We start from the raw sequence: 57,176 nt of genomic DNA, 5'->3' as shown, positions 1-57,176 counted from the left end.
ATGAAGGAGGCGCCGAGCATGGTCACCGTACTGGGCAGGGCGTAGACGCCGACGTCGAGGACCGACCCGCCGAAGCCGTACCCGGCCGCGGGCGGCGTCTGGACGAAGCTGGAGACCAGCGTGAAGAAACCGAACATCGCGAAGCCCAGCAGCAGCGAGGCGAGGTTGGCCTGCAGGGAGTGGCGCCCGGCGAGCAGGTGGAGCCGTACCATCGGCGCCCGTACCCGGAGCTGGCTGAAGACCCACACCGCGCACAGCGCCGCGGCGCCCGCGAACAGGCCGAGGACCGGCCCCGAGGCCCACCCCCAGTCGTTGCCCTTGGAGATGCCCAGGAGCAGGCAGACGAGCCAGCAGGACAGCAGGACCGCGCCGATGACGTCGGGGCGGCCTCCGGCCCTGGCCCCGCCGTCGCGGGCGGTCAGCGCGATGAGCGCGATCGCGGCCGCCGCCAGGGCCGCGGTGATCCAGAAGACCGGGTGATGGCTGGTGGTGCGGTCGGCGATGAGCCCGGTGACGATCATCCCCATGTTGCCGCCGACACCCATGGTGGCGCTGACCACGCCGATGGCCGTCATCACCCGGGTCCGCGGGAAGCTGTCCCTGATCATGCCGATGGCCAGCGGGATCACCGCCGCCGACGCGCCCTGCAGGGCGCGGCCGGCGATCAGCGCCGTGAGGGTTCCGGACAGGGCGCAGACGACCGACCCCAGGACGAGCAGGCCGACGGCGAAGAGGATCATCCGCTTCTTGCCGTACATGTCCCCCATACGGGACAGCAGGGGCGTGGCGACCGCGCCGGCCAGCAGCGAGGCGGTGAAGACCCAGGTGACCTCGGCGACCGGCACCCCGAAGGAGACCATCAGGCGGGGCAGCAGCGGGATCACCACGGTCTGCTGGACGGAGACCACCATTCCGGCGATCGACAGGGCGAGCAGGGTCGGCCACAGCCGTCCGCTCCACCGTTCGGCGCCCGGCTCGACGACGACTGTTCCCGCCACGGTCCCCCCGTTTCCCGGCCCTTCGCAAAGGAATGGTAGATCGTAGCCGGGAGGCGCCCAACGGGTTTTCGTGCGATACCGGAAAACCGTGACAGAAGCCGTGTCAGCCCGTGACGGTGTGCATGGTCAGCTCGGCGCCGTCCTCCGACAGCTCCAGGGTGACGCCGACCGAGCCGAGCTCGGAGGTGCGCGACAGGTGCGTGCCCCCGCAGGGGATGGAGACCTCCGCGCCGGGCAGGCCGCAGTGCCAGGTCCGGCGGGCGGTCAGCTCGGGGCCGGGGCTGTCGATCCGGACCGGGGCGTCCGCCGCGACCCACTCCTTGAGCAGGGCGTCCACCCGCTGGGCGATCTCCGGCAGCTCCGCGGCCAGCCCCTCGGCCGAGAACCCCCTGCGGCGCAGCGACTTGCCCAGGCGGTAGACGTCCACGCTGCCGCCCGGCACGATCCGCGAGGACGTGATGGCCGCCTGGTCGAAGTCGGGGTGGCCCAGCCCGTCGGCGGGGACCTCCTTGCGCCACCGTCCGGCCAGCGCCGCGTTGAGCGCGAGCGCGGCGAGATGGCAGGCGGTGTGCCCGGCCGACAGGGACCGGCGGGCCTCGGCGTCCACCGCCAGCTCGACCTCGGCGTCCGTCACCGGGTCGTCGGTCACGTGGACGACCAGCCAGCTCCAGCCGGGCGTGCCGCGGCGCACCGGGATGTCCGGGCCGAGGTGGACGGTCTCCTCGCCGTCCATCACGGCCCCGGTCACGCAGTCGGCGACGGGCAGACCGCCGATCGTGCCGGTGTCCGCGGGCTGGTCGGGCCAGGTGTGGTCGAGGGGGTGGAACGGGGTCTCGGCCACGACCGTGCCGTGGCGCCCGTCCACCGGGAAGGTCGCCACGACCGTCGAGCGCCCCCTGACCTCGCCCCGCGGGAAGCTGACCGATGTCGATCCGCCGATGTCCATCCCCACATCATGCAGCATGCCGGTACGGCCCGCGCCGCCCCCGTCGGGGCGCGGGCCGTACCGGCGCGCACGGAGGAAGGTCAGCGGGACAGGACCCGCTCGTCCTCCAGGTAGCGGTCGCGGCCCGCGTACCAGCCGGCCGCCAGCTGCACCAGGACCACCGCGACCAGCAGCAGGTAGCTGGTCGTCCAGCCGCCGGTGGCCTCGTGCATCACACCGACCAGCAGCGGCCCGGCGCCCGCGATGAGATATCCGGCGCTCTGCCCGAAGCCGGACAGCGCGGCGGTGGCCTCGGGGGTGCGGGTGCGCAGCGCGAGCATGGTCAGCGCCAGCGGGAAGGACCCCATGCCGATGGCGATGAGCACGGTGGACAGCCAGGCCAGGGCGGGCGGGGCGAGCCAGAGGGTGAGGAAGCCGGCCAGGTAGAAGACCACGAAGGCCGCCACCACGGGCCGCTGGTCGGCGAACCTGGTGGCCACCGCGGGCACGGCCATCGAGACCGGGATGCTGATCGCGGTGAAGACGCCCAGCAGCAGCCCGGCCTGCCCGGTGGTGTAGCCGCCGTCGATGAGGATCTTCGCCAGGAACCCGAACATGATGTAGGCCACCATGCTCTGGGTGCCGAAGTACGCGGCGACGGCCCAGGCGAGCCTGCTGCGCACCAGGGCCCGGGCGCCGAACGTCGTGCTGCCCGCGTGCCGCTCCGGCTCACTGCGCAACAGCGCAAGCCACGGAATGACGGCGACGGCGGCCAGCGCCGCCCACACTCCCAGCGCCACGTGCCAGTTGCCGTCGGCGGCCCGCTCGATCGGCACCGTCGCGGCGGCGGCGAGCATCGTGCCGACCGCGAGCGCTGTGGTGTAGACGGTTGTCATGGTCCCGGCCCTGCCGGGGAAGTGACGCTTGATCAGGGTGGGGATGAGCACGTTGCCCACCGCGCCGCCCGACAGCGCCAGGGCGCTGCTGACCAGGAAGATCCCCGCCGAGCCCACCACCGCGCGGACCAGCAGGCCCGTGCCGAGCACGACCAGGGCGGCCAGCAGCAGCCGGTGCTCGCCGACCCTCCTCGCCAGCGCCGGCGTCACCGCGCCGACCGTGGCGAAGATCAGTACGGGGAGGGTGGTGAGGAGGCCGATCCCGGCCCCGGACATGCCGAGTCCGGAGGAGATCTGGTCGAGAACCGGCCCCACGCTGGTGACGGCGGTGCGCAGGTTCAGGGCGGCGAGGACGATCCCCGCCACGAGCAACCAGGCCAAAGATCCTGACGATCCACCGGTGCGGCTGCGCGTCTCCTGGGTGAGCACGCTCATACGGTTCCAGACCTCCGTCAGTTGAGTCGTCGAATCGTAGGATGATTGGCAGACTCAACTGTAACAGGGGCCAAACGGCGATTTGTTCCTGACCCGGGAAACCCGTGACAATGTGAGAACCGGGCCACCGCGTCCCTTACAGGGCGTGGCCCGGTTCTCCCCTCCTCCGGCGTCTCCGGCGTGGGACGGCGGAGGCCCGCCGTCCCGCGCTCCGGGAGATCGGCCTTTCCGCTCCGGCCGCGTCAGATGACCGGACCGGGGGCGGGCGGCGGCTCCTCACCGAGCCGGCGGCCGGCCGGCGGCACCGGGCCGCCACCGGGCGGGGGAAGCGAAGGGCTCGGCGGGAAGTTCTGGCCGCCGACGGTGCCCGGCGGAACCGGCTCACCGAAGCCGCCGCCGACGTCGGTCACCCCGCCGGTGCCGGTCGCGCCGCCGGGAACGCCGCCGACGCCCGCCTCCCTGTCCTGCGGGCCCGGCACGTCACCGCGCCAGGAACCGGTCTCGCCGCCGCGCGCCTCGATGAACGTCTTGAAGCGCTCCAGGTCGCCGCGGACGCGCGTGCGGACGATCTGCAGCCAGTCGCCCACCTTCTCGACGAGGCCCTCCGGGTCGTACTCCATCTGGAGCGTGACCTTGGTGGTCTCGGGACCCAGGTGGTGGAAGGTCACCACACCGGCCTGGTGGGGGCGGTCCAGCGACTTCCAGGCCACCCGCTCGTCGGGGTGCTGCTCGGTGATGTCCGCTTCGAACTCGCGGCGGACCCCGGCGATCTCGACGACCCACGCCGTACGGGTGTCCGTCAGCTGCTTGACCGACTCGACGCCTTCCATGAACTCGGGAAAGCTCTCGAACTGGGTCCACTGGTTGTAGGCCGTACGGATCGGCACGTTCACGTCGATCGACTGTTCGATCGTGCTCACAGTCCTGCCTCCCTTTTTCGTGTACGGGGTGCAGACCTGCCCGATGCGGTACCGGTCTAACTAGCGGCGTCTCAAAAGCCAGTAAAGCCCCACGAACGGCAGGACCAGCGGGATGAACACGTAGCCGCTGCCGTAGCCGGACCAGACCGTGGCGCTCGGGAACGCCGCCGGGTCCGCCATGCTGAGCGTCCCCACCACGAGCACCCCGGCCAGCTCCACGCAGCACGCGGCCAGCGCCAGCCTGCGGTCCCCCCTGGCCAGCGCGATCGTGAGCACCAGGTAGACGGCGGCGGCGAAGGCCGACAGCGTGTAGGCCACCGGCGCCTCGGAGAACCGCGTCGCGATCTGCACGGCGGCGCGCGCGCCCGCGGCCAGTGTGAACAGCCCGTACACCGCGACCAGGGCGCGCCCCGGCCCGCTGCCGATCGCCGGCTCGCCCCCGCCGGTTCCGGCGCGGCGGCCGCCGCGCCGTTCCTCGCCTCGGTCGTGCCCGTCTCCCCCGGCCACCGGCTCCTCCCCCTCCGCCGCGCCGCCGGCCGCCGTGCCGCTCACGCCGCGCCCTGCCAGAGCTGCAACAGCCGGCCGACCATGACGCAGACGGCGAAGCCGCCCACCGCGACCACGACCGCCCCCCAGCGCGAGCGTTCGGCGAGCCCGAGGAACGCCGCCGCGGGCGGGATGACCAGGACCCCGATGAGATAGCCGACGAAGGTGGCCGTCTCCCCGATCTCCTGACCGCCCGCCAGCGCGGCGATCGCGAGCCCCGCCTGGACGAGCAGGGCGGTCTCCAGCACCGCCAGCGCGCCGAGCAGCACGGTCCCCATCGCGCGGCCCCGGGCGGCGGTGACGGCGCCCGCCACGACGATCAGCAGCGACAGCGCGATCAGCGCCGCCGCGAACGGGCCGATCACCGGATCATCACAGGGCCTGCGGACATGGTCATCAGCGTACTGCCCGCCCACCCCGCCCCCCGCGTCGGCGGCCTAGGCTTGGGCGGGTGGAGAGAATCCTGGTCAGCGCCTGCCTGATGGGGCGCCGGGTCCGCTACGACGGCGCCGCCAAGACGAGCGGTGACGCGCTGCTGGCCGCCTGGCGGAAGGAGGGGCGGCTCATCGCCTTCTGTCCCGAGGTGTCGGGCGGCCTGCCCGTTCCGCGGCCCGCCGCCGAGATCGAGGGCGGCGCCGGGGGCGAGGCCGTGCTGGACGGCCGCGCCCGGGTGCTGACCGCCGCCGGAGCCGACGTCACCGGGGCGTTCCTGGCGGGCGCGCACGCGGCGCTGGAGGCCGCCCGCACGTCCGGCGTCAGGCTGGCGATCCTGAAGGAGGCGAGCCCCTCCTGCGGCAGCCTCGTCGTCCACGACGGCGCCTTCGGCGGCGGGCGCGTGCCCGGCGACGGCGTCACCACCGCGCTGCTGCTGCGGCACGGCATCGCGGTCTACGGCGAGGACCGCATCGCCGAGGCGGGACTGCGGCTGCGCGAGCTGGAGCGGCCGCGCCCCTGACCTCACCCCGGAGGGCACGCCTCGCCGGACGGCATACGGTGGGGGCCGTTCCCGAAACCATCCGCAGGAAGCCGCCGTGACCGCCTCCCGTGCCACCTCCGACGCCGCCGACGCCACTGACGCCACTGCGGCCCGGCCGCCGGCCGCCGCCTCGCAGGCGTCCTCCGGCCCGGAGGCCCCTCCCGCCCCCGCCCGGGGTGCCGCCCGCCTCGTGCTGTCGCCGTGGGCGCGTCTGGCGCTGCTCGTCCTGCTCCTCGGAGCGGCCGCCGGGGCGGTGCTGCTCTGGGAGCCCCAGTGGTCGCTCGCCTCCGGCGCGGGCGGCCTCGCGTCCGGGATCTGGGCGGGGCCGGCCTTCGTGGCGGTCTACGCGCTGGGCACGTTCGCCTTCGTTCCCAAACCGGCGCTGAGCGCCGCCGCCGGCGCCCTGTTCGGCATCGCCTACGGCCTGCCCCTCGCCGTGGCGGGCACCACCGCGGGCGCGGTGACCGCCTTCGCCGCCGCCCGGCTGCTCGGCCGGGACGCCCTGCGGCCGCTGCTGCGGGGCCGGGTCCTGACCGCGCTCGACCGGCGGCTCACCCGTCACGGATTCGGCGGCGTGCTGGCGCTGCGCCTGCTGCCGGGGGTGCCGTTCGCCGCGGTCAACCTCGGCGCCGCCCTCTCCGGGGTGCGGCCGTGGCCGTTCGCCGCCGCGACGCTGCTGGGCACGGTGCCGGGCAACGCCGTCTACGTGATCGCCGGGGCGTCGGCCACCGCGCCCGCCTCCCCCGTGATGTGGATCGCCGGCGCCGGGTGCGCCGTCCTGCTGGGCGGCGTCCCCCTGTGGCGGGCCGTACGGCGCCGCGCCGCGCGTTCCGCTCCGCCCGAGCCCTCGTGATCCGGGCCGGACGGCTTCAGCCTCATCTAGCGAGGAACCCCGGGCGTTTACCCCCGGGAGGAATCGCTTCCCTGACCCGGGCTTGCGTCCGGACGTCAGTCCGGACGCTTCTGGTTCTCTATGTACTCTTTGATGATCGACAGGGGAGCTCCCCCGCAGGAGGCGGCGAAGTAGGACGGCGACCAGAAATGGCCGCCCCACAGATACTCGCGGATGTGGGCCGGGTACTCCTTGCGCAGCAACCGGGCCGAGACGCCCTTGAGACTGTTGACCAGGGTGGACAGCGCGACCTTGGGCGGGTAGTGGACCAGGAGATGGACATGGTCATGCTCACCGTTGAACTCCACCAGCGACGCGCCGAAGCCGTCGCACACCTCGATCATGATGTCCCGGCAGCGGAGCAGGATCTCGTCGGTGAACACCTTCCCCCGGTACCTGGGCGTGAAGACCAAATGGGCATGCAGGCTATAGACCACACTACGGCCTCGCCGGATATCCGGGTTCGGTTCCCATCGCGGTGACATAGACCAAATGATAGTGTGTTCGACCATGAGACTGGTGGTGCAGGTGAAGCTCCTGCCGACGCCCGAGCAGGCGGCGGCACTGGAGGCCACGCTGCGCGCCGCCAACCAGGCCGCCGATCTCGTTTCGCGCATCGCCTTCCAGCAACGCTGTTTCCGTAATTTCGACCTGCGCAAGCACACCTACGAGCAGGTAAAGGCCACCTTCGGGCTGGCCGCGCAGGCCGCCCAGCATGTGATCAAGAAGGTCTGCGACGCCTACCGCACCCTGCATGCCAACCTGGCCGCCGGAAACCTGGGCAAACGAGGATCGGCGCGGCGAATCAAAGCTGAAAGCACACCGATCTCCTTCCGGCCCGGCGCGGCACATCCCTACGACGACCGGTGCCTGTCCTGGCAGCACGGGGACCGGACAGTGTCGATCTGGACGACCGCCGGACGGCTGCGCAACATCACCTTCACCGGCTCAGCCCAGCAGCTGGCGCTGCTGGCCGAACACCGCAAAGGCGAATCCGACCTGGTGCGGCGGGACGGCATGTGGTTCCTGCACGCCACCGTCGAGGTATCGGACGCCCCGATCAACGCGCCGGACGGGTTCTGCGGGGTGGACCTGGGCATCGCCAACATCGCCACCACCAGCGACGGCATCCGGCACAGCGGCAAGCACCTGAACGCGGTCCGCCACCGCAACCGTGAGCTGCGCCGCCGTCTGCAGGCCAAGGCCACCAAGTCGGCCAAGCGGCTGCTGAAACGACGCCGCCGCAAGGAGGCCCGCTTCGCCGCAGACGTCAACCACCGCATCGCCAAGCAGATCGTGACCGAGGCAGAACGCACCGGGCAAGGGATCGCCCTGGAAGACCTCCAAGGCATCCGCGACCGGGTACGGCTTCGCAAGCCCCAGCGGGTCACGCTGCACTCATGGAGCTTCCACCAGCTGGGAGCCTTCATCGCCTACAAGGCGGCCCGGGCCGGGATGGCCGTCATCCATGTGGACCCGTGCTACACCTCCCAGCAATGCTCGCACTGCGGACACGTGGACTCCCGCAACCGGCCCGACCAGGAAACCTTCATCTGTACGTCGTGCGGCTTCGCTGAGCACGCCGACGTCAACGCGGCCCGCAACATCGCCTCACGCGGTGAGGCGGGCTGGGCAGTCCGTCACGCTGCCTGACGCGGACCGGACCGTCGACGCCATCGACGGCGAGGAGCTGCAAGCTCGGTCGTTTACAGCCGAGAAGCTGACAATGACGGGTGGAGTTTCACTGGAAGGAGTAGGTGAATGACCGGCACCAGAGCCGATTTCCTGTCCACCGCCCGCTCGGCCGCCGATCTGCTGCGCGGCCCGGAGGTCGCCGCCGCCTGGAGCCGGCCGAGTGCGTTGCCGGAGTTCGGTGTGGCCGGTCTCGCGGGACACCTGGCCTACCAGATCCTGGCCATCCCGCCGCTTCTGACCGGGCCGGTGCCGCAGGAGGAGACCATCGCCCTGCTGGAGCACTACACCCGGGTGGACTGGATCGGCGCGAGCCTCGACGACGACATCAACGTCCGCATCCGGCGAGGCGGCCGGGAGGTCTCGGCCGAAGGACACGCGGCGCTGGTGGCGCGCGTGGACGCGGCCCTCGCAGAACTGGACGGCGCCCTCGCCTCGGCGGAGAACCGGCCGGTGCGCATCTCGTTGTGGGGACCGTGGTCACTGACGCTCGACGACATGCTCATCACCCGGATGATGGAGCTCGCCGTCCACTCCGACGACCTGGCGGTCAGCGTGGGCGTCGCGACACCCGCGCTTCCGCCCGGCGCCGCCGACACGGTGATCGGCCTGCTGGCCCGCCTGGCCGTGCGCCGTCACGGCCCGACCGGCGTCCTGCGGGCGCTCAGCCGTGCCGAACGCGCCCCGGCCACCATCACCGCCTTCTGAGAGACCGGGACCTCCGTACCGGCGGCCCACGTCACATGGAGACGGCTCCTCGTCGCCGCCCTCCACGCCGATCAGCGCGAGCCTCGCCATCCGGCGGGCGAGGTGACGAGCCGGGCCGCACCCGAGCAGGTCACCACGGCCGCCAGTGACAGGCTCGCCACCGCGGCGATCGGCGCGTGCGAGGCCAGCAGGGTCGCACACGGCACCCAGCCGAGCGCGCACGATCCCAGCGCGAGCACGAACCTGGCGGCCATCGGTTCGGCGAGCGCCCCGGCCAGCTCGCCCGCGCCCACGATGAGCACGGCCGTGACCGGAGCCAGCAGCACACCGGCCCACCACAGGTCCACCGCGAGCACGGGCGAGAGGATCTGCGGCAGCCACAGCACCTCCAGCGTCGCCGCCGTGCGCGCTGTGGGAAGGACGTTGGCCCAGATCAGGACTCGCTTCATCCGCATCCCCGTCACGGGCACGAAGTCGTGGTCGCGCTCCACGGCCAGGCCTCCGACGAGGTGCTCGCCCAGCAGGTGCGGTACGGCGAGGAGCAACGGCACCCAGGCGTACGCGGGGACCGTCACCAGCAGCCCCACCGTCGCCACGAGCAGCACCGCGGGCATCACGAGATGATCGGCCAGCACCCGCCGCTCCTGCGCCAGCGCCCGGTAGAGAACCGCCCGCTCTGCGGCGAACACCGGCCGGTGCCCCAGCGAGGCCACCCCGGGACGGAACCGCTCGGCTCCCAGTTCCTGGCCGCTGCCGGAACGGCTCAGGACCTCCCGCGCTCCCGCGGCCTCCCAAGCCGCCGCGGCGGCGGGCTCCTGGTACCCGTCGGCGGCGGCCACCAGCAGAGCCGCGACGCACACCAGCGCCACCAGGGCGGCCGTCAGCGGCGGGGCCGACCCCGGCGCCGGTTCGAACATCGAACCCATCAGCCCCTGCACGAGCGGCGCGAGCCGCACCCACGCCGCCGCGGGCAGATCGGAGGCGTAGGACGAGAGCATCGCCACCCCCCAGACCGCTCCGGTGACACGCGTGGCCCTGAGGGCCGCGGCAGGCCCCAGCGCGAGCAGATGGCGCCCACACGTGACCAGCCTGAGCAGCAGGAGCAGCACGGCGCAGGCCGCGGCCGGCCGCCAGGCCGGTGCCGGGTCGAGCCCCGCGGCCCAGCGCGACAGCGCCCCGGTCGTCAGGACCATCAGCGAGAAGCGCGCCGGCCCGGCCAGCAGGTGCCGGGCCAGCACGGCACGACCGCCTCCGGGAGCGGTCAGCAGCCACGAGACGTCGCCGACCGACAGCCGTAGCGGAGAGCGGCGCGTGGCGGTCAGCAACAGCAGAGGCAGGATCAGCGGCGCGGCGGAGACCATCCGGACGGCCATGCCGTCCTGGCCTCGCGGCGCGAACGCGGGCAGCCTGAGCTGGAGCAGGGCGACCGCGGCCGCTGCCGCCGTCAGCAGCAGCATCCGCCACGGGCGTAGTCCGCGTACCCGCCGGGACCAACCGGCGAAGGAGACGTAACCGGTGGCGCGGCCCGCGGCCGCGAACGCCTTCATCGGGTCTCCGACGTCAGCGCCAGATAGACCTCTTCGAGCCCGGTCCGGCTGGGCAGCCCGGCCTGGCGCGCGAGGCTGGAGAGGTCCCCGCCGGCTTTGACCCGTCCGCGCTCGAGCACGATCACCTGATCGGCGATGCGCTGCGCGTCATGCAGGATGTGGGTGGTCACAACGACGGCCGCCCCTTCCGCCGCGAGATCACCGAGGATGGTGCGCAACCGCGCGGCGCTGTGAGGGTCCAGGCCGTTGAACGGCTCGTCGAGCAGCAGCACCTCGGCCCCGTGCAGCAGCGCCATGACGAGGGCGAGCCGGCGCCGCAGGCCTTGCGAGAGCTCGTGCGGCAGTGCGTCGAGGCGGTCGGTGAGCTCGAAGCGCTCCAGCAGCCGGCGGGCGCGCGGCTCCCACGCGGGCAGCCGGTAGGCCAACGCGATGAAGGTGACGTGTTCCCAGACGGAAACACCCGGGTACAGATCGGGTTGTTCCGGCATGTAGGAGAGAGCCTGCTGGGCTCGGGCGCCGCCGGGTGGATGGCCGGCGACCAGCATGGCACCCTCGTCGAGCCGTACGAGGCCGGCAGCCGCCCGGAACAGCGTGGACTTTCCCGCGCCGTTGTGCCCCAGCAGCGCGGTGATCTGCCCGTGTCCGCACCGGAAGGTCGCGCCGTCCACGGCGGTCCGCTCCGCGAACCGTTTGACGGCTCCTTCGCATTCCCACGCCGCTCTCATCGCGCGCCCACCGTGTTCGACTGCCAGCCACGCACGAGTTTCTGCCAGCCTTCCGAGCCGAGCGGCCCGCTGCTGCGGACCACGCCTGACTCCACATGGCAGTACAGAGGAGTGGCCTGACGCGGGTTGTACCGTTCACGCAGCGGGTGATCCGCAGCGGCCAGTACGGTTCTGGCGGGTATGGCATGTTCGGCGACCAGCCGCTCCGCCTCGGCGCGGCTGCCGGACTCCTCGTCGAGAACGACCATCACCAGCTCGCTGCCCGCGGATTCGGCCAGCCGCCACAGCACCCTCATGTGCGGCAGATGCTCACGGCAGCTCGGGCAATGAGTGGAGACGAAGACGAGGGTGAGGGCGCGCTCGGCGTAGTCCTGGGTGTCCACCACCGCGCCGTCGAGCGTGAGTGCGGAGAAGGGTGGCGCGGACGCCCCTTCCGGCAGCGTGAGGTCGGCCGGCTGATGGCGGAAGGGATCGAGCGCGTACCGGAGCTTGGCCGCCATGCGCAGGGTCAGCGTCACCGAGCCCAGCAGGGCGGCCCAGGTGAGGGCGAACATCGCCGTCGTGGTCATGACATGCTCTCCTTCGCGGTGGCCGGCCGCCGCCCCGGACGCAGGATCAGGCTCACATCCGGCAGGCGCAGCCAGACGGTGACGGACAGCGCGGCCATGACTGTGACGAGCGCGAGCGCGTCGGCCTGGAGTACGCCCTGGCGCGGCGCCGACGCCTGCAGGAGCAGCGCGGCGCACGCGCAGGTGATCAGTCCGGCGTTGCGGATGAGGTCGAGCGCCGAGATGGGCTGCGTACCACGGCCGAAACAGTTGCAGGAGATCCGCCGCCCCCTCAGCAGCGCCCGTGTGAGCTGGGCGGAGAACACCAGGAGGAGCACTGCGGCGAGCAGCAGGCCCCAGCGCAGCGCGGCGCCGCCGGCCCCCGTCATGAAGGCGGCGGCGCCCTCGGCCGCCACCACCGCGACCGCCGCCGGACGGGCCGCGCGAGCGGGCAAGCCGGACAGGTCGCCGGTCGCCTTCACGAAGGCGGGCAGGTCACGCAGTTTAGCCACGACCGCCAGCACGAAGACCGACGTCAGACTCAGGCGCAAGAACATCAGCGCGTGCTCGGACAGGGGCGTCAGCATGTGCGTTCACCTCCGGTGGGGTCGAACTCCCAGTACGGGCGGGGCGGCTGGTCGGGTGTGGGCGTGGTGAGGAGCCGGCTGGCGCGAAAACCCCTGGCGTCGGCCACCAGGCTGAGCAGGCCGCCGTTCTCGTCGCTGCGCCCGTACCACTCGCGCAGCGGCTCGGTGCAGCGCCACATCAGCTCCTCCTCGTTCCGGCTCGGCGCCGTCACCTTCAACCCCAGCCGTATGGCCTCGGCGCGGGTGATGGCGTGGCCGTGACTGTCGTAGCCCGAGACCAGCTCCTCCACGATGCGGGCGCGTTCCTCCGCGTCCAGGCCGGGCCTCTGGCAGGCGATGAGCTCGCGTGCGGCCCTGCGGATGTTGCGGTCCGCGCGGTAGAAGGTGGACAGCGTCGTGGGGAACAGGCGCTGGCTGACGGCCGAGAACACCTGGAGCCGGTCGGCCCGCTCGTCCAGGCCGAACCACTCTCCGGCCATCCGGGGCAGGAGCCTGATGTCCTCCGCGGAGATGCGGCCGGGTCCCGAGACCTGCTCTCCCAGGGCGGAGATGTGCGGGTCGATCGGTCCCAGCTGCGCCATCGGGCCCAGCACGAGCTCGTCGGCGGCCAGGCACAGCAGGGTGCCGGCGGATTCGGCGTGGTCGGGAACGAGCACGGCCAGCCGGTCGGCGTGCTCGCGCAGCAGCAGGGCGATGCGCCGGGTGGCGTCCACGTCGCCGCCGCTGGTGAGCAGGACGAGATCCAGGCGCTCGGCGCGGTCGCGGCTTCGCAGGCACTCGTACAGGATGTAGGCGTGCGTGGCGTCCAGCCGGTCGGCCAGCAGGGCGACGGCCCGGCCTCCGCGCAGGCTCTCCAGCTCGGCCAGCGCGGCGGTCACCGCCTCCCCTCTCACGACGGGCCGCCCGCGTTGATCAGGCAGCCGGCCAGCGCGTCTGTCATGCGCAGCTCGGGCACGCGTTCCTCGACGTAGAAGAACTGGCCCACAGGGTTGTTCTCCAGGAAGACGTAGCGTCCGTCCGGAGTCAGGATGAGGTCCAGCGCACCGAATGTCAGGCCGTAGCTGTGCACGAACTCCAGGCAGAGCGCGGCCGTCTCGTCGGGCAGCCGGGCCGCGCGGTAGGGGACGTCCACGTCGAAACGCCGCACGTCCACCGCCGTCTCCGGCCGCTCCTGCGAATGGATCTCGGCGGCGAAGACCTCGTCTCCGATGACGGTCACCCGCAGCTCCCTGTCCTTGTCGACGTACTCCTGAAACAGGCAGGGGGCCAGGCGGACGGCCTCCAACGCCGCCAGCTCGGCCTCTCCGAGCAGGGTCGTCGGCATCTCCAGGGACGGTGGCGGACCGGTCACCGCTTCCGCGTCCGTCTCGACGGAGACGAGCGCGGAGGGCCCGGCCATGCTCTTGAAGATCGTTCTCCCGCCGCACTCGGCGTGGAAGGCGCGCACCGCCTCCGGATCGGTGGTGATGAGCGTGCGCGGCACCTCGAAGCCCATGGCGGCGGCCCGTCTCAGCTGCTCGGGTTTCCAGCTCGCCGCCCTGACATCGCCTGGGCGGCTCATCCAGTAGCAGTCGAGCGAGGCCAGCAGTCCGCCCATGGTCTGTTCCAGCTCCGCGACGGCGAAGGCGCGCTCCAGCGGGCTCAGCTCGGCCGACACGCCGTAGGGGTGCGGTCGGCGCAGCCATACCGACCGCACGCGCTCCAGGTCGACGGCCCGGCCGGCGCTCAACCGGAAACCGCCCGTCCAGTTCCGGTCGCCCAGTTCGGTGCTGATCGCTGCCGCGTCGGGCAGGTGGTCGGAATTCAGCCGCACGGGCTCATGCCCCCGGCCGATCAACTTCTTGATGACGACGTCGGCGTGCGAATCCATGGTGTTGGTGAAGATCAGTATTTGCGTGCTCTGCATCTGTGGCCCCGCTCGGTGGGGATGGACGGGAACGGAGATCTCCGGAGCGCCGGGAGGGCTGCTCCGGAGATCTCCGAGGGGGTCGGCGGGGGTCAGCAGCCGATGGGGCCGGTGTCCCAGAGCTGCCGGTTGTAGGTGACGCAGGCGCCCAGCGCGCAGACCTTGAACTTGGTGCAGTAGCCCGCGGAGGCGGCGTCGCCGCCGACCCACACCTGCTGGTCGGTGTCGTACGCGCCGACCAGCTCGGTGGTCGTCTCTGCGGGGGCCGTGCGGGCGATTCCCAGACCGAACGGAGCCTTCATGGCTTTTTCCTTTCGTTGGTGATGTCTCTAGGGTCTCGGCGGGGCCACTTTCCCGACAGTCACGAAAAGACAGGACAACTCGGATGGTCAGGCCTCTTCGCTCGGCACTATCGTGAAGATCCTTGATCTCGCGCTGGTGGAGGTCGGACGTGGAGAGTCGTGCCAGGCGTCTCGTAGGCAGGCAAGGCGAACTCTCGGTGCTCGATGACGTACTGGCGGCAGCGCTCGCCGGGCGATTCCAGGTCCTGACGCTGACCGGCGAGCCGGGGATCGGCAAGTCACGGCTGCTGGACACGGTGGCGTCCGGCGCCGAGCAGCGGGGCATGTGCGTGGCAAGGGGATTGGCCTCGGAGTTCGAGTGCGACCTGCCACTGGCCCTGATCGTCGATGCCCTCGACGAACGGCTGGAGAGCCTGCGCGAAGAGCTGGGCGACCGCGTCGGCCAGGCGGCGATCCCCGTTCTGGCCTCCGTCTTCCCCGTTCTGGCCGGGGAGCCGGCCGTCGACGTACCAGGCGGCTTGAATGCGTTCACCCGCAACCGCCTCTACCGAGCGGTCCGGGGCGTGCTGGAGGAACTGGCGTCCCCCGGTGGCCTGGCCCTGGTGCTGGACGATGTGCACTGGGCCGACGACGCCTCGGCGGAACTGCTCGGTTACCTGGTGCGCCACCCGCCCGGCGGCGGCGTGCTGATGGCGATGGCCTACCGCCCCACGCAAACCTCTCCTTCCCTTGCCAAACTGGTACAGACCAGTGCCGAGCATCACCATCGGCTTGCCGTGGGCCCACTGAGCAGCGCCGAGGTGGCGGAGTTCCTCGGCGAGACGATCAGCCGCGCCCGGCTGCGGGCTCTGCACGAGGCCAGCAGTGGAAACCCGTTCTACTTGGAGGTCCTGGCCCGTCTGGGGCGGCAGGCCATGGCCGAGACCATCCCGGCCGAGCTGCCCGCCGACCTGCGCGCCGCGCTCAGGCTCGAACTCGACGCGCTGCCGTCCGACGCGCTGCTGGTGGCCTACGGCGCGGCGGTGGCGGGCGAGGAGTTCGAGCCCGCGCTGCTGGAAGCGGCCACGGCGCTGCCAGAGGAAACGGTCACCGAGGGCATAGACCTGCTGGCCGCCCGTGACGTCATCCGCCCGGCCAAGTCGGCCGGCCGCTTCCGCTTCCGCCATCCGCTGATCAGGAACGCCGTCTACGGCTCCGCCGGAGCGGGCTGGCGGGTCCGCGCGCACGCTCGCATCGCCGCCTACCTGGTCACGGTGGGCGCGCCCGCGTCGCTGCGCGCCCACCATCTGGTGCAGTCGGCCCGGCCGGGCGACCGCGGTGCGATCGAAACGCTGAAACAGGCCGCTCGGTCGGTCGAGGAGCACGCCCCGACCACGGCGGCGCGCTGGCTTCAGGCGGTGCTGCGCCTCGTTCCGGAGGACGAACCGGATCGGATCGAGATCCTCACGGAGCTGGCCAGGCTGCAGGCGGTCAGCGGTCAGCTCCACGAGGGCTGGAGCACGGCCCAGGAGGCGCTGCACCTGCTGCCCCGCACCGACCACGCGCGGCGGGCGGCGGTGGTCCGGCACTCGGCCATGCTCGACCGGATGCTGGGCCGGCCGACGAAGGGACGGGACCTGCTGACGGCGGAGCTCAACCGTATGCCCCACCCCCTGCTGCGTGCCGCGGTGCCGTTGCGGCTACGGCTGGTCGGGGACAACCTCATGCGAGGCGACGTGCGAACGGCCCAGCACTACCTCGACCTCATACCGGAGATCTCCACTCAGGAAGCGCCGGGCATGGCCATGGCCGTGGCCGCGCTGCGGCCCATGACGGCCTACGCGGCCGGGCGGCTGAACGAAGCGCTCCTGCATGCCGAGGCGGCCGAGCGCCTGGCGGACAAGACCTCGGACGAGCACCTGGCCGAATGGATCGACGCCTTCGCCTGGTTCTGCTGGTCGCAGACGCTGCTGGGCCGCCAGAAGGAGGCGCGGGCCCGGTTCTCGCACGCCGTCGCCGTGGCCAGGACGATGGGCCAGCACTACATCCTGCCGAACCTTCTGGCAGGACAGGCTCGGGCGCTCTGGCAGCTCGGTGAGCTGTCGGCGGCGGAGATGGCGGCCGACGAGGCGACCGAGATCGGAAGATCGCTGTCTTCGGTGCAGTTGCTGGCCTTCGGGCTGACCGAACTCTGTCTGGTGGCCTCATGGTCGGGGCGGCACGAGGAGGCTCTGCGACACGGCGAGGAGGTCATGCGGCTGTGCGAGAGCGAGACGGAGTCGTGGGCGGCCACCGCCCGCTACGCCGGTGCGCGGGCGCTGATCAACGCCGGGGAGGTGGATCGGGGTGCGCAGGTGCTGGCACAGGTGTGTGCGCCCCCGGCCAGGAGCGTGCTCGCCAGGAGCACCCTTCTGACCGGTTACGAGGCCATGGCCTTCGCTGAGATGACCCGGCGCCGGGGAGAGCAGGCCACGCTGTGGGCCGAGCGCGCCACCCGGCTTTCCCGGGGCGGCCCACCTCCCGCCCTGGCCACCGCCCAGCTGTGCCGCGCTCACGCGCTGCGGCTCGGCGAGCCCGCCGCCTCGGCCGAGCAGGCGGCGCGCGCGGCCGAGGGGTTCGCCCGTGCCGAGCATTGGATCGAGGCCGGACGCGCATGGCTGTGCGCGGGCACCGCCTTCACCGCCGCCGGTAGGCACGGCCCCGCCCATGCGGCGCTGCACCGGGCAGCCGAGATCTTCGTCCGCTGTGGATCCAGGCATCTGCTGGCCGAGTCCGTCCGGGAACAGCGTGGAAGCGGCGCGCACGCGTCATCGCCCTCGGGCGGCGGGACACGGCCCTTCGGGCTTTCACGCCGTGAGATGGAGGTCGCCGAGCTGGCGGGAGAGGGATGCAGCAACAAGCAGATCGCCCAGCGGCTCTCGATCAGCATCCACACCGTGGAGTCCCATCTGTCACACATCTTCACCAAACTCGGAGTCGCCTCCCGCATCGGGATGAAGAACGCCCTCGACGGCTGGATGTGACCACCACGACGATCCCTGATGCGGCCGGTCGCGGAAATCATGGTTTTCTGCGATGTTCCGCACCGTCCCCGTGCCACATGCTGGTCAGGTCCCTCACCGAGCTGGAGCGCCGACATGACCATGATCTCTGTCGTCCCGAAATCGCCGATCCTCCACCACGGGCTCCTGAGCGTCCTCCACGAGGAGGGCATCGACATCGCCACGGTCACGCCCGTCCTGGTCCTGGTGACCCACGGGGAGCATGGCGGCCTCGCCGAAAGGGTCGCGGAGGCGATCCTCCGTCATGAGCCGGAAGACGATCCCCGGCCCGCCCTCCATCCTGACCTGTCGGCCAGGGAGAACGAGGTGCTCCAGCGGATCGCCGATGGTCTGACCCAGCAGCAGATCGCTCAGAGCATGGGCATCAGCAGGCACACCGTCGACACCTATCTACGCAGGGTGCGAGCCAAGCTGGGACTGGGCAACAAGGCCGAGCTCACCCGAACGGCCCTGCTCGGCTCTCCACTCCCGAAGGCGTCCCCGACCCTCGGGTAGGGGCTTGGGGCGATGGAACGGCCGACGGCGACCTGATCAGCCGGGAAACGGCGAGATCCCGCCCGATCGAACCGATCGGACGGGATCTCGTCAGCACTTCCGGGCCGTTTCGGGAACCGCCCTTCGGTGGAGCTATGGGGATTCGAACCCCAGACCTCCTCCATGCCATGGAGGCGCGCTACCAGCTGCGCCATAGCCCCTGGTCACCGCTCCGAGTGCTCTCGTCGCGGCGCTTGGGAAGCATATAGGGATCCGGCACGATCGCCTAATCGCCGCGGTACGGCCCGCACCCGGCGCGGCCGGGCGCGGATCCGGGCGGCGAGACGATCACGCCGATGACGGCGGGGCCGCGGGTCCGTACGGCACCGGCACCGGCCGACGCCGGCGGGGCCGCGGGTGGCCGCGGGCCCGCGCGACGTCAGGACTGCGTCGCCTCGGGACTGTCGTCGCTCTGCACCGGCTCGGGGAGGGTGCCGGCGTTGTGCTCCGTCAGGCGCCAGCCCTTGCGGCCCTCCTCCAGGACCGACCACGAACAGTTGCCCAGACCGCCCAGGGCCGGCCACAACTCCTCCGGCAGGCCCATGAGCCGGGCGATGCCCAGGCGGATCGCCGCCCCGTGGGAGGCGACCACCAGCAGCCCGTCCGGCGCCAGGCGATCCGCCCAGCGGCGGATCGCCGCCGACACCCGCTCGGCGACGTGGGTGACGGGCTCGCCGCCGGGCGCCTCCCAGTCGGCGAACTCCCGGGGCCAGCCGGCGGCGATCTCCGCGCGGGTCAGCCCCTCCCACTCGCCGCCGCCCCTCTCGCGGAGGTCCTTGTCCACCGCCACCTCGAGACGGGTGAGGCGGCCGAGCGCCGAGGCGGTGTCGTACGCCCGCCGCAGGTCGGACGAGACGATCAGGGTGGGCCTGAGGGCGGCGAGCAGTGACGCGGCGCGGGCCGCCTGCGCCAGGCCCGTCTCGTCCAGCGGGATGTCCGTGTGCCCCTGGAAGCGCTTCTCGACGTTCCAGAGGGTCTGGCCGTGCCTCAGGCAGACGACACGGCGGCTCACTCAGATACCGCCCGGCGGGCGCGCTGGGCCGCGACCTGGGCCACGCTGTCCGGCAGGGAGATGGAGGGACAGTCCTTCCACAGGCGCTCGAGCGCGTAGAAGGTGCGGTCCTCCTCGTGCTGGACGTGCACGACGATGTCGATGTAGTCGAGGAGGACCCAGCGGCCCTCACGCTCGCCCTCCCTGCGGACGGGCTTGGCGTCGGCCTGGAGCCGCAGCCTCTCCTCGATCTCGTCGACGATGGCGCGGACCTGGCGGTCGTTGGAGGCGGAGCACAGCAGGAACGCGTCGGTGATGACGAGCTGGTCGCTCACGTCGTAGGCGAGGATGTCGTCGGCCAGCTTGTCCGCGGCGGCCTCTGCGGCGATCCTGATGAGCTGGACGGATCTGTCGGTTGCGGTCACGTGTCGGTCAGTCCTCCTGTAGTCGGCACCGTCGGCTTCCAAGGGTGCCCCATCAGAGTGGTTCCCGGAAACCACCGGAGCGCGGCGCCTAACGGTGTTACCACCCCATTACAACGCCTGTCGTGTGCCACCCGATTCCACACCGTGGACTCCCGCCGCCCGCCGGGCGGGCGTCCGCGGGAGAGCCGCGGTGGGTGACCCGCGGGCCGTGGGGAGACCGTGGAACCCTCCGGCGTCGCGGGACACCCGCCGGGGGCGTGCCGGCGGGTGGCCGTACCTGCGAAAACGTCAGCCGGGGCGGGGGTGGAGGAACTCCCCGGCGATGGCCGGGAGCGCCCGCGGCTCCGCCTCGTGCAGCGCGCTCAGGGCGGCCGTCCAGGCCGGTCCGCTCAGCACGCGCGCCAGCAGCCGCCGGGCCCTGGGCGGCTCGACGGTCCTCGCCAGGGCCATCAGGATCTGCGCCCGCCGATCCTCGTCCTCGATCCTGGCGGCCAGCTCCTCGATCCTGTCCGCCAGGCCACGCGCGGCTGACGGCCCCGCGCCGTCCGTGATGGCCCGCAGCGCCTCCACGAAGGCCATGAGCTGCCGGTCCGGATGGGTGATGCGGGCGGGGAACTGGAACTCCAGCCGCCTGACGATCTCCGCGATCATCGCCCCGCCGTCCCCGCCGGCCCTGCGCTTCCCGCCGGCCCCGCGCTTCCCGCCGTCCCCGCGCTTCCCGCCGGCCCTGCGCTTGCCGCCCTCTCCGCTCTTCCCGCCGGCCCCGCCGCCCGGATCCGCCCTGATCAGGACCGTGAACGCGTGAGCCAGGTGGTCGGCCGTGGGGATCTCCTTCGCGGCGACCTCGAAGGCGGCGGCCACGTCACCGCGCTCGGAGAGCGCCCGCACCACGGCGACGTACGCGTGTGCCCTGGAGGACGGCGCCACAATCTTCCGGACCATGGACAGGGCCTTTCGCACCTCCCCCCGGGAGACGAGCGCGGCCGCCACGTCGGCCAGCGCGGCCTCCCGCTTCTCGGGAGACGGGATGGCGCGGGCCAGACGCTCGGCGTCTCCCGGCCGGCCGGCGCCGGCGAGCGCCCTCACCAGGGAGATCAGCAGCCTGGTCCTCCTGCCCTCGTCCGGGACCCGCCGGACCAGCCTCTCGACCTCCTTCAGCAGGTCGTGGCCGATGCCTCCCCCGCTCGCCGTGGCCACGGCGAGCAGCGCGTTCGCGCGGTGGTCCGCCGCTCTCAGCTCACGCGCCAGAGCCATGGCCCGGCGGAGCTCCCCGCGGGCGGCCATGGTCTGGACCAGCCCGACCCTGGCCTGGTCGCGCCGGTCGGCGTGGGAGATCCTCCGCGCCACGGCGACGGCCCGTCTCATGTCGGGGCTCTCCCTCACCACCAGCGCCAGCGCGTGTGCCCGGAGGTCCGCGCTCGACAGCGACAGCGCCAGCTCCTCGGCCCGGTCGTGCTCTCCACGGGTGGCGAGCGCCCCGGCGACCCACGCCAGCGCCCTGTCCCGGTCCTCGGCGGCGGAGACCCGCTCGCGGGCCACGGCCTCGGCCCGTGCCACGTCCCGGCCGGCGAGCAGTCTCACCAGGCCGGTCAGCACCCTCGTCCTGACGGCCGGCTCGGGGATCGCGAGGGCCAGCTCCTCGGCCCGGTCGAGGTCCCCGACGGCCGCGAACGCCTCCGCGACGGCGGCCGGCGCCTGTGCCCAGGGGGTGGACGGCGCCCGCGTACGAGCCAGTGCCTCCGCCTGCTCGGCCAGATCGCGCGCCCGGCCGGGATCCGGCGTCGCCCCGGCCGCCGCGGCGAGCGCCCTGACGCGGTGGTGGGGGCTGTCTATCGCCGAGGCCACGGTCTCCGCCCGGGGATCCGCGCAAGCGCCGAACGCCTCGGCCACGGCGACCATCGCCCGGACGCGCCGTACCGGGGAGGCGACGCCGCGGGTCAGCGCCTCGGCCTCCTCCGCCAGGTCCGCCGCCCACCGCATGTCACCCTGCCTGGCGACCTCCTTCGCCAGGGCGCAGAGCGCGTGCACGCGCCGGGAGTCGAGGGGAATGGCCTCAACCAGCCCCTCGGCGCGTTTCGGATCACCGTCGGCGCCGACGGCGCCGGCCAGCGCGGCCAGCGCGGACGACCGCAGGTAGGGGGGCAGGCGGCCCGCCAGGGCCACGGCCCGTGCGACGTCGCCGCAGCGGGCGATGGCCGTCACCAGCGCGCCCAGGGCCCTGTCCTGGCCGTGTTCGCGCAGGATCGTCTCGGCCGCCTCCTCTGCCTCCTTCATGACGGCCGGGATACGGTCGCGGTCGCCTTCGGCGAGCGCCCTCAGGACGGCGCTCAGCGCCGGCACCCGCCGGCCCATGTTCGGGATCCGGTGGACGAGGACCTCGGCCCGCGCCACGTCGCCGCATTCGGCGGCGGCCCTCGCCAGGGTGACCACCGCCTGTGCCTGCTCGTCCGGGTCCACGACGGACGGGATCAGCCGCTCCGCCTCGTCGAGGAGTTCGGCCGACCGGCTCGCCCGCGCCACCGCGGCCAGCGCCCAGATCCGCCGGTCCGTCTCCTCGATGGACCGGGCCAGGGTCTCCGCGGCGCTCGTCTCGCCCGCGTCCGCCATCGCCTTCACGACGGCCGCCAGGGCCCATGACCGCTGTTCCACGCGGTCGATGGAGCACGCCACGGCCTTCGCGGCGCCCGGCTCACCGGCTTCGGCCATCGCCTTCACGACGGCCGCCAGGGTCTTGGCGCGCGCGTCCGCGTCCACGACGGAGCGGGCCAGCCTGACCGCCCGGCCGGACTCGCCGAGCCTGACCCATACGACGGGCAGTTCCAACGGCGGCGGCGAGGTGGCCACGCTGAGCCGGTCGCGGGCGACGGCCAGGCGCGCCAGGGTCGGCAGGTCGGGCTCGGCCTCGCCGAGAACGGCCTGCTGGGCGGCGGTGATCTCACGGACGGCGGCCGACCCGCCGCCCACGATGCCGCGCATCCGCTCGTGGCGGGCGTGGTCGAGCGCGTGGTCCACCAGGCGCGGGCCGGTCAGGAGCCGGCCGTAGGAGAGCAGGAGGTAGGCGGGCGTGTCCTCGGGCCAGCCCCGCGCGCGGTAGGAGTCGGCCCATTCATGGATCCGCTTCCGGTGCTCGCCGAGGCCGGGGGCGAGATACTCCTCGGCCATCCGGTACAGCGTCTCGTGGGCGTACAGGTAGCCGTCGTCGGTCCGGGTGAAGACCCGGTTGCCGAGCCGGCGCTCGACCTCGTAGCGCGGCAGACCCGTCAGCGCGGCGAGATCGTCCCGCGTGAGCGCGCCCTGGGCCGCGGCGACGAAACCCAGCAGCTCGCCGTTCCGCGGAACCCCGATCAACCGTTGGAGATCGTTCTTGGCCTCGATCTCCATGTGTGTGGCGTGCGCGTTCGGCGCCAGCTCCCGCACACGGCAGGTGCGGAGCGGGTGACCGGACGGCACGTCGCCGGGTACGCCGGGGTGTGGCCGGCCGGTGACGAGCACCCGGACCCCCTCGGGCGGGTGGTGGGGCAGCAGGGCGGCGATGCTGTGGTCCGGCCCCTCGTCCTCGTCCAGCCCGTCCACCAGCAGGAGCAGGCGCTCCCCGTCCTCCCGGCAGCGGCCTGCCGCCTCCTCCAGCAGATCGTCCAGCCGAGCCGTCTCGCCCGGTGTTCCCGCGACGGCCTCCAGCTGCCTGCTCACGGCCTGGAGGAAGGCGTCGGCGTCGGCGTCGGTGGGGCCGGAGACGAAGAAGGCGACGACCCGCACCTCCGGCGGAGGGGCGAGGGCGAAGGAGGCGGCCAGCGCGGACTTGCCCGACCACGGGCGTCCCCGCACCCACAGGTACGGTTCCTCGCCCCGGCAGAAGGCGGCCAGCTCCGCCAGCTCCCCGTCGCGGTCCCGGAGCCCTCCGGCGGGGACCACGTGACGCATCCGGGTCAGGTAGTCGTCGGTCCTCCGCCGGGGCGGCGGGTTGACGACGACGGCCCCGGAGCAGCCGATCTCCGCCCGCTGCTCCGGCGTCAGCGCCGACGCCCAGTCGACCCGCAGGGCGGTCAGGTGCCCGGCTCCCTCGCGGGGGTGGTGTTCGGACAGGACACCGACGAGCCTGTCTCCGACGAAGAGGGCGGCGCCCGACATGCCCTTCCAGGGGGACTCGGTCCGGTCCTCGGCCGGCGGGCGGTCGACGGCGACGCCCAGGGTGCCTCCGTACCGGTTCTCCAGCGGCAGGATGACCCCGGTCATCTGGGCGCTGTCCCGCACCCGCGCCTTCTCACGATATTTCCACAGGGGGAAGCCGACCGCCTGGCACCGCAGCTCGGTGGCGACGCCGGGGTCCACCAGCCCGTAGCGCACCGGCGGGAGAGCGCCCTCCGAGGGGACGCGCAGGGCCGCGAGGTCACCTTCCGTCCACAGTGGCGTCGCGGGCAGTTTGTGCGTCCGGTCCGCGGTGAAACGCACGTTGATGTCCAGCGCGTCCTTGATCACGTGGGCCGCGGTCAGGACCACCTCGGAGGTCACACGGTAGCCCGAGCCGTACCGTTTCTCCTCGTTCGGCAGGTCGACGATGACCTGCCCGGCGCGTTCGCCGTTCAGTCCTCGCCCTCCTGTCCGTAGCCGCCGATGTACGGTGACCCGCCCTCCGACTCGGGGGTGAGGGTGAGCTTCACCCGGTGGGTCTGCACGTCGACCGCCTTGGCGTCCGCGCCGGTCTCCACGACCCAGAACCTGACCTTGCCGTTCAGCGCGGCCTCATGGGTGACCGCCATCGTCATCTCCAGCTCGATGGGCCCCACCCCGAACCTCAGCCGCTCGCCCCCGGCCGATTCCATCGACTTCGTCAGCTCGGCACGCAGTTCCTTGATGACGGCCGACAATTCGAGCACGGACCCTCCAAGAGCAGACTAATTTCGTGTGATTATGTCAGCGAATCTACGGCGTAATCTATATAGAGGTAAGTATCGTGGCGAAGCGGAATAGCCAGATAGCCGTCGTCTGGCCGGAGCCGATGTCCCCGACGCGGACGAACACCCTCACGGTCGACCTCCCCCCCGATCCCGGCGACCACGTCGCCGCCGTCATCGAAGCGTGGACCGGCCGGGGCCTGACGATCGCCGACCGGCGCTCCAGGATGTCGTTCGTCGCCGGAGACGACCCGGATGTCATCCCCTACTACGCGGCCGTCTGCGGGCTGGTGGGCCGATGGGTCGAGGCACAGGTCAGGGGGGTTCCGCTCGACCTCGGACGGACCTACGACGAGGGCCGCGGGCTGACCGACGCGGGCCGGCCGGCGGTGATACCGACCTGGGCCCAGGTCGGCGGGGATGATCCCGGTCACCTGCCGCACGTGCCCTTCGATCCGGAAACACGACTCAGCCCGGAGGACGTGTCGCTCATCCGCCACGCGTACCGGTTGCGCATGGTCCCACCCGGCCGGGTCAAGCCCGCTCTCCTGTGTTTCGCGCTCGTGTCCGGAATCCGACACCTCGGACGGGAACGCCTCCCCTTTCTTTCGACCGGCCGTGAACCGGAGCCACTGCGCAAGGATTCCCCCGGCCAGGGAGTCGACCTCCACCGGATCCGGAGTGGCGCCGGCACGCACCGAAGGCTCCGTCAGCGGCACGCGTACGAGGTCGTCGAGCCCGTCGCCGACCTGACGACCTACGAGAAGCTGGCGCGGGCGAACGCCACGCCGATCGAGACGGTCCTGTCCCGGCTGGGGTGCTCCGCCGCCGACGACGATCCCACCCGATGGAGCTGTCCCCGGCCCGGCAGGCACTCGTTCAAGGACGCCAGGCCGTCGTTGGAGATCCGGCGGAACCAGGCTCGATGCGGGTTCTGCGGCGACAGGGTACGGCTGACCCCGACGCAGTTGGTGGCGGACACGCTGCGGATCACCCCCGACGAGGCCGCCTCGTTCATCGTCGACCTGAAGTGCGTCACGGGCCGTCCCGCCCTCGGTTATCGCCAGCCGAACCTGGCCGCTCCACCGCGCCGCGGCACCCTCGTCACCGCGTACGTCTCCGCCAGCAAACCGGACCGGTTCGACTGCGTGTTCCACGACGCGGGGGTCGGGTACTCGCGCAAGGCGGTGATCTGGCGCCCTGACACGGCCAACCTCCCGGAGGGGGTCGTTCCGGTGCGACTGCGGCCGGGAGACGTCGTCACCGCCCTCACCGTGGAGTTCCAACCGGCCACGGCCGGTGGACCGGGCCGGTGGCTGCTCTCCATCACCGCCTCCGAGCTGGCGGAACGGGCGATGGCGTCCCAGGTACAGGAGATCATCGACGGCAGGGCCGTCGTGACGGCCGTCGAGCGGGTCATGGGAGCCCGCGCCAAGGTGGTGGTGGCCCCGACGAAGCCGCACCTGGACGCGGTGGGCGCGTGCGTGGGTGTCGAGAACACCCACATCGACGCCGCGCAACGCCTCCTGAACAGACCCGCCCGCACCGAGCGGATGGAGATCATCGCCTACTCCAGCGACCTGCGCACCTACCTCGCCAACGCCCTGCACCCCGCCGAGATCGTCGACATGCGCGTCAATGACGACAACGCGGTCGTGGCCGTGACGCCGCAGCAGTTCCGCAACGCCGTCGGGGAGGGAGGCCTCAACGCGCAGCTGGCCGGATGGCTGACCAACAGGTACGTCGAGGTCGTCGTGGCGGGCACCGACCTGGACGCCGCCCTCGCCGCCCTGGAGGAACGCAGGAGGCCGAAGGATCTCCCGGAGACGTGAGCGGCCCCTCTCAGTCGTCCTCCGGCCGGTACAGGCCGCGCTTGTTGATGTACTGCACGATGCCGTCGGGCACGAGATACCAGATGGGCTCGCCCGCGGCCACCCGGTCGCGGCACTCCGACGACGAGATGGCCAGCGCCGGGATCTCCACCAGGCTGACCCGGCCCTCGGGGAGCCCGGGGTCGTGCAGCACGTGGCCGGGCCGGGTGGCGCCCACGAAATGGGCGATGGTGAACAGCTCGTCGATGTCACGCCAGCTCAGGATCTGCGCCAGCGCGTCGGCCCCGGTGATGAAGAACAGCTCGGTGTCCGGGCCGCGCTCGGCGGAGATCTCCCGCAGCGTGTCGATGGTGAAGGTCGGCCCCGGCCGGTCGATGTCCACCCGGCTCACCGAGAAACGCGGGTTGGAGGCCGTCGCGATGACCGTCATCAGGTAGCGGTCCTCCGGCGCGGAGACCGTCTTGTCGGCCTTCTGCCAGGGACGCCCGGTGGGGACGAAGACCACCTCGTCGAGGTCGAAGTGGTGGGCGACCTCACTGGCGGCCACCAGGTGGCCGTGGTGGATGGGATCGAAGGTGCCGCCCATGACGCCCAGGCGCCGCTTCCCCCCGCGACCGGATGCGTTCCTCATGGCAAGGACCCTAGCGCGCGGCCTGTGACCAGCTTTCCCCGGTCCCGCGCACACCAGGCGGGTCCGACGTAGCATGCCGGGCATGACCACCACCCCGGATCGCAACCGCGTGCAGCTGCCAGGCATAAGCTCCCGCGCCTACGAACATCCCGCTGATCGGTCCGCGCTGGTCGCCCTGCGCTCGCTCAGCGGCTTCGACACGGTGCTCAAGCAGATGTCCGGCCTGGTCAGCGAGCGCCGTCTGCGCCTGATCCATCTCGCCTCGGCCGTGCGCACCGGCGACACGCAGTTCCGCGCCCTGCACGACATGGGCCGCGACGCGGCCTACGTCCTCGACCTCCACCGCATCCCGGAGATCTACGTCCAGCAGAGCCCGGCGGTGCAGGCCAAGGCGATCGGCTTCGACGACCCGTTCATCGTCGTCACCACCGGTCTGCTCGACCTGATGGACGCCGAGGAGCTGCGCTTCGTCATCGGCCACGAGACCGCGCACATCCTGTCGGGTCACGCCGTCTACCGCACCATGCTCGACATCCTGACCCGCCTGGCCAGCCGTGTGGCGTGGATCCCGCTGGGTTACATCGGCCTGCGCGCCATCGTCGCGGGGCTGGAGGAGTGGCACCGCAAGTCGGAGCTGTCGGCCGACCGCGGCGGTCTGCTCTGCGGTCAGGACCCGGAGGCCGCGCTGCGCGCGCTGATGAAGCTGGCCGGCGGCTCGCGCCTGCACGAGATGAACATCGAGGCGTTCCTCGACCAGGCCCGCGAGTACGACACGGCCGGCGACGTCCGCGACGGCCTGCTGAAGGTCCTCAACCTGCTGGGCACCACCCACCCGTTCGCGGTCTCGCGGGTCGCCGAGCTCGACAGGTGGCGCCGCAGCGGCGACTACGAGCGCATGATCGGCGGTGACTACCCCCGCCGGGCCGACGACGCCGACGCGAAGATCACCGAGGAGATCAAGGCCGCCGCCCGCTCCTATCGTGAGTCCTGGTCGCAGTCGCAGGACCCCTTCATCGGCGTGCTGCGCGACGTGGCCGAGGGCGCGGTCAACGCCGGGGAGCGCATCTTCAACCGCTTCGCCCGCCGCGACGGCAACTGATGCGGCCCGGAGGCCCGGGAGAGACGTTCCCGGGCCTTTCAGGGGCGTCATCGTGAACACCGCGGAGACGGGCCGCCGTACCGGCCGTGACCCCGGGTCCCGCGGGCGGCGTCCGTCCCGTCCGTGAGAGACGGCCGTCGGTTACGGCGAGCCGTGACCGCCGTCACGCCTGCCACGACCCGTCAGGGTTCGAGGTCGGTCACCCCTCTGCCGCTCGCCGTGTCGAACGGCACGGAGACCTGGTCGTGGGCGATCAGCCAGCGGCCGTCGACCTTCCGGAAGCAGAAGGTGGCCCGGACCCACATGCCGTTCGTCGCCGTCCCGTCCTTCAGCGTGCCGCTGAGCCGGCCGAAGCCGTGCCCGAATGCCACGTCGTCGCCCATGGTGAACGTCAGGTCGCGGACCTCGTAATCCACATCCTGGAAGAACGCGAACACCTTCGCCCAGTTCTTCAGTTTCGCGTCCACCCCGACGTGCTGCAGCGGCGGCTCGACGTCGAAGGACACGACGTCCGTCGTGTAAAGCCGCCGCAGGGCTTCCAGATCCTTGGCCCGCAACCCCTCGATGATCTCGTCGATCCGCCGCCTGATCCCGGCTTCGTCCGCCTCGCGTAGCGTGGTCATCGCTGTCCGTACCTTCCCTTCGGTCTGGCGCTCCGGTCTCTCACCGGTACGACGACACGGCGCCCCGGAATGTCAGGGGCGCCGCGACCCGCACCGCACGCCGTGACGGCCGGCGTCCGGAACCGCGAGCCGCCCCGTGAGCCCGTCATCCGTGTTCGTCCCGCGATCGGCCGGCGGTCCAGTCCCAGCCGGTGATCGTGGCGCGCATCAGGCGGGCGGCGGTGGACAGGTGGCTGCCTGCGCCCCAGTGCAGGGTGACCGTGCGGCGGCAGTCGGGACTGTCGACGGCGATCCAGACGCCGGGGACACGCGCGGCGTTGCGGCGGGCGAAGGCGGGGACGAGACCGATGCCGAGTCCCGCGCCGATCAGCTCCGCGATGGCGCCGAGCTCATCGACCTCACAGACGATCTTCGGCGTGCGGTCCAGCGCGGCGAAGATCCGGTCGAGCAGCCGCCGCTGCCAGTGCCCCTCGCGGGCGGCGACGAAGTGCTGGCCGACGAGTTCGTCGACGCGCACGGACGTACGGCCCGCCAGCGGGTGATCGAGCGGCACGCCCACCCCCACCGCCTCGTCGAACAGCCGCACCGACTCCAGCCCTTCGGCGTGGATCGACTGTGAGGCGACGCACAGGTCGACGTCCTGGGCCCGCAGGCGGCGGGCCATGTCCTCGGCCGGTGACCAGTGGAGCTCGACCTCGACGGAGGGGTGGGCCCGCCTGTAGGCCGCCAGCGGGCCGGTGAGGGTGAGGAAGGTCTCCGACGCCAGCCGTACGGTGCCGCGTCCCCCGCCGGCGGCCTCGGCGACGGCTCGCCGTCCCGCGTCGAGCTCGCCCAGGGAACGTTCGACATGGTCGCGGAAGAGCCTGCCCGCGTCGTTCAGCCGGAGGCGGCCGCTCCGGTCGAACAGCGGGGTGCCGAGCTCACTCTCCAGCCGGGCGATGGTCCGGCTCAGCGACGGCTGGGCGATGCGCAGTTCCTCGGCCGCCCGGCTGAGGTGTTCCAGCCGCGCCACCACCAGGAACTGCCTGAGCGGGCCCAGCTCCATCATGCCTCCCAGAACATAACATCATAGCAATATTGATCTTAGACGAAATAACCAACAGGACATAATGTCGGGTCGTTCCCCAACCAAGGTCAGAACGAGGAGAAATGCGACATGCTCCCCGGGGCCGCGCATCGGCCGAAACCCGCAGAGTGGACGTTGCGAGCCGTCGTCAGCGCGCACATGGTGGCGATCGCCGGCCAGCCGGTGTTCGCCGGGGCGTATCTGACCGGTGACTTCGACGGCCTGCACCGGCACGCGATCGGCGCCGACGTGGTCACCTCCATCGGGTACCTGCAGGTGATCGTGACGATCGTGGTGTGGGTACGGCTGCGCCAGGCATGGCCGTTCCTGTCCACGGCGGCGGTGGTGACGGCCGAGACGGTGCAGTACTTCGCCGGCGTGAACGGTGCCCTCTGGCTGCACGTCCCGCTGGGCGTGATGACCGTCGCCGCGCTCACCGTGCAGTTCATCGCTGTCTGGCGCCGGCCCTTCCCACGGCGGGAGGCCCGTGATGCGTGAGGACCACGACGAGAGCCGCGGTCTGACCAGGCGGCGGATGCTGGGCATCGGCGGGGCGCTCGGGCTGACGGCGGCCGCCGGGCTGACGGCCGCGGCCGCACTGGCCCGCCGGCCGTCGGTCACCGGCGCCGAGCTGCGCAGCGCCGTACCGTTGCCGCCGCCGTTCCGGGTGCCGCTGCCGATCCCACCCGTGCTGAAGCCGGTCGGCGCCGGCCGTTACGAGATCACCCAGCGCGAGGCGAGCGCGGAGATCCTGCCCGGGATCAGGACACCGCTGTGGACGTACGAGGGCACCTTCCCCGGACCGACGATCGAGTCGCGCCGCGGCCGGCCGGTCACCGTGACGCACCGCAACGAACTGCCCGTGCCGACCGTCGTGCACCTGCACGGCGGACGGACCCCGGCGGCCTCCGACGGGTACCCGACCGACCTCGTCCTGCCCCGAGTCCGGCAGGAGCGCTCCACACACACGGGGCACGGCTCCGGGCACGGCACACGGGACATGCACGATCCGCGGGCCGTGGTGACCGAGCTGACGCGGGACTACACCTTCCCGCTGGACCAGCGGGCGGCATTGCTGTGGTACCACGACCACCGGATGGACTTCACCGCCCCCGCGATCTGGCGCGGCCTGGCCGGGCTGCACATCGTCCGCGACGACGTCGAAGACGCCCTCGGCCTGCCCGCGGGGCCGCGCGAACTGCCCCTCGTGATCACCGACCGCGCGTTCGCCGCCGACGGCACCCTCGCCTATCCCGCCCTCGACCCCGCCCTGCGGGAACGGCCGGGCGTACGCGAGCCCTATCTCGCCGGCGTCCTCGGTGACGTGATCCTGGTCAACGGCGTCCCCTGGCCCGTGCACGAAGTCGACGCGGCCCGCCACCGGCTGCGTGTCCTGAACGCCTCCAACGCCCGGCACTACGAGCTCGAAGCGGTCACCGATGACGGACGCCGCCTCGACCTCGTCCAGATCGGCGCCGACCAGGGGCTGCTCGCCGCACCGGTCACCCACCGGCTCCTGCCCATCGCGCCGGCAGAACGCCACGACCTGGTCATCGACTTCTCCGGCGTCCCGATCGGCGGCCGCGTCAGGCTCCTCAACCGGCTCGGCTCGGGCCGTACCCGTGACGTGATGGCCTTCCGCGTCGCGCGCCGCGCCGCCGACGACAGCCGCGTCCCCCGCACCCTCTCCACCGACCTGCCGGCCTGGCGCCGGTCGGACGCCGTCAGGGTGCGCGACCTCTCCTTCCGCGCCGGCCGTATGGACGGCGGCCACGGTTGGCTGATCGGCGGGCTGCCGTTCGACCCCGCCCGCTCCGACGTCGTCACCCGTCTCGGCGATGTCGAGGTGTGGCGGCTGGTCGCCGACGTCCACCACCCCGTCCACCTGCACCTGGCCGGTTTCCGGGTGCTCTCGCGCGGCGGCCGTCCGCCGCTGCCGCACGACGCGGGCCTCAAGGACACGGTCTCCCTGCGGCCGGGTGAGTCAGCCGAGATCATCACCCGTTTCGACGGCTATCGCGGCCGCTACCTCTTCCACTGCCACAACGCCGAACACGAGGACATGGGCATGATGGCCAACCTTGAGATCGTCTAGGAGCACGCGCCGTACCCGCCGGCCGCCGGTCAGAGGCCGAACGCGAGGGCGACAGCCCGCACGGCCGTCGCGCAGAGCGCGACGAACCCGCCCAGCACGGTCAGCGCGCGCAGCCCCTGCCTGCGCAGGTCACGAAGCTCGGGGATCCGCGAGCTGACCCTCTCGATCTCACGACCGGCGCCCCAGCCGCAGACGACGCCGAACACGACGCCGGCGACGGCGACGGGCCCGGGCCGCAGCCACCATTCGGGCGGCAGCTCCCCGCCCAGGATCGCCCACAGCGTGAACCCGGCGAGCCCCGCGGCCGGCAACCCGGGCCAGGCCAGCACGGTCACCAGCGACACCGCGAAGGTCGGTGGAAAGGTCACCGCGCGCAGCACGCCGCGCGTCCCGGCCGAGCCGCACCGCCGTACCAGCCAGTGCCCCATCCAGATCGCGCGGGCCAGCCCGGCGAAGACCGCGGTGACGGCGAAGGTCGCCAGCGGCCAGATCACCGTGGCCACCACGCACGGTACGGCCAGCACGGCCAGCAGGAGCAGCGCCGCGCTCCCCGCGGGCAGCGGGCCCGTCCTGACCGGGGCGCCCTCCGCGGCAGGGGCGGTCCGTCTCCTCACCGCCCGGCGGGCGGGCACGGACCCGTCCGCCACGGCGGGGTGCCCGCCCCGCGGCGGCTGCGGCTCACCGGGGACCGGGGTCCGCTCGTCGTCTCCGGGGCGGCTCCCCCGGACCGTCCGGTCCGGCGCGGGACCCGGCCGGGGCCCGCGGGCCGCCTCCGCCGTCTTCGCCGCCGCCCTGGCGGTCTTCGGGGGATCCACCGTCTTCGCCGCCGCCCTCGCGGCCTTCGGGGGCTCCTCCGCGGTGGCGGTGGCGGCCCGGGCCTCCGGTTTCCCTGACACGACGCGCTCCCCGGCGCGCGCGCTCCGCTCCCCCTCACGCCCCGCGCTCTTCGCGGGCGCGGCCCCGGCCGAGGCGATGGCGGTGGCGCGGGCCAGGCGGCCGAGGCGGGTGGCGAGGACGGCCGCGGTGGGGCGTTTGCCGGCCTCGCGGTGCAGGGCCGCCCGGACCAGGGGCAGCAGCGCGGCGGGCACCCCCGCGAGGTCCGCCTGGCCGTTCAGGATCGCGTACATCTGCGCCTCGACCGTGCCGCGGCCGAAGGTGGGGCGCCCGGTGGCGGCGAACGCGACCGTGGCGGCCCAGGCGTGCACGTCGACGGGTTCCCGCACCGGCTCGTCGGCGAACAGCTCCGGAGCGGCGTAGCCGGGGGTGCCCAGGAAGGTGCCGGTGAGGGTGAGCCGGGTGGCGTCGAGGACCTGGGCGATGCCGAAGTCGATCAGGACGGGCTCGCCGCCGGGACCGAGCAGCACGTTCGAGGGCTTGAGGTCACGGTGCACGACCCCGGCCGCGTGGATGGCCGACAGCGCGGTCGCCAGCCCCTGCGCCAGGGTGACGAGCCCGGCTCCCCGGAGCGGACCGTCACGCCGCACCCGCTCCAGGAGGGTGTCGCCCTCGATGTACTGCATGACCAGGTAGGGCCGCTCGCAGGCGAGGTCGGCGTCGAGGACCCGGGCGACGTAGGGGCTTTCGATCCGGCGCAGGGCGCGGACCTCGCGTTCGAGCCGCGCGCGGGCCTCGGAGTCGGCGTCGACGACGTCATGGAGCATCTTGAGCGCCACGATCTCGCCGCGGCGGTTGGCGGCGAGGTAGACCTCGCCCATTCCACCCCGGCCGAGGCGCTCCATCAACGTGTAGGGGCCGATCCGCCCGAGTCGCCCCACGTGCCCTCCCGTGTCGGCCACATGGGTCCGAGACCGCCTGTGCCTGTCGGGTCGCTCGCTCGCGCTCGCTTCCCTGCCTCCAGCCCAAAGGAGACAACACCATAGCGGGCGGGGACGACGAATTTACGGCGGCGCGCCGTACTTGGGGGAAACATCAGTGGCCCGTGGCGTCTCCCCGAGGAGGGCCGGACCCGCCCGCCGACGTGGGCGGCTGCCCCGGCGACGACTCCGGCCGGGCAGGAGACCCCTCCGGCGAGCGATCCGCCGGGACGGACGGCTGCTCCCCCGGCCGGCCCGCCGGGGCGGCCGGCTGATCCGGCGACCGGTCCGCCGGAGCGGTCTGCCGGGGCCCGGCCGTGAGCGGCGGAACGTACGGCAGGCCCGCCTCGTCCCGCCGCCGCCGCTCCCTCCGGCGGCCGAAGAACAGGTGATCCAGGCTGATCCGGCCCGCGCCACCGGCGGCCAGCAGCAGCGCGGCCGAGCCGAGTGCCCCGGCCAGCTCGAAACCGCCCTCGCCGACGAACAGAGCGCGCCGGTGCACGAACAGGACGGCGCCGAGCATGTCGATCGCGAGCAGGAGCCCGGCGAGCGGGGTCAGCAGGCCCAGGATGAGCAGGATCCCGCCGATCAGCTCGACGACGATGGCGTACCACGCCGACGCCTCCGGCAGGGGCACGCCCATCCCGGCGAACTGCGCCGCGGTGGCGCCGGCCCCGCCGCCCGTGAGCTTCTGCCATCCGTGCGCGACGAAGACCACGCCCACCACGATCCGGGCGATCAGCGCCGCCACGTCGTAGAGGGAGCGCCTCATGGCCGGACCCGCCCGCCGCGCGGGCCACCGGACGGCCTTCCCGGAGCCGCGGCTTCCCACGGAGGACGGCCGGCGGCCGGAATCGTGATCACTGCGTCCATGTGACCAAGTCAAACGGCACCCGGCCGCGATCACACGGAGCGACACGCCATCACGGAAGGCAACGAAGGGTCACGGACACCGGAGGTGTGCGGGACCGCCCGGCCGCCCGGCTGTCCTGTCGCCCGGCCGCCCGGCTGTCCTGTCGCCCGGCCGCCCGGCTGTCCTGTCGCCCGGCCGCCCGGCTATCCGGCGCGGGACTCCGGCCGGGCGAGGACCGTGCCGGTCGCGGTGCGCAGGTGGCCCTCCCCGGTGTAGATCCACTTGGTGGAGGTCAGCTCGGGCAGGCCCATCGGGCCGCGCGCGTGCAGCTTCTGGGTGGAGATGCCGATCTCCGCGCCGAACCCGAACTCGCCGCCGTCGGTGAACCGGGTGGAGGCGTTGACCGCCACCGCCGCGGAGTCGACCGTCGCGACGAACCTGCGCGAGGCGGTGACCGAGCGGGTCACGATCGCGTCGGTGTGGCCCGAGCCGTACTCCCTGATGTGCGCGACCGCGTCCTCCAGCGAGTCGACCACGGCCGCGGCGATGTCGAGGGAGAGGTACTCCTCGCGGAAGTCGGCCTCACCGGCCGGGACCACGTCGCCGTAGGCGGCGATCCGCTCGTCACCGTGCACCGTCACCCCCTCGGCGGCCAGCGCGGCCAGCGCGCGCGGCACGAACGCGTCGGCGACGGCCGCGTGCACCAGGAGCGTCTCGGCGGCGTTGCACACCGAGGGCCGCTGGACCTTGGCGTTGAGGAGGATCTCGACGGCGAGGTCGAGGTCGGCGTCGGCGTCGACGTAGACGTGGCAGTTGCCGACACCGGTCTCGATCACCGGGACCGTCGACTCCTCGACCACCGAGTTGATCAGCGAGGCCCCGCCGCGCGGGATCAGCACGTCGACCAGGCCCCGGGCCCGCATGAGCTCCTTGACCGAGTCGCGGGTCTGACCGGGCACCAACTGCACCGCCCCGGCCGGCACCTCGGTGCCGGCCAGCGCCTCCTGCATGACCTTCACCAGCGCGGTGTTGGAGGAGTACGCGCTGGACGACCCGCGCAGCAGTACGGCGTTGCCGCTCTTCAGGCAGAGCGCCGCGGCGTCCACCGTCACGTTGGGGCGGCCCTCGTAGATGATGCCGACCACCCCGAGGGGCACCCGGACCTGGCGCAGCTCCAGCCCGTTGGGCAGCGTGCTCCCCCGGATCACCTCGCCCACCGGGTCGGGCAGGTCGGCGACCTGGCGGACCGCCTCGGCGACGGCCCGGACACGGGCCTCGTCGAGCCGGAGCCGGTCGATCATGTACTCGGAGGTGCCGCCCTCCCGCGCCCGCTCCACGTCGAGCGCGTTGGCCTCGACGATCTCGGCGGCCCTGGCCACCAGGGCGTCGGCCACCGCCCGGAGCGCGGCGTCCTTGGGCGACCGCGGCAGCGGGGCCAGCTCGGCGGCGGCCTCTTTGGCCGCCCGGGCCACCTTCAGGAATTCCTCGGACATCTCGCGCTCCATGCGAACCGGAAACTAGTGCTGGGTCTCCAGTATGACGATGTCGTCGCGATGAATCAGCTCACGCTCATATTCCGGACCGAGGTCGGCGCCCAGCTCCCTGGTGGAGCGGCCCAGCAGGCCGGGGATCTCCCCGGCGTCGAAGTTCACCAGACCGCGGGCGACGACCCGGCCGCGCGGCCCGCACAGGTCCACCGGGTCGCCCGCGGCGAACTCGCCCTCGACGGCGGTGACCCCGGCGGGCAGCAGCGACTTTCGGCGGCCCACCACCGCCTCGACCGCGCCGGAGTCCAGGTGGAGGCGGCCTCTGCCGGTGGTGGCGTGCGCCAGCCACAGCAGGCGGGTACCGGGGTGGCGGCCCTCGGGGTGGAAGTAGGTGCCGATGTCGGCGCCGGCCAGGGCCTGCGCGGCGTGCGCGGCGGCGGTCAGCACGACGGGCACGCCCGCGCCGGTGGCGATCCGGGCCGCCTGCACCTTGGTAACCATGCCGCCGGTGCCGACCGCGCCGCCCCTGCCCAGCTCGACGCCCACGAGATCGGCGGGCCCGCGCACCTCGGTGAGCCTGCGGGCGCCCGGACGGCGCGGGTCGCCGTCGTAGAGGGCGTCCACGTCCGACAGCAGCACCAGCGCGTCGGCGCGGGTCAGGTGGGCGACCAGCGCGGCGAGCCGGTCGTTGTCGCCGAAACGGATCTCGTCGGTGGCCACGGTGTCGTTCTCGTTGACCACCGGGACGATGCCCAGCTCCAGCAGGCGGCCCAGCGTGCGCTGGGCGTTGGCGTGGTGGGAGCGGCGCATCATGTCGTCGGCGGTCAGCAGCACCTGGCCGACGCGCAGGCTGTAGCGGGCGAAGGAGGAGGTGTAGCGGGCGACCAGCACCCCCTGCCCGACGGAGGCCGCCGCCTGCTGGGTGGCGAGGTCGCGCGGCCGCGCGGGCAGGCCCAGCGGCCCCAGACCCGCCGCGATCGCCCCGGAGGACACCAGCACGAGCTGGGTGCCGGCCGCGCGGCGGGCGGCGAGCACGTCGACCAGGGCGTCCACCCGGTCGACGTCGATCGTCCCCTGCGGGGTGGTGAGCGAGGACGAGCCCACTTTCACGACCAGGCGTGCGGCCGTACGGATCCGATCGCGCCCATCGTCCACGACACGTACCTTCCTCGAAAAAGGGGTCCCCGCGGCCCGTCACGACGGCCCGTACGCCGGGGGACGCCGGGGGCCGTGGAAAGCAGGTTATCCGAGCCGGTTGTCCGTGCCCCGCGGCCCCTGGTGCACGGCCTCGGCGTTGAGCGTCGGCTGCCAGTCGAAGATGTAGCCGTTCTCCATGGACCCGATGATCACCTCGGCGCCGGCCTTGGCGCCCGCCTTGGTGAGCTCCTCCTCCACACCGAGCCGCTCCAGCCGGTCGGCGAGGTAGCCGACGGCCTCGTCGTTGGTGAAGTCGGTCTGGCGGATCCACCGCTCCGGCTTGGCCCCGGTGACCTGGAAGGTGTTGTCGTCCACCCGGCGCACCGCGAAGCCGGTGTCGCCGAGCTGGCGGGGCCGGATGACCAGGCGGGTCGGCTCGGGCACGGGCGCGGCGGCCCGGGCGGCGGCGACCATCTCGGCCACGGCGTAGGTCAGCTCCGGCAGGCCCTCGTGCGTGGCCGCCGAGATCTGGAAGACCCGCAGCCCCCGCTCCTCCAGCATCGGCCGGACGATGTCGGCCAGTTCCCGGGCGTCGGGAACGTCGGCCTTGTTGAGCACGGCCAGGCGCGGCCGGTCCTCCAGCTTGCCGTACGCCGCGAGCTCGGCCTCGATCGCCTCGTAGTCGCTGACCGGGTCGCGGCCCGGCTCCATGGTGGCGCAGTCGATCACGTGCACGAGCGTGTTGCACCGCTCGACGTGCCGCAGAAACTCGTGTCCCAGGCCCTTGCCCTGCGACGCGCCGGGGATGAGACCGGGCACGTCGGCGACGGTGAAGACCGTGTCGCCGGCGCTGACGACGCCGAGGTTGGGCACCAGCGTGGTGAACGGGTAGTCGGCGATCTTCGGGCGGGCCGCCGACAGCGCGGCGATCAGGGAGGACTTGCCCGCGCTGGGGAAACCGACCAGCGCCACGTCGGCGACGCTCTTCAGCTCCAGCATCACGTCGAGGGCGTCGCCGGGCTCGCCGAGCAGCGCGAAGCCGGGGGCCTTGCGCTTGGTGGAGGCCAGGGCGGCGTTGCCCAGCCCGCCGTGACCGCCCTCGGCGATCACGTAGCGGGTGCCGGCGCCGACCAGGTCGACCAGGACCTCCCCGGTGGAGGCGTCCTTGACCACGGTGCCGTCGGGCACCGGCAGGATGACGTCCCCGCCGTTGGCTCCGTCGCGGTTGCCGCCCGAGCCCTGCTTGCCGTTGGCGGCCTTGCGGTGCGGACGGTGGTGGTACTCCAGCAGCGTGGCGGTGCTGGGGTCGACCTCCAGGATCACGTCGCCGCCGCGGCCGCCGTTGCCGCCGTCGGGACCGCCGAGCGGCTTGAACTTCTCCCGATGGACAGAGGCGCAGCCATGTCCCCCGTCACCGGCCTTGATGTGCAGGACCACCTGGTCCACAAAGTCCGGCATGTCTGCCTTCTTACCCCTATCTCAGGAAAAACCGCTCATAAAGCGAACAGGGGTGGATCGCCTATGCGACCCACCCCTGCCGTTGACGTCTGGCGGCGCGAACCTACTCCGCGACCGGGACGATGCTCACCGCGCGGCGACCGCGCTTGACACCGAACTGCACGTGACCCGCGGCCAGCGCGAACAGGGTGTCGTCACTACCGCGGCCGACGTTGTCGCCCGGGTGGAAGTGGGTGCCGCGCTGGCGGACGATGATCTCGCCGGCGTTGACCAGCTGGCCGCCGAAGCGCTTCACGCCAAGCCGCTGCGCGTTGGAGTCACGGCCGTTCCGAGTGGACGACGCGCCCTTCTTGTGTGCCATCTCGCAAAACTCCCGAAACTCAGGCCTGGTCGATGCCGGTGATCTTCACCTGCGTGTAACGCTGGCGGTGACCCTGGCGCTTCTTGTAGCCGGACTTGTTCTTGTACTTGAGGATCCTGATCTTCGGACCCTTGGTCTCACCGAGAATCTCGGCGGCGACGGTGAACTTGCCCGCCTCGGTGGTCACGTCGCCATCGTTGACGACGAGCACCGTCGGCAGCGAAACCTTGGAACCGACCTCGCCGGCGACCTTGTCCACCTCAAGGACGTCACCGACGGAGACCTTCTGCTGCCTGCCGCCGCAACGAACGATCGCGTACACCGCGGAACCCTTCTTCTGACTACTTGCTCGCTGGATGCTGCGCCCCGCATCCGGCTATGGTCACTGATGTCGACCGACGAACCGGGTAGACGCGCGAACAGGGCGCGCCACGAGCGCACCGGTTCACCAGCTTACCGGATTACCGGTGTCCTGGTCGAACCGGGCGGAACGCCGGAGCTGTCGGCCACCGACCGTGCCCCGCGGGCTCCCCGCCGCCCAGGGCGCCTGTACGGCGCCGCCGGACGACGGGATTCGCGAGGCGGCCCGGTCAGTCGGCCGACCTGGCCTTCCGGGAGCGTCGCCGCCCCCGGCCGGAAGTCTGCATGGCCTGAGCATCTCCGTCAGGAGCGTCATCAAGCGCATCGGTCACCGTATCACGGCCGGACTGGTCGTTGGCCGCGACCGCCTGACCGCCGTCCTTGGTGAGCTTCTCCGCGACGGCCTTCTCGATGGCCATCTTGCCCTGGGTGCCGCGCGGCTCCGGCTTGCCCTCGACCGGTTCGGCCGAGACGTGCAGGCCCCGGCCGTTGCAGCACTCGCAGACGGTGGAGAACGCCTCCAGCAGGCCCTGCCCGACCCGCTTACGGGTCATCTGGACCAGCCCCAGCGAGGTCACCTCGGCGACCTGGTGCTTGGTGCGGTCACGGGCCAGGCACTCCAGCAGCCGCCGCAGCACCAGGTCACGGTTGCTCTCCAGCACCATGTCGATGAAGTCGATGACGATGATGCCGCCGATGTCCCGCAGCCTGAGCTGGCGGACGATCTCCTCGGCCGCCTCCAGGTTGTTGCGGGTCACCGTCTCCTCGAGGTTGCCGCCCTGACCGGTGAACTTGCCGGTGTTGACGTCGACCACCGTCATGGCCTCGGTCCGGTCGATCACCAGCGAACCGCCGCTGGGCAGCCAGACCTTGCGCTCCATCGCCTTGGCGATCTGCTCGTCGATGCGGTAGGCGGCGAAGACGTCGCCGTCGCCGTCCCACTTCTTGAGCCGGTCGGCCAGGTGCGGGGCGACATAGCGGACGTACTCGTCGACCGTCTCCCACACCTCGTCGCCCGCCACGACCAGCGAGGCGAAGTCCTCGTTGAAGACGTCGCGGACCACCCTGACGGTCAGGTCGGGCTCGGAGGACAGCAGCTCCGGCGCGCTGGCCGACTTGGCCTTGCGCTGGATGTTCTCCCACTGGGCCGACAGCCTGGCCACGTCGCGGCTGAGCTCCTCCTCGGAGGCGCCCTCGGCGGCCGTGCGGACGATGACGCCGGCGTTCTCCGGCATCACCTTCTTCAGGATGCTCTTGAGGCGGGTGCGCTCCTTGTCGGGGAGCTTGCGGCTGATCCCGGTCATCGAGCCGTCGGGCACGTAGACCAGGTAGCGGCCCGGCAGGCTGACCTGCGAGGTGAGCCGCGCCCCCTTGTGACCCATGGGGTCCTTGGTGACCTGCACCAGCACCGACTGGCCGGACTTCAGCGCCACCTCGATCCGCTTGGGCTGGCCCTCCAGCCCCACGGTGTCGAAATTGACCTCACCGGCGTACAGGACCGCGTTGCGGCCCTTGCCGATGTCGACGAACGCCGCCTCCATGCTCGGCAGGACGTTCTGCACCTTGCCGAGGTAGACGTTGCCGACGTAGGACTGCCCGGCCTCGCGGTTGACGTAGTGCTCGACGAGGACGCCGTCCTCCAGCACCGCGATCTGGGTCCGGCCGCCGGTGCGGCGGACCACCATCATGCGCTCGACGGACTCGCGGCGGGCCAGGAACTCCGACTCGGTGATGACCGGCGGACGCCTGCGGCCGAGCTCGCGCCCCTCGCGGCGGCGCTGCTTCTTGGCCTCCAGGCGGGTCGAGCCGCGCACGCTCTGCACCTCGTCCAGCAGGCTGCGGCCGGCACGGGGCGCGCGGATCCGCACCACGGTGTTCGGCGGATCGTCCGGCCCCTCGTCCGCCTCCTCGGTGCCCCTGCGGCGGCGGCGACGGCGGCGGCGCGAGCCGCCCGTCTCCTCCTCGGCCTGCTCGGCGGCCTGGGGCTGGGCCGGGGACTCCTCCTCGGCCTGCTCCGGCTCCTCCTCCTCGCCCTCCTCCAGGTCACGGGTGCGGCCCCGGCCGCGCCCGCCCCTGCGGCGGCGACGGCGACGGCCACCGGCCTCGTCGTCACCCTCGGCCTCGTCGTCGACGCCCTCCGGGGACGTCTCCTCCTCGGCCTGCTCGGCGGGCTCGGGCTGGGCCTCCGGCTGCGCCGGCGCGGGACGCGCGGCGGGCGCCTCGGCCCGGTGCGGATCAGGGGCCTGGAAGAGCGGCTGGAAGATCGCCGCCGGCGGCTGGAAGTTCAGCGCCGGGACCTCCGGGCGCTCACGCTCGGCCATCCCGAAGGGGTCGGAGAACAGGCCGGGACGCTCCTCGACGATGTCCTCACCGGCGGGCTCGTCGTCCAGTGCCTCATCGACGGGCGGCTCCGGAAGGAGGTCCGCGGCGTCCTCCCCGGGCAACGCGGCCTCCGGGGCTCCCGGGGCCTCGGCGCCGCCCGTGATCCACGCGGTGCCGGCGGCCTCCGCCGGCGCCGCGGCCGGGGACTCGCCCGCCTCGGCGACCGGCTCGGCCTCCGGGGCCTCCTGCCGAGCCGCCTTCCTGCGGGTACGGGTGCGCTTGGCCGGCGCGGGCCTCTCCTCCGCCTGCCGGGCCTCGTGTGTCTCCGGCGCCTGCGGGGCCTCCGGTGTCTCCGGCGCGGACGCCGCCTCCGCGGACTCCTGGGCCGACGGCGTGGACGCCTGGGCCTGCGGCACGGAGGCCGTCTCGGCGGGCGCACCGGCATCCGGCTCGGCCACCGGTTCGGCGGTCGCCTTCTTCGCACGGCTGCGCCGGGGCTTCGCGGGCACCGCCTCGGCCGCCTCGGCCGCCTCGACCTCAGCCTCGGCGGTGGTGGCCGCCTTGCGCCGGGTCGCGCGCTTGGGCTTCACCGGCTCCGGCACGGCCTCGGGCTCGGCTCCGGGCTCCTGGGCGGCGGGCCGTACGTCCTCGGTCCCGGCGGGTCCGGCCGTCGGCGTCACCACCGGCTCGGGCGGCAGGCCCGCCGCGGACGCCGCGGGCTCCTCCCGCTCGGCGGCAGGCGGGGCCGTCACCGGCGCGGGCGCGTTCAGCACCGCGGGCGGGGACTCCGGCTCCTCCGGCGGAGGGCCGGCCGGCCTGCTGGCGGACCGCCTGCGGCGGGCCGGCTGGATCTGTTCTGTTCTGTCCTCGCCGGGGCCGTTCGCCCCGGCGCCGGGCTCGTTGTCGAGCATGCGGGCGCTCTCCCGTCAGCTCCCGGGCGCGTCTCCGCGCCGCGCGGGAGCTCTCGTCTCTCGCTGTACGCCGGGCCGCGCGGCCCGGCGCCAAGTCCTATAGATCGCCGCCGACGTGCCGGCCCACCGGTTCCGTTTCGCCGCCGCGCGTCATGTCGCGGTCCAGGCCGAACGGGTCGGCGGGCCCACCGGTACTCGCGTCCAGCGGTCCCTGCGCCAGCCTGGTCACCTCGGGGGGCACCGGCGGCGCGAAGCCTGCCAGAAGACGCAGTCCGGTGAGAACGTCGTCGGGTCGAACGGCAGGAGTTGCGTGCCGTACAACCATGCGAAGTATGACACATGGCCGACCGGACCCCTGACCTGCTGTTGTCTCGGTTCTCTCTGTTCCCTCGGTCACCTCGAGGCCCAGCACCGCCTCCCGAGCGTCGAAGCGGCGCAGACCCTTCTTGGTCATGCGCTCCACCTCGATCCGCTCGGCGGCGACGAACCGCTCGACCGCCTCCCTCGCAAGGACGGGGTCGGCCTGCGGAAGGCGTATCTCCCACGCCGAGCACTCCAGCCGGTCGGCCAGGCTCTCGGCGCCCGCCACGACGACGTCGAGCACGTCGACGCCCGGCGGCAGGGAGTCGTCGAGCGCGGTGCGCAACCACTCGGGGTCGCACTCCCGCGTCACGCTGATCTCAAGGTATTCGGCCTCGCTCGCCACCCCGGTGGCCGCGACCGCGCCCACGTAGGAGATCCTGGGGTGCGGCGAGAAGCCTGCGCTGAACGCGACCGGGACGCCGGCGCGCCGGACGGCGCGCTCCACGGCCCGGGAGACGTCACGGTGACTCGTGAAACGCAGGCGGCCACGCTTGGCGTAGCGGACACGCAGCCGCTGCGCCACGGGTGCGGGCGGAGGCCCGTCGGGAACGGGTTTCAGGGTGGTGTCGTCCTTCCAGATCGTGGTTCGTCGAAGGGCGGCCGCGCTCACGCACGGCCTACCTCAGACAACCGTCAGTGGCAGCAGCTTCTTCCCCGTGGGCCCGATCTGGATCTCGGTGCCCATGGTGGGGCACACGCCGCAGTCGTAGCAGGGGGTCCAGCGGCAGTCCTCGACCTCGACGTCGTTGACGGCGTCCTGCCAGTCCTGCCAGAGCCATTCGCGGTCGAGGCCGGCGTCGAGGTGGTCCCAGGGCAGGACCTCGTTCTCCTCGCGCTCGCGCGTGGTGTACCAGTCGATGTCGATGCCGGCCTCGGCCGCGCAGTCCATCCAGCGCCGGTAGGAGAAGTGCTCGCTCCAGCCGTCGAACCGGCCGCCGTTCTCCCACACCGCGCGGATGACCGCGCCCACCCGGCGGTCGCCGCGGGAGAGCAGGCCCTCCACGATCGACGGCTTGCCGTCGTGGTAGCGCATGCCGATGGCCCGGCCGTACTCCTTGTCGCCGCGCAGGGCGTCCTTGAGGGCCTTGAGCCGGCGGTCGACCGTCTCGTGATCGGCCTGGGCGGCCCACTGGAACGGCGTGTGCGGTTTGGGAACGAAGCCGCCGATGGAGACCGTGCAGCGCACGTCACGCGACCCGGTGGCCTCCCGGCCGGCCTTGATGACCTTCCTGGCCAGGTCGGCGATGCCGAGGACGTCGGCGTCCTCCTCCGTGGGCAGGCCGCACATGAAGTAGAGCTTCACCTGCCGCCAGCCCTGGCTGTAGGCGGCGGTCACCGTCCGGATCAGGTCGTCCTCGGTGACCATCTTGTTGATCACCTTGCGCATCCGCTCCGAGCCGCCCTCCGGGGCGAACGTCAGACCGGAACGACGGCCGTTGCGGGAGAACTCGTTGGCCAGGTCGATGTTGAAGGCGTCGACCCGGGTCGAGGGCAGCGACAGCGAGGTGTTGGTGCCCTCGTAACGGTCGGCCAGGCCCTTGGCCACCTCACCGATCTCGGAGTGGTCCGCCGACGACAGCGACAGCAGCCCGACCTCGTTGAACCCGGACGCGCTGACGCCCGCCTCGACCATGTCGCCGATCGTGGTGATCGAACGCTCACGCACCGGACGGGTGATCATGCCCGCCTGGCAGAACCGGCAGCCGCGAGTGCAGCCGCGGAAGATCTCCACGCTGAACCGCTCGTGCACGGTCTCGGCCAGCGGGACCAGCGGCTTCTTCGGATAGGGCCACTCGTCGAGGTCCATCACCGTGTGCTTCTGCACCCGCCACGGCACCCCGGACCGGTTCGGCGCGACCCGCTGGATGCGGCCGTCCGGGTGGTAGGTGACGTCGTAGAACCTGGGCACGTAGACCCCGCCGGACTCGGCCAGCCGCAGCAGCAGCTCGTCACGCCCGCCGGGCGAGCCCTCCTCCTTCCACTCGCGGATCACCTCGCTGATCGCGATGGCGACCTGCTCGCCGTCGCCCAGCACCGCGGCGTCGAGGAAGTCGGCGACCGGCTCGGGATTGAAGGCCGCGTGGCCCCCCGCCAGGACGATCGGGTCGTCGTCGGTCCGGTCGGCGGCCATCAGCGGGATGCCGGCCAGGTCCAGCGCGGTCAGCATGTTGGTGTAGCCCAGCTCGGTGGCGAAGGAGATGCCGAGCACGTCGAACGCCCGCACCGGCCGGTGCCCGTCGACCGTGAACTGCGGGACGCCCTCGGACCGCATGAGCGCCTCAAGGTCGGGCCAGACGGCGTAGGTGCGCTCGGCCAGCGTCCCGGGCAGCTCGTTGAGGATCTCGTAGAGGATCTGGACGCCCTGGTTGGGCAGGCCCACCTCGTAGGCGTCCGGATACATCAGAGCCCAACGGACCGTGGACCCGTCCCAGTCCTTGACGGTCGAGTTGAGCTCACCCCCGACGTACTGGATCGGCTTCTGCACCCTGGGCAGGAGCGCTTCCAGGCGGGGAAACAGCGACTCGACAGACATGCCCCAAGCCTATCCGGCTACGGGAGGTGCCACAGGCGGTCGTCCCCCGCGCGCAGCGATCCCAGCCGGTGCCCCAGCTCGTCACGCGCCCAGGCGTCCAGGTGCGCCCGGCGCAGCAGGGCCGTCAGGGTCTGGAGATCCCGGATGTCCCGCAGCACCGGATACCCCGCCTGGGACCTGGCGTCGTGGCCGTACGCCTCGCTGAAGTTCGCCAGCTGCCGCTCGGTCAGCCCGAACCGCGCGCCGTGCAGGGTCGGGACCAGATCGGCCTCCCGCGGCCCCGAACACGCCCACTGCCAGGACCGCAGCAAGAACCCCCGCGGCGTGCGGATCATGTTCTCCCGGCGGGCGTCGCCGTGCACCAGCCCGTACGGCAGCGCGAACTCCACCTTCCCGTACGCCTCGGCCAGCGCGTCGCAGCGCCCCAGCAGCCATCCCCGGTCCTCGCGGTCCAGCACCGGGCACTCCCCGGCCGCCCGGCGCACCGCCCCGAGCGGGTCGCAGGCCGGCAGGTCGAACGGCACCAGCGGCAGGGCGTGCAGCCGCCGCAGCAGCGGCCCCAGCAGCGCCGGGTCTGGCGGCGGCCCGATGTGCTCCTGCCGCCGCCAGAAGGTCGCCAGGAACCCCTCGGCGGCGATCGGCTGCTCCACGTCCAGGGGGCGGTCCGCCGGGAACCCCCGGTCCGCCAGCCATCGCGCCACCCGCACCGAGACGGCCGGCCGTTCGGCCTCGTCCGGCGCGTCCTCGCGGGCCAGCCGTATCGTCACCCCCTCGGCGGCCAGGTGGCAGACCAGCCCGGCGGCGTCGTGCCCCACCCTGAATCCGCTCGCGTTCAGCCCGGCCTGCCGGCACGAGCGGGTGAGCGCCCCGGTCACCCGGGGAAGAAGCGAACCCTCCACGGCGATCGTCATCGTCCACTCCTGTCTGAAATCCGCGCCGGCCCGCCCACGGGCCGGCGACGCCGGTGAGCGGGGGAGGGTTCGAGACCGGGGACGGGCGGGTGGCTTCCATCGCGGCCGGTCTCAGAACGGCCGCTGACGGATGTGGATCGCCTGGAGCAACCCGACGGCGATCATGTTCGCGAAGGTCGCGGTGCCGCCGTAGGAGACGAACGGCAGGGGCAGCCCGGTGATCGGCATGATCCCGATCGTCATCCCGACGTTGACGAAGGACTGGAAGCCCAGCCAGCACACGATCACCCCGGCCGTCAGCGCGCCGAACCGGTCGTCGCACCGGCGGGCGATCCGCATCCCCCGCAGCAGGATCACCGCGAGCAGCGCCACCACCATGACCGAGCCGAGGAAGCCGAACTCCTCCCCCGCGACGGTGAAGACGAAGTCGGTGTGCTGCTCGGGCACGAACCGGCCGGTGGTCTGGCCGCCGCGGAACAGTCCCTTGCCGAACAGCCCTCCCGAGCCGATCGCGATCAGCGACTGGGTGCTGTTGTAGCCGACGCCCCGCGGGTCGCTGGCGGGGTTGAGGAAGGCGGTGAACCGCGCGATCTGGTACGGCTCCAGCACGCCGAGGAACCACACGCCCACGGCCCCGGCGACCACGAGCAGGCCCAGCCCGAGGACCCACCGCTTGCGCACCCCCGCGATGACCATCGCGGCGGCGGTGATCACTCCCAGGACCATGGTGGTCCCCAGGTCCGGCTGGAGCATCACCATCCCCATGGTCAGGGCGGCCACCGCCAGCGACACCACGACGTCCAGGCCGCGCGGGCGCTCGCCGCCCTTGGCCGGCTGGGCCATCAGCATGGCGAGCATCAGCGCCAGCCCGAGCTTGGCCATCTCCGACGGCTGGAAGGCGAACCCGCCGCCCAGCAGGATCCACGAGTGCGCGCCGTTCACCGTGGAACCCAGCGGCGTGATCACCAGGATCAGCCCCACGAACGTCACGGCGTACACCAGCGGCGCGTACGCCCGCAGCCTGCGGTGGTTGACCATCGTCGCCAGACCGGTCAGCACCGCGCCGATGGCGAGGTTGAGGACGTGCTTCTTGACCAGCCCCGTGGAGCCGGGCGCCCAGGTCCGGGTCGACGACCACACCAGCAGCGTGCCGATCACCGAGAGCGCGGCGACCGCGACGAGCAGCACCCCGTCCATCCGGCCCACCACCGAGGAGGCGGCCATCGCCCGGCGGGCCAGCGACCTGCGCGGCGGGTTGATCACCCGGGCGGTCACCGCGCCACCGTCCTGTCCCGCACGGTCGCGGGCACCGCGGGCACCGCGATCATCGCGGTCCCCGTCCCGTCCCGCACGGTCGCGGTCTCGGTTTCGGTCGCCGCGGTCACCGCGCCACCGTCCCGTCCCGCTTGATCACCGGCGGCTCGGACGCCGGACGCCCGGCCGGCAGCGCCGCCGGAACCTGCCCGCCCTTGGACGAGATGCCGTAGATGCCCTCATAGATCTTCCGTACGGCCGGGGCGGCGGTCTCGGCGCCCATCCCGCCCTGGGAGACCATGACGACCACCACGAACCTCGGGTCGCCGGCCGGCGCGAACGACGCGAACCACGAGGTGTCGGCCTTGCCGTACACCTCGGCCGTGCCGGTCTTGCCGCCGATCCGCACCCGGTTCATCGGGAAACCGGCGAAGGCGCCCGCGGCCGTGCCGTCGGAGGGCACGTCGCTCAGCGCCGCCCTGATGTAGTTGCGCTCCCGCGCCGAGATCGGCAGCCGGCCCACCACCGGCGCCTTGATCTCCTTGACCATGGTGCCGTCGGGCCGTACCAGCGCCCAGCCGAGCCGGGGACTGCGCAGCCTGCCGTCCCCCGCCAGCGCGGCGTAGGCCGCGGCGAGCTGCAGCGGGGTCACCAGCACGTCACCCTGGCCGATGGAGAAGTTCGCCGCGTCACCCGGCCGCAGCAGGTAGCCCTCCAGACAGTTCTCGTACGCCAGCTGCTTGAGGAAGGCGGCCCGGCTCTGGTCGGTCCTGGCGACCTCCGGGTAGCCGGTCTTCGCGCGGCGGCAGTTGACCTCCTTGGTGGCCTCCCAGATCTGCTTCTTCCAGTCGCGGTCCGGGATCCGCCCGGCCGACTCGCCGGGCAGGTCCACGCCCGTCGGCCGGCCGAACCCGAAGGCCCGCGCCATGGTCGCCATCGGCTGCTTGGCGGTCCCCTTCGGCCGCAACCCGCCGTCACGCAGCCACTCCTCGTAGGCCGCCCGGTAGAAGATCGTGTCGCAGGACTTCACCAGCGCGGTGTGCAGGTTCATCGTGCCCATGCCGATGCCGTGGAAGTTGCTGAACGCCCGGCTGCCGACCATGAAGGAACCCGGGCAGTCGTACTGGCCGTGCAGCGGGTAGCCGTCCCGGAGCATCGCCGACACCGAGGAGATCTTGAAGGTCGAGCCCGGCGCGAACTGTCCCTTGATCGCCCGCGACACCAGCGGCTTGCGCGACTTCTCGGACAGCAGACGCTGGTACTCCGCCTCGGAGATGCCGCCCGTCCAGACCTTCGGGTCGTAGGTCGGCGCACTGGCCAGCGCGATGACCCTGCCGGTCCGCACGTCGAGCACCACGCCCGCCGCGCCGTCCGCCCTGGGCGCGGACTTCATGGCCTCGGCCAGGGCCTTCTCGGTCACCGCCTGCACCCTGGCGTCGATGCTGGTGATGAGCGTGTCACCGGGAATCGGCGCGACCTGCCGCTCCACCCCGATGACCTTGCCGAGCCGGTCGACCTGCACCCGCCGGATCCCCGGCACCCCTCGCAGCTCCGCGTCGTAGACCGCCTCCAGCCCGTCGCGTCCCACCAGGTCGACGCCGGAGAACGACGCCTTGAACCCCTCGCGCTTCTCCAGCTCCTCCTGCGTGATCGGCTGAAGGTAGCCCAGTGCCTGGGCCGCCGCGCTGCCGTGCGGGTACTGCCGCACCGCCTGCACCTCGGCGGTCACCCCGGGGAACTCCTCCTGCCGCTCCAGGATCTGCAGGGCCTCGCGCGTGGTGACCTCGTCGTCGATCGGGATCGGCTGGTACGGCGAGCCCGGCCAGCACGGCCGGGTGACCCCGGGACCGCAGGACCTGATGCGCTCGCGCAACCGCTCGGGACTGCGGTTCAGGACCGCCGCCAGCTTCTGCAGGACGGTCCTGCCGTTGCCCGCCATCCGGTTCAGGCTCGTCCTGTCCACCGAGACCACCAGCCGGGTCCGGTTGCGCACCAGCGGCCGCCCCGCCGCGTCGAGGATCTGCCCCCGTACGGCCGGCACGACCACGTCACGCGTCCGCGTCTCGGTCGCCGCCTCCGTGAACTCCGCGTAGCGCACCACCTGCACCTGCCAGAGCCGTACGGCGAGCAGCGCCATCAGCGACATCACCAGCGCCTGGATCACGACCAGCCGCCCCCGCATCCGGATCATGCCCGCCCCCCGTCACACCCGGCCCACGGCCTCCCCCGCCCGTCCCACCGGATCCCGCACGTCCCCAACCCGTCCCGCCGGATCCCGCACGCTTCCCGCTCGTCCCGCCGGATCCCGCACACCCGCCGGCCCGCCCCCTGCGGCCCGCACCGACCACACGCGGTGACCCGCGCGCTCACAGACGGCTCCGCGCCGGATACCGCACCGGCCGCGGAGCCCGCATCCGGGGACCCCCGGCGACCCTCCTCGCCAGCCCCGCCACAGGCAGGGCCGCGACCACGTCGTAGACGGCCTCCCCGGGCAGCGTGGCCGTCAGCACGTCCTCACCGAGCCGGGCGTCACCGAACAGGGCTCCTGCCGCCGCGGCGAGCACCGGCCCGGCGACGGCGCAGGTGAGCGTCGTGATGATCCTGGCCTCGGGATGGACCTCGGCCATCCGCCCGGCCGCGAACCCGACCAGGCACAGCACCAGGGCGTACTGCCCCATCACGTGCGCGGCGGGCGGCAGCACGTCGTTGAGCAGCCCGGCGAAGAAGCCCATGACCGTCCCGGCTGCGGCCCCACGGGCCTGCGCGTAACCGATCACGGTGAGCAGCACCAGGTCGGGGGCGACGTCCCCCGGCAGCGGCAGGCGGTTCACCACCGCCACCTGAACCACCATGACCAGCAGGAGGAACCCGGCGGCGAGCGCGTCCCGGCCCATCGGTCAGATCCCCCCGCGCTGCGGGCCCGGAGCCACCGCCTCGGGCGGCACGTCGCCCCGCCCACCCGGCGCCGCCTCTTCCTCCGGCGTGTCCTCCGTCTCCGGCGCGTCACCTTCGCGGCCCGGCGCCTCCCCACGGTCCGGCCCGCCCCGCGCCTTGCCCTTCTTCTCCTTCGCCGCCTGCCGCGGCGCGCCCGGCAGGACCACGTCACGCGGTTCACGCGTCGGCGCCTGCACCACCACGCCCACCACGTCGAGCGCGGTCAGATCCGCGTACGGCCGGGCGTAGGCCACCCGGGTCAGCTCCCCCGGCGTCGCCTCCACCCGTTCCACCACCCCGATCGGCACCCCGGCCACGTACGGCACGCCGTGCTGGGAGCCGAAACTGACGATCCGCCGGCCAGGAACGATCTGCGCCGTGGAGTCGAGCAACCGGAAACGCAGCAGGCGGCCACCGGACCCCACGCCGTGCACCACCCCGATCTCGTTGTTCCCCTCCAGGCGGGCTCCGGCCGCCGACGCCGGATCGCTGAGCAGCACGACGGTCGAGGTGGACCGCCCCGCCTGGACCACCCTGCCGACCAGGCCCTCGCCGTTCAGCACCGTCATCTCCGTCCGCACCCCGTCCGCCGTGCCGACATCGAGCTCGACGGCCTCCTCGAACCCCGGCGTGCCCCGCCGGGCGATCACCTGCGCCGGGACGATCCGGTATCCGGCGACGCCCGCCGCTCCGAGCAGGCGGTGCAGCTGCGCCGAACGCTGCCGGTCCAGGCCCTGCGCCACCAGGTCACGCCGGAGCCGGCCGTTCTCGGCGCGCAACTCCTCGATGCGGCGCCGCGCCTCCGGCGCACCGGTGATCATCGCGACGAACCTGCCGACCGGCCGGACGATGTCGGCCCCCGCCCTCTCCGCGGCGCCGAACACCGTCGTTCCCGCCTCCTTGAGGGGGGTGAGCGGGGAGGCTCCGCCGGTCCGGTGGTCGACGGTCATCAACACGAGAGCCGCGGCCAGCAGCATCCCCAGGCTGATCCGTGCGCGGCGCGTGTCCTTCATCAGTGCCGCGGCTCCGGGACGAGGACCTGCTGCAGCGCCTCGAAGTCCTCGACGCACTTGCCGGAGCCGAGCGCGACCGAGTCGAGGGCGTTGTCCACCAGGTGGATCGGCATGCCGGTCTCGTCCTTCAGCCGCTCGTCCAGGCCCTTCAGCAGGGCGCCCCCGCCGGTGAGCGCGATCCCCCGGTCCATCAGGTCGCCGGACAGCTCCGGCGGGCACTTGTCCAGCGTGGTCTTGACCGCGTCCACGATCGCGTTCACCGGCTCGTCGGTGGCCCGGCGGATCTCGGCGGCCGACACGACGATCGTCTTCGGCAGGCCGCTGACCAGGTCCCGGCCGCGGATCTCCGCGTGGCCCTCCTCGGGAAGCGCGCAGGCCGAGCCGATCGCCATCTTGATCTCCTCGGCGGTGCGCTCGCCGAGCATGAGCGAGTACTCCTTCTTGGCGTAGCTGATGATCGCCTGATCCAGCTCGTCGCCGCCCACCCTGATCGACTGGCTGGTCACCACGCCGCCCATCGAGATGATGGCGACCTCGGTGGTGCCGCCGCCGACGTCGACCACCATGTTGCCGGTCGGCTCGTGCACGGGCAGGCCCGCCCCGATCGCCGCGGCCATCGGCTCCTCGATGATGTAGACCTGCCGTGCCCCCGCCTGGTAGCCGGCCTCCTTGACCGCCCGCTGCTCGACGCCGGTGATCCCGCTCGGCACCGCGATGATGATGCGCGGCTTGGCGAACTGGCTGCGCCGGTGGACCCGCTGGATGAAGTAGCGGAGCATGCGCTCGGTGACGTCGAAGTCGGCGATGACGCCGTCCTTCAGCGGCCGGATGGCGACGATGTTGCCCGGAGTCCGGCCGATCATGCGCTTGGCCTCGATGCCGATGGCGACGATCTTTCCCGTGACCATGTTCATCGCGACGACGGACGGCTCGTTGAGCACGATGCCCTTGCCCCGGACGTACACCAGCGTGTTCGCGGTGCCGAGGTCGACCGCCATGTCGCGTCCAAGGAAAGCAAGCTTGCTGCTCATGGGGAAGGCGGCCCTCCTTCCGTCAGGTCGTCGGCGAAAACTACAGAACGCACTCGAATCGTAACGTGATGTACCCACCCCTGAGCGCAATGAGCCTGCCAGCTCCAGGAAAATCTTAAGTCGCGGCAAACACGCCGGGCCCCGCCGTCCTCCCCGATGATCTTCGGGGAGGACGGCGGGGCCCGGCGGCGCGGCCCTTAGAAGCGGTCCGGGAAAAAGATCTTGATCTCGCGGGCGGCGGACTCGGGCGAGTCGGAGCCGTGGACCACGTTCTCACCGATCTCCAGGGCGTGGTCACCGCGGATGGTGCCGGGGGCGGACTTGACCGGGTCGGTCAGGCCGGCCAGGGCGCGGAAGGCCTCGACGGCACGCGGGCCCTCGACCACCATGGCGACGAGCGGGCCGGAGGTGATGAACTCCACGAGCTCGCCGAAGAACGGCCGCTCGGAGTGCTCGGCGTAGTGCACCTTGGCGGTCTCGGCGTCGAGAGTGCGCAGCTCCAGCGCGACGACCTTCAGGCCCTTGCGCTCGATCCGGGCGATCACGTCACCGATGAGGCCGCGCGCGACACCGTCGGGCTTGATCAGGACAAGGGTGCGCTCGGACACTGAAGTTCTCCTTCGAACAGGGATGGCTCGCAGACTGCGTGAACGGGCGAAGTTTACCGTCCCGGAGCCGGCCGCCGTTGCGCGGCGGCCGTACGGCGGCCGATCCGGAAAGCGATGGAGACGCCGGTCCGGGAAGCGGCGGGAACGCGGGAGCGGAGCCGGAAGCGTTCGGTCTCAGGAAGTGTCATCGGGGAGCCCTCATCAGGGGCGGTCCGGACCGTCCGTGTCCTCCGGCGACGGCGTGGGCGGTGGCACGACCGGCATCGTGCCGGTGCGTTCCGGCCTCGGCCACGGCTTCGGGCCAGGCTCGGGAACAGGCTCGAACCGGGGTTTCGGCCCGGGCCGGGGCCCTCCCGGCTCACCGCCCTCCTTCCGGCCGGTCTCCGCCCCCATCTCCCGCTCACCATCCTCTGACGAGGCGCCCGGGACCCTCACCGCGGACGGCTCTCCATCGTGGATGACGCCACCGGGGGCCATCGGAGTCTCCGTGGTGCCCGCCGTACCGGGTCGGGAGGAGTCGGACGCCTCGGATGCGGAATCCGGGAACGGATCCGGGGCCGACGGCCGGGGCACACCGCTCACCGACGCCGGGGAGCGGCGCACGAGGAACGCGCCGAGGACGATGACCACGATCACCAGACCGCCGCCCACCAGAGCCCACCGGTACAGCGCTTCGACGAAGGCGTCGACCAGAGCCTCCGGGGTGCCGGCGCCTCTGAGAATGATGAACTGCACCCCGCTGCCCAGCAGGAAGCCCGAGAGGACCCCGGGGAAGAACAGCGACAGCGCGAAGAGCGCGGCCTCGGTGCCCGACGGGCGCAGCGCGGAGGTCAGGGCCACCGCGGCGCCGACCGCGAGCAGCGCCAGGGGGAAGACCAGGGCCAGGCCGTCGGAGGAGGGCAGCAGTACCTCCACCGCGCACAGCCCCGCCACCACGACCGCCATGCCGCTCGCCGCGGCCGTGGACATGACGGCGTCCCCCAGACGGCTCACGGCCAAGGCCGCGATGACGGCCGCCACACCCGCGACCACGAAGGCGGGCCACAGCCCGGACAGGCCCGGACCGCCCAGACCGCCCAGCTCGACGTTGGTCACCTGTGCGGCCGTTGGCAGGACCACGACACCGATCACGAGCACCGTGTAGGCGGACGCCCTGCCGTCGGCACCCCCGGAGACGGCCGCCGAGGCCACCCCGAACAGGGCGGCGATGGACAGCGTGGCCGCGACCAGCAGCAGTCCCGGCGACCAGTCGTAGGTGCTGCCCAGTGCCAGGGCCGCGATGCCCGCGGCGGGCACGACGGCCATCAGCAGCCGCCCGCGCCCCCTGGTGTCGCCGGGCTCCCGGGTGCCGTCGGATCTCCAGGCTCCGCCGGGTCTCCGGGTCCCGTCATCTCTCAGCCGGAGCACGAAGTAGGCGGCGGCCAGCACGAGCGCGACCCCCGTCAGCATGGGATACGGCTGAAGCGCGACCCTCCAGGACCTGACCTCGTCCAGCGGCCACAGCGCCAGCGCCTGCGCCGCCAGGAGGCTCACCGCGAGGACGGCGCACCACAGCGCCCGCAGAAGCGGAGAACGCTCACAGACCGCGGCCAGGGTCGCGGGCACCACCAGCCCCGCACCGATCCCGTGCAGCACCCGCAGCACTCCCACCAGCAACGCGGAGCCGGCGTACCCTCCGGCCGCGTCGGCCACGGCGAGAAGGGCCAACCCGGCCACCAGTATCGGCGCCGCCCTCCGGCGGCGCACGGCGAGCGCCGCCAGCGGCACGGTCAGCACCGTCGCGGGCAACGCCAGCCCGTGCGCCCGCATCATCCCGATCGGCGAGATGTCACGCGGCAGCAGAGCCGACACCACCGAGATGGTGTTGGGCAGGGCGACGATCGCCAGCGGAAGTGTCACCGCGACGAGCATCCCGAGGACGACGTCGAGCGCCGAAGGGGCACGGAGTGCGCGCGCCAGGCCGGTGGGCTCGGCGGCCACCGCCCGAATCGGCTGAGTGGGAGGGACGGCCATGTAGGCCGACTTTAGCGGGAAGTCACGCCCTCGACACGGCGAGCGACGAATATCGCCGTGATCCAGAGAACGGCGAAGATCCCACCGAGGAAGAACATGGTCGAAACCATGAACCCCGAAGCGATCGCCAGCACCTGGATCACGCTTCCGGCGATGTAGGCGAAGGGCCGCTTCAGCATGCCCGCGACCAGCACGCACAGCACCGCCAGGCCCAGCCCCACCGTCAGCGCGACGGCAGGTTCGATGTTCTGGACGTTGATGGCGACCGGGGCGAACAACCCGACGACGATCGCCTCCATGCCCAGCACACTGGCGCAGAGCCGCCGCATGCCCGGGGTGACCGTGATCGCCTTTCGTCTTCCGGCCGACGCCTCACTCATCCGGCCTCGCCTGCCTTGAGCAGCAGCCTCGCGTCGCCGGCGGTGACCACGGAACCGGTGATCAGCACTCCTGCGCCACCGAACTCCCCCGCCTCGTCGGCGATCGCGATCGCCTTGTCGATCGCCTCGTCCAGACGGTCGGCCCGGTGGACCCGATCGGGATCGAAGATCTCCTCGGCCAGCGTGGCGAGCTCGTCGACGTCCATCGACCTGGGCGAGGAGTTACGGGTCACCACGATCTCGTCCATCATGGGTTCGAGCAGCTCCAGAATTCCCTCGACGTCCTTGTCGGCGAACATCGCCACCACCCCGACGAGCTTGTCGAAGCCGAAGGATTCCTGGACCCCGTCCAGGGTCGCCTCGATGCCGCCCGGGTTGTGCGCGGCGTCCAGGAGCACCGTGGGCCCCCGCCGCACGACCTCCAGCCTGCCCGGCGAGGTCACCCGCAGGAACGCCTGCCGGACCAGCTCGGGGTCCAAAGGCTCGCTCCCGACCGTCAGCGCCTCCACCGCGGCCAGCGCGCAGGCGGCATTGCTCGCCTGGTGTGCTCCGTACAGGGGAAGCAGGACCTCGTCGTAGGTCTCCTTGAGGCTCTTCAGCTGGAGAAGCTGGCCGCCCACCGCCACCTCCCGGCCGAGCACACCGAACTCCAGCCCTTCCCTGGCGACGGTGGCACCGACCTCCGCGGCCCTGCGCATCAGGACCTCCGCCGCGGGAAGCTGCTGCTGAGCGAGTACGGCCGTCGCCCCGGGCTTGATGATGCCGGCCTTCTCGCCCGCGATGGTCTCGACATCAGGACCGAGATACTCCATGTGGTCCAGTGAGATGGGCGTGATGACCGCCACCGCTCCGTCTGCGACGTTGGTCGCGTCGAAGCTGCCGCCCATCCCGGTCTCGATGACCGCGATGTCGACGGGGGCGTCGGCGAACGCCACGAAGGCCATGGCGGTGAGGGTCTCGAAGAACGAGAGCCTGCGCCCCTTGGCATCGATCATCTCGAGGTAGGGAAGGACATCCTCGTAGACCTCGGCGAATCGCTCCTCGCTGAGCGGAGTGCCGTCCACGGAGATGCGCTCCCGCATGGAGACGAGATGAGGACTGGTGAACCGGCCGACCCGGAGGTTGCGCTCACGGAGAATCGTCTCGATCATCCGGGTCGTGGTCGACTTCCCGTTGGTGCCGGCCACGTGTATCACCTGGTAGGAGCGCTGCGGGGAGCCGAGCACATCCATGAGCGCGGAGATCCTGTCGAGCGTGGGCTCGAAGTTCCACTCGACGCCGCGTTCCATGATTGCTCGTTCGACTGCCTGATAGTCCACGTCTCAAGCCTACTGACCGCGTGGTCGGGCTCCCGACGCCCCCGAACCCGGGAGCGATGCGAGGGCCGGCAGGCGCTTCCGAGCTCCCCGCCGTACGGCACGACAGCGCCGTAGAAACACCCGTGCGGAAACCCGGGAAACGCGAAAAAGCGGGGCCCCGGACGACGAACGTCCAGAGCCCCGCTACAAAGATTGTCCGGCGGCGACCTACTCTCCCACACCGTCCCCGGTGCAGTACCATCGGCGCTGAAGAGCTTAACTTCCGGGTTCGGAATGTAACCG

The 57,176-nt window shown here is 72.3% G+C and carries 51 protein-coding genes, 1 tRNA gene and 1 rRNA gene (1 of these 53 running past the window's edge); 10 read left to right on the top strand and 43 right to left on the bottom strand.

The window, feature by feature from the left end; all coding sequences use genetic code 11:
- The 6 genes from ACFYSC_RS31870 to ACFYSC_RS31845 all read right to left on the bottom strand — a co-directional run.
- A protein-coding gene (locus tag ACFYSC_RS31870; RefSeq protein ID WP_389968998.1) for an MFS transporter crosses the window boundary here: on the bottom strand, window positions 1-998 show its 5' portion. It extends 433 nt beyond the left edge of the window; 998 of the gene's 1,431 nt are visible here — the first part of the coding sequence; it begins with the start codon at window positions 996-998; its stop codon lies off the left edge, out of view.
- Between the two features lie 103 nt (window positions 999-1,101).
- A complete protein-coding gene (locus tag ACFYSC_RS31865; protein ID WP_389968996.1) occupies window positions 1,102-1,962 on the bottom strand; it encodes a metal-dependent hydrolase in 861 nt (286 codons plus the stop codon).
- Window positions 1,963-2,024: 62 nt separating this feature from the next.
- Window positions 2,025-3,254 carry a CynX/NimT family MFS transporter gene (locus ACFYSC_RS31860; protein ID WP_389968994.1) on the bottom strand — a complete coding sequence of 410 codons (1,230 nt, stop codon included), beginning with the start codon at window positions 3,252-3,254 and terminating at the stop codon, window positions 2,025-2,027.
- A gap of 242 nt (window positions 3,255-3,496) precedes the next feature.
- Entirely contained in the window at window positions 3,497-4,174 is a 678-nt protein-coding gene (locus ACFYSC_RS31855; protein WP_389968992.1) for an SRPBCC family protein, read from the bottom strand.
- 60 nt (window positions 4,175-4,234) lie between these two features.
- Window positions 4,235-4,600, bottom strand: coding sequence for a hypothetical protein (locus ACFYSC_RS31850; protein ID WP_389969115.1), 366 nt, complete (start codon window positions 4,598-4,600; stop codon window positions 4,235-4,237).
- 122 nt (window positions 4,601-4,722) lie between these two features.
- A complete protein-coding gene (locus ACFYSC_RS31845) occupies window positions 4,723-5,085 on the bottom strand; it encodes a hypothetical protein (protein WP_362937537.1) in 363 nt (120 codons plus the stop codon).
- An 86-nt stretch (window positions 5,086-5,171) separates the two neighbouring features.
- Here ACFYSC_RS31845 and ACFYSC_RS31840 point away from each other — a divergent pair, with 86 nt between their 5' ends.
- The gene (locus ACFYSC_RS31840; protein ID WP_389968990.1) at window positions 5,172-5,675 is read left to right on the top strand and encodes a DUF523 domain-containing protein; all 504 of its coding nucleotides are present in this window, start codon (window positions 5,172-5,174) and stop codon (window positions 5,673-5,675) included.
- Between the two features lie 76 nt (window positions 5,676-5,751).
- On the top strand, window positions 5,752-6,549 hold the full coding sequence (locus ACFYSC_RS31835; RefSeq protein ID WP_389968988.1) for a TVP38/TMEM64 family protein: 798 nt from the start codon (window positions 5,752-5,754) through the stop codon (window positions 6,547-6,549).
- A 95-nt stretch (window positions 6,550-6,644) separates the two neighbouring features.
- Here ACFYSC_RS31835 and tnpA read toward each other — a convergent pair whose 3' ends face one another.
- Complete coding sequence (gene tnpA, locus ACFYSC_RS31830; protein ID WP_389968986.1) at window positions 6,645-7,073, bottom strand: IS200/IS605 family transposase; 429 nt, start codon at window positions 7,071-7,073, stop codon at window positions 6,645-6,647.
- A gap of 7 nt (window positions 7,074-7,080) precedes the next feature.
- Here tnpA and ACFYSC_RS31825 point away from each other — a divergent pair, with 7 nt between their 5' ends.
- Window positions 7,081-8,241, top strand: a complete 1,161-nt coding sequence (locus tag ACFYSC_RS31825) for an RNA-guided endonuclease InsQ/TnpB family protein (protein WP_389968984.1) — start codon at window positions 7,081-7,083, stop codon at window positions 8,239-8,241.
- A 108-nt stretch (window positions 8,242-8,349) separates the two neighbouring features.
- Complete coding sequence (locus ACFYSC_RS31820; protein ID WP_389968982.1) at window positions 8,350-8,988, top strand: maleylpyruvate isomerase N-terminal domain-containing protein; 639 nt, start codon at window positions 8,350-8,352, stop codon at window positions 8,986-8,988.
- A gap of 71 nt (window positions 8,989-9,059) precedes the next feature.
- Here the strand turns inward: ACFYSC_RS31820 and ACFYSC_RS31815 are convergent, their stop codons facing one another.
- The 7 genes from ACFYSC_RS31815 to ACFYSC_RS31785 form a co-directional block, all read right to left on the bottom strand.
- Window positions 9,060-10,535 carry a hypothetical protein gene (locus ACFYSC_RS31815; RefSeq protein WP_389968980.1) on the bottom strand — a complete coding sequence of 492 codons (1,476 nt, stop codon included), beginning with the start codon at window positions 10,533-10,535 and terminating at the stop codon, window positions 9,060-9,062.
- On the bottom strand, window positions 10,532-11,203 hold the full coding sequence (locus ACFYSC_RS31810; protein ID WP_389968979.1) for an ABC transporter ATP-binding protein: 672 nt from the start codon (window positions 11,201-11,203) through the stop codon (window positions 10,532-10,534). Before ACFYSC_RS31810 ends, ACFYSC_RS31815 begins: the two co-directional genes overlap by 4 nt.
- A 53-nt stretch (window positions 11,204-11,256) precedes the next feature.
- Window positions 11,257-11,829, bottom strand: a complete 573-nt coding sequence (locus ACFYSC_RS31805; RefSeq protein WP_389968977.1) for a peroxiredoxin family protein — start codon at window positions 11,827-11,829, stop codon at window positions 11,257-11,259.
- Complete coding sequence (locus ACFYSC_RS31800) at window positions 11,826-12,395, bottom strand: MauE/DoxX family redox-associated membrane protein (protein ID WP_389968976.1); 570 nt, start codon at window positions 12,393-12,395, stop codon at window positions 11,826-11,828. Before ACFYSC_RS31800 ends, ACFYSC_RS31805 begins: the two co-directional genes overlap by 4 nt.
- On the bottom strand, window positions 12,389-13,273 hold the full coding sequence (locus tag ACFYSC_RS31795) for a hypothetical protein (RefSeq protein ID WP_389968974.1): 885 nt from the start codon (window positions 13,271-13,273) through the stop codon (window positions 12,389-12,391). Before ACFYSC_RS31795 ends, ACFYSC_RS31800 begins: the two co-directional genes overlap by 7 nt.
- Window positions 13,274-13,284: 11 nt before the next feature.
- A complete protein-coding gene (locus tag ACFYSC_RS31790) occupies window positions 13,285-14,301 on the bottom strand; it encodes an MvdC/MvdD family ATP grasp protein (protein WP_389968972.1) in 1,017 nt (338 codons plus the stop codon).
- Window positions 14,302-14,393: 92 nt separating this feature from the next.
- Window positions 14,394-14,603 (bottom strand): hypothetical protein, encoded by a 210-nt coding sequence (locus tag ACFYSC_RS31785; protein WP_389968970.1) that lies wholly within the window; start codon window positions 14,601-14,603, stop codon window positions 14,394-14,396.
- A gap of 149 nt (window positions 14,604-14,752) precedes the next feature.
- On the opposite strand from ACFYSC_RS31785, the gene ACFYSC_RS31780 reads away from it, so the two are divergent.
- Both ACFYSC_RS31780 and ACFYSC_RS31775 read left to right on the top strand, forming a co-directional pair.
- Complete coding sequence (locus ACFYSC_RS31780) at window positions 14,753-17,605, top strand: AAA family ATPase (RefSeq protein WP_389968968.1); 2,853 nt, start codon at window positions 14,753-14,755, stop codon at window positions 17,603-17,605.
- A gap of 114 nt (window positions 17,606-17,719) precedes the next feature.
- Window positions 17,720-18,139 (top strand): LuxR family transcriptional regulator, encoded by a 420-nt coding sequence (locus ACFYSC_RS31775; protein WP_389968966.1) that lies wholly within the window; start codon window positions 17,720-17,722, stop codon window positions 18,137-18,139.
- Window positions 18,140-18,266: 127 nt separating this feature from the next.
- Here the strand turns inward: ACFYSC_RS31775 and ACFYSC_RS31770 are convergent.
- The 5 genes from ACFYSC_RS31770 to ACFYSC_RS31750 all read right to left on the bottom strand — a co-directional run bounded on the left by ACFYSC_RS31770 (window position 18,267) and on the right by ACFYSC_RS31750 (window position 24,468).
- Window positions 18,267-18,339 (bottom strand) — tRNA-Ala (locus tag ACFYSC_RS31770).
- A 218-nt stretch (window positions 18,340-18,557) separates the two neighbouring features.
- Window positions 18,558-19,190 carry a histidine phosphatase family protein gene (locus ACFYSC_RS31765; protein ID WP_389968964.1) on the bottom strand — a complete coding sequence of 211 codons (633 nt, stop codon included), beginning with the start codon at window positions 19,188-19,190 and terminating at the stop codon, window positions 18,558-18,560.
- Window positions 19,187-19,594, bottom strand: a complete 408-nt coding sequence (gene rsfS / locus ACFYSC_RS31760; RefSeq protein WP_362937521.1) for a ribosome silencing factor — start codon at window positions 19,592-19,594, stop codon at window positions 19,187-19,189. The genes ACFYSC_RS31765 and rsfS overlap by 4 nt, the downstream gene beginning before the upstream one ends.
- A gap of 288 nt (window positions 19,595-19,882) precedes the next feature.
- A complete protein-coding gene (locus ACFYSC_RS31755; protein WP_389969113.1) occupies window positions 19,883-24,142 on the bottom strand; it encodes a trypsin-like peptidase domain-containing protein in 4,260 nt (1,419 codons plus the stop codon).
- A gap of 32 nt (window positions 24,143-24,174) precedes the next feature.
- Window positions 24,175-24,468 (bottom strand): trypco2 family protein, encoded by a 294-nt coding sequence (locus ACFYSC_RS31750; protein WP_362937518.1) that lies wholly within the window; start codon window positions 24,466-24,468, stop codon window positions 24,175-24,177.
- Between the two features lie 77 nt (window positions 24,469-24,545).
- Here ACFYSC_RS31750 and ACFYSC_RS31745 point away from each other — a divergent pair, with 77 nt between their 5' ends.
- Window positions 24,546-26,318: a hypothetical protein gene (locus ACFYSC_RS31745; protein ID WP_389968962.1), complete on the top strand. Its 1,773-nt coding sequence runs from the start codon at window positions 24,546-24,548 to the stop codon at window positions 26,316-26,318.
- A 10-nt stretch (window positions 26,319-26,328) separates the two neighbouring features.
- Here ACFYSC_RS31745 and nadD read toward each other — a convergent pair whose 3' ends face one another.
- Window positions 26,329-26,949: a nicotinate-nucleotide adenylyltransferase gene (gene nadD / locus ACFYSC_RS31740; protein ID WP_362937512.1), complete on the bottom strand. Its 621-nt coding sequence runs from the start codon at window positions 26,947-26,949 to the stop codon at window positions 26,329-26,331.
- A gap of 73 nt (window positions 26,950-27,022) precedes the next feature.
- On the opposite strand from nadD, the gene ACFYSC_RS31735 reads away from it, so the two are divergent.
- The gene (locus tag ACFYSC_RS31735) at window positions 27,023-28,048 is read left to right on the top strand and encodes a M48 family metallopeptidase (protein WP_389968960.1); all 1,026 of its coding nucleotides are present in this window, start codon (window positions 27,023-27,025) and stop codon (window positions 28,046-28,048) included.
- 182 nt (window positions 28,049-28,230) lie between these two features.
- Here the strand turns inward: ACFYSC_RS31735 and ACFYSC_RS31730 are convergent, their stop codons facing one another.
- Entirely contained in the window at window positions 28,231-28,671 is a 441-nt protein-coding gene (locus tag ACFYSC_RS31730; RefSeq protein ID WP_389968958.1) for a YybH family protein, read from the bottom strand.
- A 145-nt stretch (window positions 28,672-28,816) separates the two neighbouring features.
- Window positions 28,817-29,719, bottom strand: a complete 903-nt coding sequence (locus ACFYSC_RS31725; protein ID WP_389968956.1) for a LysR family transcriptional regulator — start codon at window positions 29,717-29,719, stop codon at window positions 28,817-28,819.
- 108 nt (window positions 29,720-29,827) lie between these two features.
- On the opposite strand from ACFYSC_RS31725, the gene ACFYSC_RS31720 reads away from it, so the two are divergent.
- Together ACFYSC_RS31720 and ACFYSC_RS31715 are read left to right on the top strand one after the other, a co-directional pair.
- Window positions 29,828-30,235, top strand: a complete 408-nt coding sequence (locus ACFYSC_RS31720) for a hypothetical protein (protein ID WP_389968954.1) — start codon at window positions 29,828-29,830, stop codon at window positions 30,233-30,235.
- Complete coding sequence (locus ACFYSC_RS31715; protein WP_389968952.1) at window positions 30,228-31,832, top strand: multicopper oxidase family protein; 1,605 nt, start codon at window positions 30,228-30,230, stop codon at window positions 31,830-31,832. Before ACFYSC_RS31720 ends, ACFYSC_RS31715 begins: the two co-directional genes overlap by 8 nt.
- Before the next feature lie 29 nt (window positions 31,833-31,861).
- Here ACFYSC_RS31715 and ACFYSC_RS31710 read toward each other — a convergent pair whose 3' ends face one another.
- The 21 genes from ACFYSC_RS31710 to rrf all read right to left on the bottom strand — a co-directional run.
- The gene (locus tag ACFYSC_RS31710) at window positions 31,862-33,607 is read right to left on the bottom strand and encodes a serine/threonine-protein kinase (RefSeq protein WP_389968950.1); all 1,746 of its coding nucleotides are present in this window, start codon (window positions 33,605-33,607) and stop codon (window positions 31,862-31,864) included.
- Between the two features lie 154 nt (window positions 33,608-33,761).
- Complete coding sequence (locus ACFYSC_RS31705; protein WP_389968949.1) at window positions 33,762-34,418, bottom strand: DoxX family membrane protein; 657 nt, start codon at window positions 34,416-34,418, stop codon at window positions 33,762-33,764.
- 284 nt (window positions 34,419-34,702) lie between these two features.
- Window positions 34,703-35,992 (bottom strand): glutamate-5-semialdehyde dehydrogenase, encoded by a 1,290-nt coding sequence (locus tag ACFYSC_RS31700; protein WP_389968947.1) that lies wholly within the window; start codon window positions 35,990-35,992, stop codon window positions 34,703-34,705.
- Window positions 35,993-36,016: 24 nt separating this feature from the next.
- Window positions 36,017-37,141, bottom strand: coding sequence for a glutamate 5-kinase (gene proB / locus ACFYSC_RS31695; protein WP_389968945.1), 1,125 nt, complete (start codon window positions 37,139-37,141; stop codon window positions 36,017-36,019).
- A gap of 87 nt (window positions 37,142-37,228) precedes the next feature.
- Window positions 37,229-38,581, bottom strand: coding sequence for a GTPase ObgE (gene obgE / locus ACFYSC_RS31690; RefSeq protein WP_362937482.1), 1,353 nt, complete (start codon window positions 38,579-38,581; stop codon window positions 37,229-37,231).
- Between the two features lie 103 nt (window positions 38,582-38,684).
- The gene (rpmA, locus tag ACFYSC_RS31685; RefSeq protein WP_355641020.1) at window positions 38,685-38,942 is read right to left on the bottom strand and encodes a 50S ribosomal protein L27; all 258 of its coding nucleotides are present in this window, start codon (window positions 38,940-38,942) and stop codon (window positions 38,685-38,687) included.
- 19 nt (window positions 38,943-38,961) lie between these two features.
- Window positions 38,962-39,264 carry a 50S ribosomal protein L21 gene (gene rplU / locus ACFYSC_RS31680; protein WP_362937478.1) on the bottom strand — a complete coding sequence of 101 codons (303 nt, stop codon included), beginning with the start codon at window positions 39,262-39,264 and terminating at the stop codon, window positions 38,962-38,964.
- A 268-nt stretch (window positions 39,265-39,532) separates the two neighbouring features.
- Entirely contained in the window at window positions 39,533-42,535 is a 3,003-nt protein-coding gene (locus tag ACFYSC_RS31675; RefSeq protein WP_389968942.1) for an Rne/Rng family ribonuclease, read from the bottom strand.
- A gap of 97 nt (window positions 42,536-42,632) precedes the next feature.
- Window positions 42,633-43,421, bottom strand: a complete 789-nt coding sequence (locus ACFYSC_RS31670; protein WP_389969111.1) for a TIGR03936 family radical SAM-associated protein — start codon at window positions 43,419-43,421, stop codon at window positions 42,633-42,635.
- Window positions 43,422-43,520: 99 nt separating this feature from the next.
- A complete protein-coding gene (locus ACFYSC_RS31665) occupies window positions 43,521-45,431 on the bottom strand; it encodes a TIGR03960 family B12-binding radical SAM protein (protein WP_389968940.1) in 1,911 nt (636 codons plus the stop codon).
- 17 nt (window positions 45,432-45,448) lie between these two features.
- A complete protein-coding gene (locus ACFYSC_RS31660; protein ID WP_389968938.1) occupies window positions 45,449-46,342 on the bottom strand; it encodes a phosphotransferase family protein in 894 nt (297 codons plus the stop codon).
- 111 nt (window positions 46,343-46,453) lie between these two features.
- A complete protein-coding gene (gene rodA, locus ACFYSC_RS31655) occupies window positions 46,454-47,617 on the bottom strand; it encodes a rod shape-determining protein RodA (protein WP_389968936.1) in 1,164 nt (387 codons plus the stop codon).
- Window positions 47,618-47,723: 106 nt separating this feature from the next.
- Window positions 47,724-49,787: a penicillin-binding protein 2 gene (mrdA, locus tag ACFYSC_RS31650; protein WP_389968934.1), complete on the bottom strand. Its 2,064-nt coding sequence runs from the start codon at window positions 49,785-49,787 to the stop codon at window positions 47,724-47,726.
- A gap of 175 nt (window positions 49,788-49,962) precedes the next feature.
- Entirely contained in the window at window positions 49,963-50,490 is a 528-nt protein-coding gene (gene mreD / locus ACFYSC_RS31645) for a rod shape-determining protein MreD (protein WP_362937457.1), read from the bottom strand.
- A gap of 3 nt (window positions 50,491-50,493) precedes the next feature.
- Window positions 50,494-51,543 carry a rod shape-determining protein MreC gene (gene mreC / locus ACFYSC_RS31640; protein WP_389968932.1) on the bottom strand — a complete coding sequence of 350 codons (1,050 nt, stop codon included), beginning with the start codon at window positions 51,541-51,543 and terminating at the stop codon, window positions 50,494-50,496.
- Entirely contained in the window at window positions 51,543-52,574 is a 1,032-nt protein-coding gene (locus ACFYSC_RS31635) for a rod shape-determining protein (RefSeq protein ID WP_362937451.1), read from the bottom strand. The genes mreC and ACFYSC_RS31635 overlap by 1 nt, the downstream gene beginning before the upstream one ends.
- Window positions 52,575-52,771: 197 nt before the next feature.
- Complete coding sequence (gene ndk, locus ACFYSC_RS31630) at window positions 52,772-53,182, bottom strand: nucleoside-diphosphate kinase (protein ID WP_362947209.1); 411 nt, start codon at window positions 53,180-53,182, stop codon at window positions 52,772-52,774.
- A 201-nt stretch (window positions 53,183-53,383) separates the two neighbouring features.
- Window positions 53,384-55,195, bottom strand: coding sequence for a hypothetical protein (locus tag ACFYSC_RS31625; RefSeq protein ID WP_389968929.1), 1,812 nt, complete (start codon window positions 55,193-55,195; stop codon window positions 53,384-53,386).
- 11 nt (window positions 55,196-55,206) lie between these two features.
- Window positions 55,207-55,575, bottom strand: a complete 369-nt coding sequence (locus ACFYSC_RS31620) for a DUF4233 domain-containing protein (protein WP_362947204.1) — start codon at window positions 55,573-55,575, stop codon at window positions 55,207-55,209.
- On the bottom strand, window positions 55,572-56,864 hold the full coding sequence (locus tag ACFYSC_RS31615; RefSeq protein WP_362947212.1) for a folylpolyglutamate synthase/dihydrofolate synthase family protein: 1,293 nt from the start codon (window positions 56,862-56,864) through the stop codon (window positions 55,572-55,574). Before ACFYSC_RS31615 ends, ACFYSC_RS31620 begins: the two co-directional genes overlap by 4 nt.
- A gap of 224 nt (window positions 56,865-57,088) precedes the next feature.
- A 5S ribosomal RNA gene (rrf, locus tag ACFYSC_RS31610) occupies window positions 57,089-57,176 on the bottom strand; the annotation flags it as partial.

The sequence above is a fragment of the Streptosporangium sp. NPDC004379 genome (genome assembly GCF_042873875.1).
Taxonomy (GTDB): Bacteria; Actinomycetota; Actinomycetes; order Streptosporangiales; family Streptosporangiaceae; genus Streptosporangium.
Note: the sequence above shows the minus strand (reverse complement) of the source record. Positions and strands in the feature narration are given on the sequence as shown.

Coding starts and splice junctions, on each gene's coding strand:
- ACFYSC_RS31865 (WP_389968996.1), bottom strand. CDS start 1,962: ATGCTGCATGATGTGGGGATGGACATCGGCGGATCGACATCGGTCAGC.
- ACFYSC_RS31860 (WP_389968994.1), bottom strand. CDS start 3,254: ATGAGCGTGCTCACCCAGGAGACGCGCAGCCGCACCGGTGGATCGTCA.
- tnpA (WP_389968986.1), bottom strand. CDS start 7,073: ATGTCACCGCGATGGGAACCGAACCCGGATATCCGGCGAGGCCGTAGT.
- ACFYSC_RS31825 (WP_389968984.1), top strand. CDS start 7,081: ATGATAGTGTGTTCGACCATGAGACTGGTGGTGCAGGTGAAGCTCCTG.
- ACFYSC_RS31820 (WP_389968982.1), top strand. CDS start 8,350: ATGACCGGCACCAGAGCCGATTTCCTGTCCACCGCCCGCTCGGCCGCC.
- ACFYSC_RS31815 (WP_389968980.1), bottom strand. CDS start 10,535: ATGAAGGCGTTCGCGGCCGCGGGCCGCGCCACCGGTTACGTCTCCTTC.
- ACFYSC_RS31805 (WP_389968977.1), bottom strand. CDS start 11,829: ATGACCACGACGGCGATGTTCGCCCTCACCTGGGCCGCCCTGCTGGGC.
- ACFYSC_RS31800 (WP_389968976.1), bottom strand. CDS start 12,395: ATGCTGACGCCCCTGTCCGAGCACGCGCTGATGTTCTTGCGCCTGAGT.
- ACFYSC_RS31790 (WP_389968972.1), bottom strand. CDS start 14,301: ATGCAGAGCACGCAAATACTGATCTTCACCAACACCATGGATTCGCAC.
- ACFYSC_RS31785 (WP_389968970.1), bottom strand. CDS start 14,603: ATGAAGGCTCCGTTCGGTCTGGGAATCGCCCGCACGGCCCCCGCAGAG.
- ACFYSC_RS31775 (WP_389968966.1), top strand. CDS start 17,720: ATGACCATGATCTCTGTCGTCCCGAAATCGCCGATCCTCCACCACGGG.
- nadD (WP_362937512.1), bottom strand. CDS start 26,949: ATGAGGAACGCATCCGGTCGCGGGGGGAAGCGGCGCCTGGGCGTCATG.
- ACFYSC_RS31735 (WP_389968960.1), top strand. CDS start 27,023: ATGCCGGGCATGACCACCACCCCGGATCGCAACCGCGTGCAGCTGCCA.
- ACFYSC_RS31730 (WP_389968958.1), bottom strand. CDS start 28,671: ATGACCACGCTACGCGAGGCGGACGAAGCCGGGATCAGGCGGCGGATC.
- ACFYSC_RS31725 (WP_389968956.1), bottom strand. CDS start 29,719: ATGATGGAGCTGGGCCCGCTCAGGCAGTTCCTGGTGGTGGCGCGGCTG.
- ACFYSC_RS31720 (WP_389968954.1), top strand. CDS start 29,828: ATGCTCCCCGGGGCCGCGCATCGGCCGAAACCCGCAGAGTGGACGTTG.
- ACFYSC_RS31715 (WP_389968952.1), top strand. CDS start 30,228: ATGCGTGAGGACCACGACGAGAGCCGCGGTCTGACCAGGCGGCGGATG.
- ACFYSC_RS31705 (WP_389968949.1), bottom strand. CDS start 34,418: ATGAGGCGCTCCCTCTACGACGTGGCGGCGCTGATCGCCCGGATCGTG.
- ACFYSC_RS31700 (WP_389968947.1), bottom strand. CDS start 35,992: ATGTCCGAGGAATTCCTGAAGGTGGCCCGGGCGGCCAAAGAGGCCGCC.
- obgE (WP_362937482.1), bottom strand. CDS start 38,581: ATGCCGGACTTTGTGGACCAGGTGGTCCTGCACATCAAGGCCGGTGAC.
- rpmA (WP_355641020.1), bottom strand. CDS start 38,942: ATGGCACACAAGAAGGGCGCGTCGTCCACTCGGAACGGCCGTGACTCC.
- ACFYSC_RS31675 (WP_389968942.1), bottom strand. CDS start 42,535: ATGCTCGACAACGAGCCCGGCGCCGGGGCGAACGGCCCCGGCGAGGAC.
- ACFYSC_RS31665 (WP_389968940.1), bottom strand. CDS start 45,431: ATGTCTGTCGAGTCGCTGTTTCCCCGCCTGGAAGCGCTCCTGCCCAGG.
- ACFYSC_RS31660 (WP_389968938.1), bottom strand. CDS start 46,342: ATGACGATCGCCGTGGAGGGTTCGCTTCTTCCCCGGGTGACCGGGGCG.
- mrdA (WP_389968934.1), bottom strand. CDS start 49,787: ATGATCCGGATGCGGGGGCGGCTGGTCGTGATCCAGGCGCTGGTGATG.
- mreD (WP_362937457.1), bottom strand. CDS start 50,490: ATGGGCCGGGACGCGCTCGCCGCCGGGTTCCTCCTGCTGGTCATGGTG.
- mreC (WP_389968932.1), bottom strand. CDS start 51,543: ATGAAGGACACGCGCCGCGCACGGATCAGCCTGGGGATGCTGCTGGCC.
- ACFYSC_RS31635 (WP_362937451.1), bottom strand. CDS start 52,574: ATGAGCAGCAAGCTTGCTTTCCTTGGACGCGACATGGCGGTCGACCTC.
- ACFYSC_RS31625 (WP_389968929.1), bottom strand. CDS start 55,195: ATGGCCGTCCCTCCCACTCAGCCGATTCGGGCGGTGGCCGCCGAGCCC.
- ACFYSC_RS31620 (WP_362947204.1), bottom strand. CDS start 55,575: ATGAGTGAGGCGTCGGCCGGAAGACGAAAGGCGATCACGGTCACCCCG.
- ACFYSC_RS31615 (WP_362947212.1), bottom strand. CDS start 56,864: ATGGAACGCGGCGTCGAGTGGAACTTCGAGCCCACGCTCGACAGGATC.